This is a genomic window from Bradyrhizobium sp., from assembly GCF_035652035.1.
In the GTDB taxonomy this organism is placed as follows: Bacteria; Pseudomonadota; Alphaproteobacteria; order Rhizobiales; family Xanthobacteraceae; genus Bradyrhizobium.
The window spans coordinates 1-43,137 of sequence record NZ_DASREO010000082.1 but is presented as its reverse complement, the minus strand read 5'-3'; the positions used below and the strand labels follow the sequence as shown (position 1 = coordinate 43,137).

Annotated in this window: 39 protein-coding genes and 1 tRNA gene; 22 read left to right on the top strand and 18 right to left on the bottom strand. The window is 62.1% G+C overall.

What is annotated here, in order from left to right:
• The first annotated feature begins 299 nt into the window (after positions 1-299).
• From mdh to VFB05_RS22210, 9 genes are all read left to right on the top strand, one after another.
• The gene (gene mdh / locus VFB05_RS22250) at positions 300-1,268 is read left to right on the top strand and encodes a malate dehydrogenase (protein WP_325016236.1); all 969 of its coding nucleotides are present in this window, start codon (positions 300-302) and stop codon (positions 1,266-1,268) included.
• A gap of 157 nt (positions 1,269-1,425) precedes the next feature.
• Positions 1,426-2,622: an ADP-forming succinate--CoA ligase subunit beta gene (sucC, locus tag VFB05_RS22245; protein WP_325016234.1), complete on the top strand. Its 1,197-nt coding sequence runs from the start codon at positions 1,426-1,428 to the stop codon at positions 2,620-2,622.
• A 2-nt stretch (positions 2,623-2,624) separates the two neighbouring features.
• On the top strand, positions 2,625-3,101 hold the full coding sequence (locus tag VFB05_RS22240) for a DUF1579 family protein (protein WP_325016232.1): 477 nt from the start codon (positions 2,625-2,627) through the stop codon (positions 3,099-3,101).
• 38 nt (positions 3,102-3,139) lie between these two features.
• Complete coding sequence (gene sucD / locus VFB05_RS22235; RefSeq protein WP_325016230.1) at positions 3,140-4,024, top strand: succinate--CoA ligase subunit alpha; 885 nt, start codon at positions 3,140-3,142, stop codon at positions 4,022-4,024.
• Positions 4,025-4,160: 136 nt separating this feature from the next.
• Positions 4,161-7,118, top strand: coding sequence for a 2-oxoglutarate dehydrogenase E1 component (locus VFB05_RS22230; protein ID WP_325016228.1), 2,958 nt, complete (start codon positions 4,161-4,163; stop codon positions 7,116-7,118).
• Between the two features lie 115 nt (positions 7,119-7,233).
• Complete coding sequence (gene odhB, locus VFB05_RS22225) at positions 7,234-8,490, top strand: 2-oxoglutarate dehydrogenase complex dihydrolipoyllysine-residue succinyltransferase (protein WP_325016226.1); 1,257 nt, start codon at positions 7,234-7,236, stop codon at positions 8,488-8,490.
• A gap of 52 nt (positions 8,491-8,542) precedes the next feature.
• Positions 8,543-9,292 carry an SDR family oxidoreductase gene (locus tag VFB05_RS22220; RefSeq protein ID WP_325016224.1) on the top strand — a complete coding sequence of 250 codons (750 nt, stop codon included), beginning with the start codon at positions 8,543-8,545 and terminating at the stop codon, positions 9,290-9,292.
• A 35-nt stretch (positions 9,293-9,327) separates the two neighbouring features.
• Positions 9,328-10,731, top strand: a complete 1,404-nt coding sequence (gene lpdA / locus VFB05_RS22215; RefSeq protein WP_325016222.1) for a dihydrolipoyl dehydrogenase — start codon at positions 9,328-9,330, stop codon at positions 10,729-10,731.
• A gap of 31 nt (positions 10,732-10,762) precedes the next feature.
• Positions 10,763-11,293 carry a hypothetical protein gene (locus VFB05_RS22210; RefSeq protein WP_325016220.1) on the top strand — a complete coding sequence of 177 codons (531 nt, stop codon included), beginning with the start codon at positions 10,763-10,765 and terminating at the stop codon, positions 11,291-11,293.
• Between the two features lie 67 nt (positions 11,294-11,360).
• Here the strand turns inward: VFB05_RS22210 and VFB05_RS22205 are convergent, their stop codons facing one another.
• On the bottom strand, positions 11,361-11,948 hold the full coding sequence (locus tag VFB05_RS22205; protein WP_325016218.1) for a DUF4337 domain-containing protein: 588 nt from the start codon (positions 11,946-11,948) through the stop codon (positions 11,361-11,363).
• Between the two features lie 238 nt (positions 11,949-12,186).
• Positions 12,187-13,158 carry a tyrosine recombinase XerC gene (locus tag VFB05_RS22200; protein WP_325016216.1) on the bottom strand — a complete coding sequence of 324 codons (972 nt, stop codon included), beginning with the start codon at positions 13,156-13,158 and terminating at the stop codon, positions 12,187-12,189.
• A 249-nt stretch (positions 13,159-13,407) separates the two neighbouring features.
• Between VFB05_RS22200 and VFB05_RS22195 the strand changes: the two genes are divergently transcribed.
• A complete protein-coding gene (locus VFB05_RS22195) occupies positions 13,408-15,618 on the top strand; it encodes a primosomal protein N' (protein ID WP_325016214.1) in 2,211 nt (736 codons plus the stop codon).
• A 129-nt stretch (positions 15,619-15,747) separates the two neighbouring features.
• Here VFB05_RS22195 and VFB05_RS22190 read toward each other — a convergent pair whose 3' ends face one another.
• On the bottom strand, positions 15,748-16,242 hold the full coding sequence (locus VFB05_RS22190; protein ID WP_325016212.1) for a septal ring lytic transglycosylase RlpA family protein: 495 nt from the start codon (positions 16,240-16,242) through the stop codon (positions 15,748-15,750).
• A gap of 676 nt (positions 16,243-16,918) precedes the next feature.
• Here VFB05_RS22190 and VFB05_RS22185 point away from each other — a divergent pair.
• The 5 genes from VFB05_RS22185 to VFB05_RS22165 all read left to right on the top strand — a co-directional run bounded on the left by VFB05_RS22185 (position 16,919) and on the right by VFB05_RS22165 (position 22,004).
• Positions 16,919-17,476: a F0F1 ATP synthase subunit delta gene (locus tag VFB05_RS22185; RefSeq protein WP_325016210.1), complete on the top strand. Its 558-nt coding sequence runs from the start codon at positions 16,919-16,921 to the stop codon at positions 17,474-17,476.
• Positions 17,476-19,005: a F0F1 ATP synthase subunit alpha gene (gene atpA, locus VFB05_RS22180; RefSeq protein ID WP_325016209.1), complete on the top strand. Its 1,530-nt coding sequence runs from the start codon at positions 17,476-17,478 to the stop codon at positions 19,003-19,005. The genes VFB05_RS22185 and atpA overlap by 1 nt, the downstream gene beginning before the upstream one ends.
• A gap of 122 nt (positions 19,006-19,127) precedes the next feature.
• Positions 19,128-20,006: a F0F1 ATP synthase subunit gamma gene (locus VFB05_RS22175; protein ID WP_325016207.1), complete on the top strand. Its 879-nt coding sequence runs from the start codon at positions 19,128-19,130 to the stop codon at positions 20,004-20,006.
• Between the two features lie 49 nt (positions 20,007-20,055).
• On the top strand, positions 20,056-21,498 hold the full coding sequence (gene atpD, locus VFB05_RS22170) for a F0F1 ATP synthase subunit beta (protein WP_325016205.1): 1,443 nt from the start codon (positions 20,056-20,058) through the stop codon (positions 21,496-21,498).
• 98 nt (positions 21,499-21,596) lie between these two features.
• Complete coding sequence (locus VFB05_RS22165; protein ID WP_325016203.1) at positions 21,597-22,004, top strand: F0F1 ATP synthase subunit epsilon; 408 nt, start codon at positions 21,597-21,599, stop codon at positions 22,002-22,004.
• Positions 22,005-22,012: 8 nt separating this feature from the next.
• Here VFB05_RS22165 and VFB05_RS22160 read toward each other — a convergent pair whose 3' ends face one another.
• The 12 genes from VFB05_RS22160 to VFB05_RS22105 form a co-directional block, all read right to left on the bottom strand.
• On the bottom strand, positions 22,013-22,519 hold the full coding sequence (locus VFB05_RS22160; RefSeq protein WP_325016201.1) for an RNA pyrophosphohydrolase: 507 nt from the start codon (positions 22,517-22,519) through the stop codon (positions 22,013-22,015).
• Between the two features lie 12 nt (positions 22,520-22,531).
• Positions 22,532-23,038, bottom strand: coding sequence for an RNA pyrophosphohydrolase (locus tag VFB05_RS22155; protein WP_325016198.1), 507 nt, complete (start codon positions 23,036-23,038; stop codon positions 22,532-22,534).
• A 203-nt stretch (positions 23,039-23,241) separates the two neighbouring features.
• Positions 23,242-24,477, bottom strand: a complete 1,236-nt coding sequence (locus VFB05_RS22150; RefSeq protein ID WP_325016196.1) for a divergent polysaccharide deacetylase family protein — start codon at positions 24,475-24,477, stop codon at positions 23,242-23,244.
• 212 nt (positions 24,478-24,689) lie between these two features.
• Positions 24,690-26,063, bottom strand: a complete 1,374-nt coding sequence (locus tag VFB05_RS22145; protein ID WP_325016194.1) for a S41 family peptidase — start codon at positions 26,061-26,063, stop codon at positions 24,690-24,692.
• Positions 26,060-27,448 (bottom strand): murein hydrolase activator EnvC family protein, encoded by a 1,389-nt coding sequence (locus tag VFB05_RS22140; RefSeq protein ID WP_414643237.1) that lies wholly within the window; start codon positions 27,446-27,448, stop codon positions 26,060-26,062. Before VFB05_RS22140 ends, VFB05_RS22145 begins: the two co-directional genes overlap by 4 nt.
• A 30-nt stretch (positions 27,449-27,478) precedes the next feature.
• Positions 27,479-27,961, bottom strand: a complete 483-nt coding sequence (gene rlmH / locus VFB05_RS22135) for a 23S rRNA (pseudouridine(1915)-N(3))-methyltransferase RlmH (RefSeq protein WP_325016190.1) — start codon at positions 27,959-27,961, stop codon at positions 27,479-27,481.
• Positions 27,962-28,084: 123 nt separating this feature from the next.
• Positions 28,085-28,441: a ribosome silencing factor gene (gene rsfS / locus VFB05_RS22130; RefSeq protein WP_325016187.1), complete on the bottom strand. Its 357-nt coding sequence runs from the start codon at positions 28,439-28,441 to the stop codon at positions 28,085-28,087.
• Between the two features lie 280 nt (positions 28,442-28,721).
• Entirely contained in the window at positions 28,722-29,363 is a 642-nt protein-coding gene (locus VFB05_RS22125; protein ID WP_325016184.1) for a nicotinate-nucleotide adenylyltransferase, read from the bottom strand.
• 32 nt (positions 29,364-29,395) lie between these two features.
• Positions 29,396-30,688, bottom strand: coding sequence for a glutamate-5-semialdehyde dehydrogenase (locus VFB05_RS22120; protein ID WP_325016238.1), 1,293 nt, complete (start codon positions 30,686-30,688; stop codon positions 29,396-29,398).
• A gap of 284 nt (positions 30,689-30,972) precedes the next feature.
• Positions 30,973-32,115 carry a glutamate 5-kinase gene (gene proB, locus VFB05_RS22115; RefSeq protein ID WP_325016182.1) on the bottom strand — a complete coding sequence of 381 codons (1,143 nt, stop codon included), beginning with the start codon at positions 32,113-32,115 and terminating at the stop codon, positions 30,973-30,975.
• Between the two features lie 249 nt (positions 32,116-32,364).
• Positions 32,365-33,429 carry a GTPase ObgE gene (gene obgE, locus VFB05_RS22110; RefSeq protein ID WP_325016180.1) on the bottom strand — a complete coding sequence of 355 codons (1,065 nt, stop codon included), beginning with the start codon at positions 33,427-33,429 and terminating at the stop codon, positions 32,365-32,367.
• A 77-nt stretch (positions 33,430-33,506) separates the two neighbouring features.
• Positions 33,507-33,986: a MaoC family dehydratase gene (locus VFB05_RS22105; RefSeq protein WP_325016178.1), complete on the bottom strand. Its 480-nt coding sequence runs from the start codon at positions 33,984-33,986 to the stop codon at positions 33,507-33,509.
• Positions 33,987-34,218: 232 nt separating this feature from the next.
• Here VFB05_RS22105 and VFB05_RS22100 point away from each other — a divergent pair, with 232 nt between their 5' ends.
• Complete coding sequence (locus VFB05_RS22100) at positions 34,219-35,136, top strand: DMT family transporter (RefSeq protein WP_325016176.1); 918 nt, start codon at positions 34,219-34,221, stop codon at positions 35,134-35,136.
• Between the two features lie 83 nt (positions 35,137-35,219).
• Here VFB05_RS22100 and VFB05_RS22095 read toward each other — a convergent pair whose 3' ends face one another.
• From VFB05_RS22095 to rplU, 3 genes are all read right to left on the bottom strand, one after another.
• On the bottom strand, positions 35,220-35,810 hold the full coding sequence (locus VFB05_RS22095) for a GNAT family N-acetyltransferase (protein ID WP_325016175.1): 591 nt from the start codon (positions 35,808-35,810) through the stop codon (positions 35,220-35,222).
• 162 nt (positions 35,811-35,972) lie between these two features.
• Positions 35,973-36,242 carry a 50S ribosomal protein L27 gene (rpmA, locus tag VFB05_RS22090; RefSeq protein WP_325016173.1) on the bottom strand — a complete coding sequence of 90 codons (270 nt, stop codon included), beginning with the start codon at positions 36,240-36,242 and terminating at the stop codon, positions 35,973-35,975.
• 84 nt (positions 36,243-36,326) lie between these two features.
• Complete coding sequence (rplU, locus tag VFB05_RS22085; protein ID WP_325016170.1) at positions 36,327-36,848, bottom strand: 50S ribosomal protein L21; 522 nt, start codon at positions 36,846-36,848, stop codon at positions 36,327-36,329.
• 392 nt (positions 36,849-37,240) lie between these two features.
• Here rplU and VFB05_RS22080 point away from each other — a divergent pair, with 392 nt between their 5' ends.
• The 6 genes from VFB05_RS22080 to VFB05_RS22055 all read left to right on the top strand — a co-directional run.
• On the top strand, positions 37,241-38,338 hold the full coding sequence (locus VFB05_RS22080; RefSeq protein WP_325016168.1) for an ROK family protein: 1,098 nt from the start codon (positions 37,241-37,243) through the stop codon (positions 38,336-38,338).
• Positions 38,339-38,673: 335 nt separating this feature from the next.
• Positions 38,674-38,763, top strand: a tRNA-Ser gene (locus tag VFB05_RS22075).
• Positions 38,764-39,271: 508 nt separating this feature from the next.
• Positions 39,272-39,937: a DUF4129 domain-containing protein gene (locus VFB05_RS22070; RefSeq protein ID WP_325016166.1), complete on the top strand. Its 666-nt coding sequence runs from the start codon at positions 39,272-39,274 to the stop codon at positions 39,935-39,937.
• Positions 39,934-41,151 (top strand): hypothetical protein, encoded by a 1,218-nt coding sequence (locus tag VFB05_RS22065; protein WP_325016165.1) that lies wholly within the window; start codon positions 39,934-39,936, stop codon positions 41,149-41,151. Before VFB05_RS22070 ends, VFB05_RS22065 begins: the two co-directional genes overlap by 4 nt.
• Positions 41,138-42,094, top strand: a complete 957-nt coding sequence (locus VFB05_RS22060; RefSeq protein WP_325016163.1) for a MoxR family ATPase — start codon at positions 41,138-41,140, stop codon at positions 42,092-42,094. The genes VFB05_RS22065 and VFB05_RS22060 overlap by 14 nt, the downstream gene beginning before the upstream one ends.
• A partial coding sequence (locus tag VFB05_RS22055) for a DUF58 domain-containing protein (RefSeq protein WP_325016161.1) occupies positions 42,091-43,137 on the top strand: 1,047 nt, incomplete at its 3' end. The genes VFB05_RS22060 and VFB05_RS22055, both read left to right, overlap by 4 nt.

Genomic DNA, 43,137 nt, shown 5'->3' with positions numbered 1-43,137 from the left:
AGCCCATGCGACTGTTCGATCAGACAAAGCAAAAACGGAGACGCCCATGCCGGGACTACGACCTCGAGCGGCCAGGAATCCAACGGGCTATCTCCGCCTGCCCGCCACTATGACAGTGACAGCCATCGAGATACAGGAATCTCGCGCCATAACTTCTAGATTCCGGATTCGCGCTGAAGCGCGCTCCGGAATGACGCTCTGCGCCACAATTGAGCACGCTGCGGCTTGAACGGTGGAAGCGAAAGGGATAACCAGCCTCAAACGGCTTTCATCCACCTCCCGCTTCAAAGGACATCCCCATGGCGCGCAACAAGATCGCTCTGATTGGCTCCGGCCAGATCGGCGGAACGCTGGCCCATCTCATCGGCCTCAAGGAACTCGGCGACGTCGTGATGTTCGACATCGCCGAGGGCGTGCCGCAGGGCAAGTCGCTCGATATCGCGCAGTCTTCGCCGGTCGATGGGTTTGATGCCCATATGACGGGCGCCAATTCCTACGAAGCGCTCGACCGCGCCGATGTGTGCATCGTCACCGCCGGCGTGCCGCGCAAGCCCGGCATGAGCCGCGACGATCTTCTGTCGATCAATCTGAAAGTGATGGAGCAGGTCGGCGCCGGCATCAAGAAATACGCTCCCGACGCTTTCGTCATCTGCATTACCAACCCGCTCGACGCCATGGTCTGGGCGCTGCAAAAGGCCTCCGGCCTGCCGCAGAAGAAGGTGGTCGGCATGGCCGGCGTGCTGGATTCGTCCCGCTTCCGTTATTTCCTGGCGGATGAGTTCAACGTCTCGGTCGAGGACGTCACCGCGTTCGTGCTGGGCGGCCATGGCGACACCATGGTGCCGCTGGTGCGCTACTCCACCGTGGCCGGCATTCCGCTGCCCGACCTCGTCAAGATGGGCTGGACTTCGCAAACGCGCCTCGACGAGATCGTCGACCGCACCCGCAACGGCGGCGCCGAGATCGTCAACCTGCTCAAGACCGGCTCGGCCTTCTATGCGCCGGCGGCCTCGGCGATCGCGATGGCCGAGAGCTATTTGAAGGACAAGAAGCGGGTGCTGCCCTGCGCCGCCTATCTCAATGGCGAATACGGCGTGAAGGACATGTATGTCGGCGTTCCCGTCGTGATCGGCGGCAAGGGCGTCGAGCGGATTGTCGAAATCGAACTCGCGGGCAAGGATCGCGACGCCTTCGACAAGTCGGTCGCGGCGGTCCAGGGCCTGGTCGAGGCCTGCAAGAAGATCGCGCCGGACTTGTTAGGCCGCTGATGTTGTGAGGCTTTTGCCCAAGATCGATCCTCGATCTTGGGCATTTCACTTTTCTGACGCAGTTCGGGTTGCAGTTTCTTTGGTATATGGTATGCCAGCGAGAACGCCGGTATGAATTGCCAAATTCACCGCGATCCAAGGTTCGGGGAACGTCCAGATGAATATCCATGAATATCAGGCCAAGGCTCTGCTCAGCGAATTCGGTGTCGCCATCTCGAAGGGCGTGCCGGTGCTGAACGCAGCCGATTCGGATGCGGCCGCAAAGAGCCTCCCCGGCCCGGTCTGGGTGGTGAAGAGCCAGATCCACGCAGGTGGCCGCGGCAAGGGCACCTTCAAGGAAGCCTCCGCTGGCGGCAAAGGCGGCGTGCGCATTGCCAAGTCCGTTGCCGAGGTCAACGAATTCGCCAAGCAGATGCTGGGCGCTACGCTGGTGACGGTGCAGACCGGCCCGCACGGCAAGCAGGTCAATCGTCTCTACATCGAAGACGGCTCCGACATCGACAAGGAGTTCTATCTCTCGATCCTGGTCGACCGCGAAACGAGCGAAGTATCGTTCGTGGTGTCGACCGAAGGCGGCGTCAACATCGAGGAAGTCGCGCACAAGACCCCGGAGAAGATCGTCACCTTCTCCGTTGATCCTGCGACCGGCATCATGGGCCATCACGGCCGCACGGTCGCGAAAGCACTCAAACTTTCAGGCGATCTTGCCAAGCAGGCGGAGAAGCTGGTCGCGCAGCTCTATGCCGCCTTTGTCGCCAAAGACATGGCGATGCTGGAAATCAATCCGCTCGTCGTCACCAAGCAAGGCCAGCTCCGCGTCCTCGACGCCAAAGTGTCGTTCGACGACAACGCGCTGTTCCGTCATCCCGAAGTTGCGAAGCTGCGCGACGAGACCGAAGAGGACGCCAAGGAGATCGAGGCATCGAAATACGACCTCAACTATGTCGCGCTCGACGGCACGATCGGCTGCATGGTCAACGGCGCTGGCCTCGCCATGGCGACGATGGATATCATCAAGCTCTACGGCATGGCGCCAGCGAACTTCCTCGATGTCGGCGGCAGCGCCAGCAAGGAAAAGGTCGCCGCCGCCTTCAAGATCATCACCGCCGATCCCAACGTGAAGGGCATTCTGGTCAACATCTTCGGCGGCATCATGAAATGCGATGTCATCGCCGAAGGCGTGGTTGCCGCGGTGAAGGAAGTCGGCCTCAAGGTGCCGCTGGTCGTGCGTCTCGAAGGCACCAATGTCGATGCCGGCAAGAAGATCATCCGCGAAAGCGGCCTCAACGTGCTGCCGGCCGATAATCTCGACGACGCTGCGCAGAAAATCGTCAAGGCCGTCAAGGGAGGCTGACGATGAGCGATCATCTCGACGCGCCGACGCCGCTGGAAGAACACCGCAAGCTTGCGGTCTTCGCGGGCGAATGGGCCGGCGAGGAGATGGTCTATCCCTCGCGCTGGACCAAAGGCGGTCCGGCCACGGCCAAAGTCTCGGCCCGCATCGATCTCAACGGCTTCTACCTCATCCAGGACACGCGCCAGAGCCGCGACGGCAAGGAAACCTTCGCGACCCACGGCGTCTTCACCTATGACCGTGAAGACCGTCTCTACAAATTATTCTGGCACGACTCGCTCGGCTATTACCCGCCGTCGCCCGCTTCCGGCGGCTGGTCCGGCAAATCGCTGATCCTCGTGCGCGGCTCGCTGCGCGGCAATGCGCGTCATGTCTACGACGTGATCGACGACGACAGCTACGCGATGAAGATCCAGTTTTCGCCCGATGCCGAAGGCTGGACCGACGTGCTCACCGGCACTTACCGGCGGATTCACTAAAACCCTTATCGATTGTCTCTCCGAAAGCAGTCTCACCCATGTCCATCCTGATCGACAAGAACACCAAGGTCATCTGCCAGGGCTTCACCGGCAAGAACGGCACGTTCCATTCCGAGGCTGCGATCGCCTACGGCACCAAGATGGTCGGCGGTACCTCGCCCGGCAAAGGCGGATCGACGCATCTGAACCTGCCAGTGTTCGACACCGTGCGCGAGGCGCGGGAGAAGACGGGCGCGGATGCGTCGGTGATTTATGTGCCGCCGCCGGGCGCGGCGGATGCGATCTGCGAAGCGATCGATGCGGAAATTCCGCTGATCGTCTGCATCACCGAAGGCATTCCGGTGCAGGACATGGTCAAGGTGAAGCGCTCGCTGTCGGGCTCGAAGTCGCGCCTCATTGGACCGAATTGTCCGGGCGTCATGACCGCGGGCGAATGCAAGATCGGCATCATGCCGGCGAATATTTTCCGCCCCGGCAATGTCGGCATCGTCTCGCGCTCCGGCACCTTGACCTATGAAGCGGTGTTCCAGACCTCGCAGGAGGGCCTCGGTCAGACCACGGCCGTCGGCATCGGCGGCGACCCGGTCAAGGGTACCGAATTTATCGACATGCTCGAGATGTTCCTGGCGGACCCGAAGACCACCTCGATCATTATGATTGGAGAGATCGGCGGATCGGCCGAGGAAGACGCCGCGCAGTTCCTCAAGGACGAGGCCAAGCGCGGCCGCAAGAAGCCGATGGTTGGCTTCATCGCTGGCGTGACGGCGCCCCCCGGCCGGCGCATGGGTCATGCCGGCGCGATCATTTCCGGCGGCAAAGGCGACGCCGGATCCAAGACCGCGGCCATGGAATCGGCCGGAATTACGGTCTCTCCGTCCCCGGCGCGGCTCGGAAAGACCCTCGTTGAAAAATTGAAATCCTAATTCACTTTTTGGTTCTTTTCGGGGCGAAGTTTCTTCTTAGATAGGGTACAGCTTTCCGGACCCGCCGGTCTGCTTCTTGCAGACCGGATTCCGCGCCGTCTGTTACGCGCGATGAAGAAATTAGCAGGACGCCCCCATGTCTCGCCAGGATGCGAACGCCGCCTTTGCACTTTCGTCTTTTTTGCAGGGCACAAACGCCACCTACATCGACGAAATCTACGCTCGCTACGAAAATGACCCCTCCTCGGTCGATACCGAGTGGCAGGAGTTCTTCAAAAGCCTGAAAGATTCACCCGCCGACGTTCGCAAGAACGCCGAAGGGCCGTCGTGGGGCAAAAGTAACTGGCCGGTCACGCCGCAGGACGACCTGACGTCGGCGCTCGACGGCAATTGGATCGAAGTCGAGAAGGTCGTCTCCAAGAAGATCGCCGCCAAGGCGCAAGCCGCAGGCGCCGAACCCGCATCCGGCGACGTGCATCAAGCCACGCGCGATTCCGTCCGCGCGCTGATGTTGATCCGCGCCTACCGGATGCGCGGGCACTTCCACGCCAAGCTCGATCCGCTCGGCATCGAGGCGCCGCGCGATCGCGAAGAACTCGATCCGCGCTCTTACGGCTTCACGGAAGCCGATTTTGACCGCAGGATCTTCCTCGATCACGTACTCGGCCTCGAATACGGCACCCTTCGCGAGATCGTCGCGATCTGCGAGCGGACCTATTGCCAGACGCTTGGCGTCGAGTTCATGCACATCTCCAACGCTGCGCAGAAGGCCTGGATTCAGGAGCGCATCGAGGGGCCGGACAAGGAAATCTCCTTCACCCGCGAGGGTCGCCGGGCCATCCTCAACAAGCTCGTCGAAGCCGAAGGTTTTGAGAAATTCTGCGATCTGAAGTTCACCGGCACCAAGCGCTTTGGTCTCGACGGCGGCGAATCCCTGATTCCGGCGCTGGAGCAGATCATCAAGCGCGGCGGCAATCTCGGCGTGAAGGAGATCGTCGTCGGCATGCCGCACCGCGGCCGCCTCAACGTGCTGACCCAGGTGATGGGCAAGCCGCATCGCGCGCTGTTCCACGAATTCAAGGGCGGTTCGGCCAATCCCGACGTCGTCGAAGGCTCGGGCGACGTCAAATATCACCTCGGTGCTTCGTCGGACCGCGAGTTCGACAACAACAAGATCCATCTGTCGCTGACGGCGAACCCCTCGCATCTGGAAATCGTCGATCCGGTCGTGCTCGGCAAGGTGCGCGCCAAGCAGGATCAGCATGGCGACCCACCGGACATGCGCATTTCGGTGCTGCCGCTCCTGATGCACGGCGACGCGGCGTTTGCCGGCCAGGGCGTGGTGGCGGAATGTTTCAGCCTGTCGGACCTCAAGGGCTATCGCACCGGCGGCTCGCTGCACTTCATCGTCAATAACCAGATCGGTTTCACCACCTATCCGCGCTATTCGCGCTCCTCGCCCTATCCCTCGGACGTCGCGAAGATGATCGACGCGCCGATCTTCCATGTGAACGGCGACGATCCGGAAGCTGTGGTTTTCGCGGCCAAGGTCGCGATCGAATTCCGGCAGAAATTCCACAAGCCGGTCGTCATCGACATGTTCTGTTATCGCCGGCACGGCCATAACGAGGGCGACGAGCCGGCGTTCACCCAGCCGGTGATGTACAAGAGGATCGGCTCGCACCCGTCAACGCTTGAAATCTACGCCAAGCGTCTGATCGCCGAAGGCGTGATGACCGAGGGCGAAGTCGATAAGGCGAAGGCCGACTGGCGCGCGCGGCTCGATGCCGAGTTCGAAGCCGGCGTCGGCTACAAGCCCAACAAGGCCGACTGGCTCGACGGCAAATGGGCGGGCTTCAAGATCGCCGACCAGGAAGAAGATGCGCGCCGCGGCGTGACCGGCGTCAAGGCTGCGGTCCTGAAGGATATCGGGCGCAAGATCACCAAGGTGCCGGACGGATTCCGCGTTCACCGCACCATCCAGCGTTTCCTCGACAACCGCGCCAAGGCAATCGACAGCGGCGTCGGTGTCGACTGGGCGACCGGCGAGGCGCTGGCGTTCTGCACTCTGCTCGAGGAAGGCCATCACGTGCGGCTGTCGGGCCAGGATTCGGAGCGCGGCACGTTCTCGCAGCGCCATTCGGTGCTGATCGATCAGGAAGACGAAAGCCGCTACACACCGTTCAACCATCTCGGCGGCGATCAGGGTCACTACGAGGTCATCAACTCGCTGCTGTCGGAAGAGGCCGTGCTCGGTTTCGAGTATGGCTACTCGCTGGCCGAGCCGAATGCGCTCGCGATGTGGGAAGCGCAGTTCGGTGACTTCGCCAACGGCGCGCAGGTGCTGTTCGACCAGTTCATCTCGTCGGGCGAACGCAAATGGCTGCGCATGTCGGGCCTCGTCTGCCTGCTGCCGCATGGCTACGAAGGGCAGGGGCCGGAGCATTCCTCGGCGCGGCTCGAGCGCTACCTGCAAATGTGCGCCGAAGACAACATGCAAGTGGTCTATCCGACCACGCCTGCGAATTACTTCCACGTGCTGCGGCGGCAGCTGCATCGCGAAATCCGCAAGCCGTTGATCCTGATGACGCCGAAGTCGCTGCTCCGCCACAAGCGTGCGGTGTCGCGGCTTGACGAGCTCGGCGAGGGAACGACGTTCCACCGCATTCTCTATGATGACGCGCAGATGCTGCCCGACGAGAAGATCAAGCTCGTGCCGGACGAGAAGATCAGGCGCATCGTGCTGTGCTCGGGCAAGGTCTATTACGATCTTTACGAGGAGCGCGAAAAGCGCGGCATCGACGACATCTACCTGATGCGCGTGGAGCAGCTTTATCCGGTGCCGCTCAAGGCGCTGGTGGTCGAGCTTGCCCGCTTCAAGGGTGCCGAAGTGGTCTGGTGCCAGGAAGAGCCGCGCAACATGGGCGCGTGGCATTTCATGGAGCCCTATCTCGAGTGGGTGCTCAACCAGATCAACGCCGCCTACAAGCGTCCGCGCTATGCGGGCCGCGCGGCGGCAGCGGCCACCGCGACCGGCCTGATGTCGAAGCATCTGGCGCAGCTGAAAGCGCTGCTCGATGAGGCGCTGAATTAAAGTCCACTTGCGCGCCCCGTCAAAGCGGGGCGCAACCAGTTTAGGCCATCGCGCCAGCATCGATCACCTGCATTCGCGGACGTGGCCACGCAAAAGACATTGAGGAAAACCGATCATGACTGAAATTCGTGTGCCGACGCTCGGCGAATCCGTGACCGAGGCCACCATCGGCCGTTGGTTCAAGAAGGCCGGCGATAGTGTCGCCGTCGACGAACCGCTGGTCGAGCTCGAAACCGACAAGGTGACCATCGAGGTGCCTGCGCCGTCGGCCGGCGTGCTCGGCGAAATCAGCGCTAAGGATGGCGAGACGGTCGCCGTGGGCGCGTTGCTCGGGCAGATCACCGATGGCGCTGCCGGCGCCAAGCCTGCGGCTGCGCCGGCCAAGGCTGCTGCGCCGGCTCCCGCGGCCGCCGCCAAGGCGCCGCCGGCGGACAAGGCGCCGCCAGCCGAAACCAAAGTGCCGCCGTCGGATGCGCCGCTGGCGCCGTCAGTGCGCAAGCTGTCCGCCGAAAGCGGGGTCGACGCGTCAACCGTTCCCGGTTCAGGCAAGGATGGTCGCGTCACCAAGGGCGACATGCTGGCTGCGATCGAAAAGGCTGCCTCTGCGCCGACGCCGGTCAATCAGCCGGCAGCCAGCGTTCAGGTCCGTGCGCCATCGCCCGCCGACGATGCCGCGCGCGAAGAGCGCGTGAAGATGACGCGGCTGCGCCAGACCATCGCGCGGCGGCTGAAGGACGTGCAGAACACGGCGGCGATGCTGACGACCTTCAACGAGGTCGACATGACCAACGTCATGGCGCTGCGAGCGCACTACAAGGATGTGTTCGAGAAGAAGCACGGCAGCAAACTCGGCTTCATGGGCTTCTTCACCAAGGCTTGCGTGCAGGCGCTGAAGGATATTCCGGCCGTCAACGCCGAGATCGACGGCACCGATCTGATCTACAAGAATTACTATCACATCGGTGTTGCCGTCGGCACTGACAAGGGCCTGGTCGTTCCCGTCGTGCGTGACTGCGACTACAAGTCGATTGCCGACATCGAAAAGAGCATCGCCGATTTCGGCCGCCGCGCCCGCGACGGTCAGCTCAAGATCGACGAGATGCAGGGCGGCACCTTCACCATTACCAATGGCGGTATCTATGGTTCGCTGATGTCGACGCCGATCCTCAACGCGCCGCAAGCGGGCATTCTCGGCATGCACAAGATCCAGGAGCGGCCGATGGCGATCGGCGGCAAGATCGAGATCAGGCCGATGATGTATCTTGCGCTGTCCTACGATCACCGCGTCATCGACGGCAAGGAAGCCGTCACCTTCCTGGTGCGCGTCAAGGAAAGCCTGGAGGACCCGGCACGGTTGGTGCTGGATCTCTGAGCAAGGCCTGCGCCGCCTCCATCAACCTCTCTGAAACCTTGAGGGTCTTCTCATGACCGACAAAGTTGTTGTGATCACCGGCGGCAGCCGCGGCATCGGCCGCGCTGCTGCGCTCGCTGCGGCGGCGCGTGGATTTCGCGTCGTCATCGGCTATGCCACGAATAAAGCGGCCGCCGACGAAGTCGTCGCCAAGATCGAAGCCAGCAACGGCAAGGCGATCGCCGTGAAATGCGACGTCGGCGTCGAGGCCGACATCCTTGCGCTGTTCAAGGCGGCCGATGCCTTCGGTACGCTTGGCGCGCTCGTCAACAATGCCGGCATCGTCGGCAAGAGCGGCGTGCGCGTTGACGAGATGACCGCCGACCGCATCCAGCGCACGATGTCCGTCAACGTGACCGGTAGCATTCTCTGTGCACGGGAAGCGGTGAAGCGGATGTCGACCAAGCACGGCGGCAAGGGCGGCGTCATCATCAATATCTCGTCGGTCGCCGCCAAAATCGGCTCGGCCAACACCTATGTCGATTATGCGGCGTCCAAGGGCGCGATCGACACCCTGACCGTCGGGCTTGCCCAGGAGGTTGCCAGCGAAGGCATCCGCGTCGCCGGTATTCGGCCGGGCCTGATCGATACCGATATCCACGCTTCGGGCGGCGAGCCGGATCGCGCGCATCGGCTCGCCCATATGGTGCCGATGAAGCGCGTTGGCGTCGCCGAAGAGATCGCCAATGCTGTCGTCTGGCTGATGTCGGACGAAGCGTCCTACGTCACCGGCGCCACACTTGACGTGTCGGGCGGGCGCTAAACCACCCGTCACAAATTTCAGCTACGGATCTGATCATGGCTACTTACGATCTCGTTGTTATCGGCACCGGCCCCGGCGGCTATGTCTGCGCCATTCGCGCCGCCCAGCTCGGCATGAAAGTCGCCGTGGTCGAGAAGAACGCGACGCTTGGCGGCACCTGCCTCAATGTCGGGTGCATGCCCTCGAAGGCGTTATTGCACGCCTCTGAAATGTTCGAGGAGGCCGGTCACTCCTTCGCCAAGATGGGCGTCAGCGTGTCCGCGCCGAAACTCGATCTGCCCGCGATGATGAATTTCAAGCAGCAGGGCATTGACGGCAACGTCAAGGGCGTCGAGTTCCTGATGAAGAAGAACAAGATCGATGTAATCTTCGGCAAAGGAAAAATTCTCGGCACCGGCAAGATCGAAGTCGCCGGCAACGACGGCAAGACGCAAGTCGTCGAGACCAAAAACATCGTTATTGCGACCGGCTCGGATATCGCGCGCCTCAAGGGCATAGAGATCGACGAGAAACGCATCGTGTCCTCAACCGGCGCGCTGTCGCTCGACAAAGTGCCGGGCAAGCTTTTGATCATCGGCGCCGGCGTCATCGGGCTCGAACTCGGCTCGGTCTGGCATCGTCTCGGTGCGCAGGTCACCGTGGTCGAATTCCTCGACCGTATTCTGCCCGGCATGGATGGCGAGATCGCCCGGCAATTCCAGCGCATCCTCGAAAAGCAGGGTTTTGCGTTTAAGCTCGGCGCCAAGGTCACTGGCGTCGATGGGTCTGGCAAGACGCTGGTCGCGCAAGTCGAGCCGGCGGCGGGCGGCGCTGCGGAAAAGATCGAAGCCGATGTCGTGCTGGTTTGCATCGGCCGCGTCCCCTACACCGAAGGGCTTGGCCTGAAAGAAGCAGGCGTGGCGCTCGATAATCGCGGGCGCGTTCAGACCGATGCGCATTTCGCCACCAGCCTGAAGGGCGTCTACGCGATCGGCGATGTCATCGCAGGTCCGATGCTGGCGCACAAGGCCGAAGACGAAGGCGTGGCCGTCGCCGAAATTTTGGCGGGTCAGGCCGGTCACGTGAATTACGACGTCATTCCGGGTGTCGTGTATACAACGCCGGAAGTCTCCTCCGTCGGCAAGACCGAGGAAGAGCTGAAGCAGGCAGGTATTGCTTATACCAGCGGTAAGTTTCCCTTCACCGCCAACGGCCGCTCGAAGGTCAACCAGACCACTGACGGCTTTGTGAAGATTCTCGCAGATGCGAAGACCGACCGTGTGCTCGGCGTGCATATTGTCGGCATTGAGGCAGGCGAAATGATCCACGAAGCCGCTGTTTTAATGGAGTTTGGCGGTTCGGCGGAGGATCTGGCGCGAACCTGCCACGCCCATCCGACGCGCTCCGAAGCGGTGAAGGAAGCGGCGCTTGCGGTTGGCAAACGCGCCATCCATATGTGATCCTAGCCCGAGTCGGGCTAGGATGACCTCGATGCTACGCCGCCTACTTCAACCGGTCTGGGTGCTGCTCGCGGTCATCTTTTTGATCGAGGCGTGGCTGTGGGATCATCTCGAGCCGATCGTCGCCTGGTTCGTTGCGAAGATTCCACTACAGTCTTTCAAGACCTGGCTCGCGGAGCGCGTCGATACGCTCTCGCCCGCGATGACGCTGATCGTTTTCGTCGTGCCGGTGATTCCGCTGTTCCCGCTCAAGATGGTCGGCGTGTGGCTGCTCATGCACGAATACTGGATGAGCGCCATTTTCACGATCCTGTTCGCCAAGCTTCTCGGCGTCGGCGTCACTGCATTCGTCTTTGACGTGACGCGGCCGAAGCTGCTGGAGATGGGGTGGTTCGAGAAGCTCTACGAGTTCATCCTGGCGCTGCGCGCCAAGGCAAAGGCTCTGGTCGACCCGATCAAGCAGCGGATCCTCGAAGCGCTACGCGGCAACGGCGACCGCTGGTCGTCGCGAATGCTGCGGCTGATCCAGCGCTTCCGCAAGAGCGTGCACGAAGCGCGCTAGATAGCGTTTTCAAGCGAAGTGGGTACCGGTTCGCGTGAAGAAAACGCGTCAAATAAAAAAGTTACCCTTACAAAGCCAGATGCAACACATGGGGCGCGAACGCCCCGAACAAGCCGATGACGACGCCGGCGAGCGTGAGCAATCCTGAGATCCAGGCCAGCGCGATCATGCCGGTGATGATAGTCGCCGAGGCCAGCACGATGCCGATCTGGAACGCCGCCGAAGCCAGCTCGAAATGATGATATTTCGCGGTGGCGAGCTCCCGTTCTTCCTCCGCATGCTTGGCGCGTTCGGCGAGTTGCTCGGTGCCTTCGCCGGTCTCGGGTTCGGAGCGGTAGCGTGCCGCTGTCTTCTTCCATTCGTCGATTTGCTTTTGCGCGGCCGCCTTGGCGGCCTCATCGCTCGGAAGTGCAAGCTGGGTCTGTTCGGCCGCAGTCTGCACCGTGGTGCGGCGGATGCTTTTCGCCTGGAAGAACGCCCACAGGTTGGACGCTTCGACGTTCTTGGCAATGGCCTCGGTCTGCGCGCCCTTGCCAAGCGTCTCCGACAGCGCCAGGCACAGCGCAATCACCGCAATCAGAAGCGCGATCTTCCTGTTTTCCCCCGAGGCATGCTCGGCGTGTTCGGCATGCTCCATGCTTTCATGTGCGCTCATGATTCTTCCCCCCAGTCAGGCTAGTGGTCCGATTCTGACATTCGCATCCCTTCTCAACAGGCTCTTTTGCGTATGTCAGAATCAAAGGACCACTAGAAAAAATAGATTTCCAGTGGAGTTTTGGATTTGACATTCGCTTTATGAGTTCACGGCTAGGTGGCTCGCGAATGTCAAATCCACTCCACTGATGGAACGATGGACGAACAACGTGACGAGCGCAAGGGTCCGAGCGAAGGGTTCAGGCGCGTGGATGCGTGGTCCGGTACACTTCCAAAAGCCGCTCGCTGTCGATGCCGGTGTAGATCTGGGTCGTCGATAACGAGGCGTGGCCGAGCAATTCCTGGATCGCCCGCAAGTCGCCGCCACGTGACAACAGATGCGTGGCGAAGGAATGCCGGAGCGCGTGAGGCGTCGCGCTGTCGGGCAGGCCCAGTGCGCCGCGCAATCGCGCCATGGTCAGTTGGATGATGCGGGGCTGCAGTGGTCCACCACGGGCGCCGACGAACATCGGCCCCTCCAGCGGTAACGGATACGGGCACATCGCGGCGTAGTCCGCAATCAGGGTCAGGACGTTTTGCAACACCGGCACCATTCGCGTCTTGTTGCCTTTGCCGTGAACGATCAACACGTCGCCTTCGCCGGGCGCAGGCACGTCTCGGCGCTTTAGCCCGAGCGCTTCGGAAATGCGGAGGCCAGAACCGTAGAGCAGCGCCATCACGGCCGCATCGCGCGCCCAGATCCAGGGCTCGCGATCCTCGCCGGCGCGCTCATCGGCGTCCGCAAGCCGTTTGGCCGCCGCGACCGCCAAAGGTTTCGGCAGGCTCTTGCCGATCTTTGGCGCGCGGATGGCGGATAACGCGCCGACCTTGCCGCGGCCTTCGCGCTCCAGGAAGCGCCCGAAGGAACGCAAGCCCGCCAGCGCGCGCATCAGCGAGCGGCTGGCGATGTCGTCGGCGCGCCGCTTGGACAGGAAAGCCCTGACGTCGCTGGCCTCGACGGCGGCGAAGCCTTTCAGCGTCACGCGCGCTCCCTGATGCTCGGCCAGGAATTCAAGGAACTGCCTGATGTCGCGAGCATAGGCTTCGGATGTCTTGGGCGACAGGCGACGCTCGGCGCGCAAAAAGGCCAGCCATCGCGCCAGTTCCAGCGCGATCGATTCGTCGGCGCCGTCAAGTTCAATCGGTTGCAGGGCGGGAGCCGGCTTTGCCATATCTGCTTTTGGCCCAGTGATTCCTTATGATTATATCGCACCTTCCTGGTTTACCCTTCGCTAACTCGCCGGTAACACGCACTGGTGCGGCGAATTTGAAGTTCCTATCACCGTTGCGGCAGGTCGATCATAGGAACTTCAAATTCAAAGCCGCACCAGAAATCAATAAGTTGCTAGAGCTCCTTTGATTCCGAAGTTCGCATCAGAGGTTGCCGCGATCGCCTGCGAACTTCGGAATCAGAGCTCTAGATGGATGACGCTCTGCGCACTCTATCCTCCGCCACATCGTCGACCGGCGTCGTCGATGTGCTGGTGCCTGTCGCGCTCAACCACACCTATTCCTACCGGGTGCCGCGAGGACTCGAATTGAAGGCGGGCGATGTGGTCTGTGTGCCGCTCGGGCCGCGCGAGGTCGTCGGCGTCGTTTGGGCGGAAAACGCGAGGCCCGAGCCGCGTCTGCACAACCGGTTGAAGGACGTTTCCGAGAAGCTTGACGTGCCGCCGCTCAAGGACGAACTGCGCGCGCTCGTCGACTGGGTCGCCAATTACACGCTGTCGGCTCGCGGCATGGTGCTGCGGATGGCCCTGCGCATGGGCGAGGACCTCGGGCCCGAGCGGGTGCGCGTGGGCGTGCGCCTGGTCGGTCCGCCGCCGCAGCGCATGACGCCGGCGCGGCGGCGATTGATCGAATTATTGTCTGACGGTCTCCTGCACGGCAAATCGGAAGCTGCCAAGGAAGCCGGCGTCAGCGCCGGCGTGGTCGACGGCCTGGTCGACGAAGGCACGCTTCTCGTCGAGGTGATGCCGAAGCCGCTTGCGCCGCCGGCGCCCGATCCGGCCTACGCGGTTCCCGAATTCACGCGCCAGCAACGCACCGCCGTCGATGCCATGCGTGCGCTTGCCGCCAATGGCACCTTCCATGTCGCATTGCTCGATGGCGTGACTGGATCGGGCAAAACCGAGGTCTATTTCGAGGCGGTCGCGGAAACCATTCGCCGTGGCAAGCAATCATTGATCCTGATGCCGGAGATCGCGCTGACCGGTCAGTTCCTCGACCGATTTTCGCGGCGTTTCGGTGTGCGGCCGCTGGAATGGCATTCCGAACTGACACCGCGAACGCGGCAGCGCAACTGGGCGGCAATTGCAAGCGGCGAAGCGCCGGTCGTGGTCGGCGCACGGTCGGCATTGTTCATGCCCTATGCCGATCTTGGTCTCATCGTCGTCGATGAAGAACATGACCAGGCCTATAAGCAGGACGATGGCGCACATTATCACGCCCGCGACATGGCGGTGGTGCGCGCGCATATCGCCAAGATCCCGGTCGTGCTGGCCTCAGCCACGCCGTCTGTCGAAACCGAAGTCAACGCGCGCAAGGGCCGCTATCAGCGCATTGCGCTGCCGTCGCGGTTCGGCGGGGCGCACATGCCGCATATCGAGGCGATTGACTTGCGCCGCGAAGCGCCTGCGCGCGGCCGCTTCATCTCGCCAAGACTGGCGGAACAGGTTCGCTTTGCAATCGAACGGCGCGAACAGGCGCTTTTGTTCCTCAACCGCCGCGGCTATGCGCCGCTCACGCTTTGCCGCGCCTGCGGGCACCGCTTCGCCTGTACCATCTGCGATGCCTGGCTGGTCGATCATCGCTTTCGCCAGCGTCTGGTCTGTCACCATTGCGGCTTCTCGATGGGCCGTCCTCATGCCTGCCCGCATTGCGCGGCGGAGGAATCGCTGGTCGCAGTCGGCCCCGGCGTCGAACGCCTGCAGGAGGAGGCCGCGACGCTGTTCCCGGATGCGCGGACGATGGTGCTGTCGAGCGATCTCATCACCTCGATCGAGACCATGCGTAGCGAGTTGAACGAGATTGCGGAGGGTCGCGTCGACATCATCATTGGAACCCAACTCGTCGCCAAGGGCCACCATTTCCCGAGGCTCAACCTGGTTGGCGTGGTGGACGCCGATCTTGGCCTCAGCAACGGCGATCCGCGTGCCGCCGAGCGCACCTGGCAGTTGCTCAACCAGGTGATTGGGCGCGCCGGGCGCGATCAAGGCAGGGGCGTCGGCTATCTGCAGACCCACCAGGTGGAACATCCGGTGATGAAGGCGCTGGTCGCCTGCGATCGCGAGGCCTTCTATGCCAGCGAAATCGAGATGCGCGAGAAAACCGGCTATCCGCCGTTCGGGCGTCTCGCGGGTCTCATCGTCTCGGCGGGTGACCGGCCGACGGCGGAAGGCTTTGCCCGCAAGCTTGCCACGATGGCGCCGATCGACGAACGGATCAGGGTGCTCGGACCGGCCGAGGCGCCGCTAGCGGTCATCAAGGGGCGTTATCGCTTCCGGCTGCTGGTGAAGTCGCAACGGAACGTCGATTTGTCGGAATATTTGCGCGAATGGCTGGCCGCCGGTCCAAAGACCAAGGGCAATCTCAAGCTCGAGGTGGATGTCGATCCGCAGAGTTTCCTGTGAGGCGCAAAACAAAACCCGCCGTCGGTCACGACGGCGGGCTTTGGTGTCAACTTAAGGACGACACCTCGCGAGGTGTCGTTCCGTTGAGCTGGGGGTCTCGGAAGGCTGCGCGAAAAGTGGCGCAGATCTTTAGATGACCTCGGCCGTGACGCGGCCGACGCCAGCGCTGGTCAGGCCGATGGCCCGGGCAGCACCCGTGGACAGGTCGAGCACCCGGCCGCGAACGAACGGGCCGCGGTCGTTGATGGTCACGACGACGCTGCGGCCGCCGTGGGTGACACGGAGCTTGGTGCCGAACGGCAGCGAGCGGTGAGCCGCGGTCATGGCTTCCTGGTTGAAGCGCTGACCGGAGGCGGTCTGACGGCCGGATTCATTGCCGTAGAACGAGGCCATCCCCGAGAAGCTGTGCCCGCCGAAGGACGGCGAGATCGACGCATTGGCTTCCCGCCAGGACGAGGTTTCGGCCCTGGCGACGTGATGGCTGTAATGGTGATGATGGTGCCGATAGGACCTCGCCGAGGCCTCCGAAACGGTACCGCCAGTGAAAGCAGCTGCGGCAAAAAGGATGAGCGCCGTACGCGACTGGGCAGCCCTGCCCAATGCCTGCTTGTTAAGTTTAAGCATTATATCTGTCCCTCAAAGTAGTAATGCCACATCTGTGGCACGTGGAACCCCCGCTCCGTTTTGAACGGACGCCGTTTGATTCCGCAATGAGGCATAAAAGGGGCAGTAGAATCGATTTATCTCACCCTGAAACATCTTGTTACGTGGAACGGAACAACGATAGATGTTCCGTAACGTCGAACTTTATTGATCAATTGATAGAATCTATACTTGAGAAATACGTTTCATTACTGATGACTGAAGTGCTCGCCTTGATTGCCCAGATTTCGGCAAGTAATGCGAGCGTGGTATGGCCGGGCGTGTTCCCCGGTTCCCTCCCGCTACGCGCATACTGCTATGCAGCAATTGTAGGAACGATCCTGGTCAAGGGAAATCGGTTGCTGAATACCGCTGGCCGGGCTCAGGCGCGCTGCGAGAAAGCGGCCGGATGGTCACGGCGAATCGCGTTCTCGCGCATCCACAAATCGCGTGCGACACGGCAGCGCCGCGAAGTGCCGTCATGTTGCACCTGCGGTCTTGCTATGTTAGCAAAGCCGCGATTTTAACGGTCCCGGCACTGCCTGTGCCGGTCGAAAATCGAAGTCCCGCTTGAACTCCAAGGGCTTGGATCGCTTGGCGCCGCATTTTGGCGACGGTTTTTCCCTTGCGAGTTTGACAGCAAACAAAGAGCGCGCTTGTGGCTGAGAATCCGTCCGTATCGGGAGTGTCCGGTCGTTATGCAACGGCCTTGTTCGAGTTAGCTCGCGACGAACGGTCGATCGATGCAGTCAAGGCCGACCTCGATCAATTCGAGGCGATGCTCAATGGCAGCGCCGATCTGAAGCGTCTGGTTCGCAGTCCGGTTTTTTCCTCCGACACGCAGGTGAAGGCATTGTCGGCAGTGCTCGACAAGGCCGGAATTTCCGGCATTTCCGCCAATTTCCTGAAAGTGCTCACCGCCAACCGGCGGCTGTTTGCGGTGGATCAGGTGATCCGCGCCTTCGCTGCGCTGGTTGCCAAGTTCAAGGGCGAGGCCATCGCAGACGTCACGGTGGCCGAAGCGCTCAACGACAAGAATCTCGATGCCCTCAAGACCGCGCTGAAGTCGGTCACGGGCAAGGACGTTTCTCTCAACGTGAATGTCGACCCGTCGATCATCGGCGGCCTCGTTGTCAAACTCGGCAGCCGCATGGTCGATAGTTCGCTTCGCACCAAACTCAATTCGATCAAGAACGCGATGAAAGAGGCAGGCTGATGGACATCCGCGCCGCGGAAATTTCCGCGATCCTCAAGGACCAGATCAAGAATTTCGGCCAGGAGGCCGAGGTCTCCGAAGTCGGACAAGTGTTGTCCGTCGGTGACGGTATTGCCCGCGTGTTCGGCCTCGACAACGTCCAGGCCGGCGAGATGGTCGAATTCGAAAACGGCACCCGCGGCATGGCGCTGAACCTCGAGACCGACAACGTCGGTATCGTGATTTTCGGCGCCGACCGCGAGATCAAGGAAGGCCAGACGGTCAAGCGCACCCGCGCCATCGTCGATACGCCCGTCGGCAAGGGCCTGCTCGGCCGCGTGGTCGACGCACTCGGCAATCCGATCGACGGCAAGGGCCCGATCAAGGCCGACAAGCGCATGCGGGTCGACGTCAAGGCGCCCGGCATCATTCCGCGCAAGTCGGTCAGCGAGCCAATGGCCACGGGCCTCAAGGCAATCGATGCTTTGATTCCGATCGGCCGCGGCCAGCGTGAGCTGATCATCGGCGACCGCCAGACGGGCAAGACCGCGATCGCGCTCGACACCATTCTCAATCAGAAGCCGCTCAACGCGCAGCCGGATGAGAACATCAAGCTGTATTGCGTCTATGTCGCGATCGGCCAGAAGCGATCCACCGTGGCGCAGTTCGTCAAGGTGCTCGAAGAGCAGGGCGCGCTGGAATATTCCATCATCGTCGCTGCGACCGCCTCCGATCCCGCCCCGATGCAGTACATCGCGCCGTTTACCGGTTGCACCATGGGCGAGTACTTCCGCGACAACGGCATGCACGCGGTCATCATCTATGACGACTTGTCGAAGCAGGCCGTCGCTTACCGCCAGATGTCGCTGCTGTTGCGTCGTCCGCCGGGCCGCGAAGCCTATCCCGGCGACGTTTTCTACCTGCATTCGCGCCTGCTTGAGCGCGCGGCCAAGCTCAACAAGGACCAGGGTTCGGGATCGCTCACCGCGCTGCCGGTCATTGAAACCCAGGCCAACGACGTCTCCGCCTACATCCCGACCAACGTGATTTCGATCACCGACGGCCAGATCTTCCTCGAAACCGACCTGTTCTTCCAGGGCATCCGTCCCGCGGTGAACGTCGGCATCTCGGTGTCGCGCGTCGGATCCTCAGCGCAGACCAAGGCGATGAAAAAGGTCGCTGGCAAGATCAAGGGCGAGCTGGCGCAGTACCGCGAAATGGCGGCTTTCGCGCAGTTCGGAAGCGACCTCGACGCCACAACCCAGCGCATGCTCAATCGCGGCTCGCGCCTCACCGAACTCCTGAAGCAGCCGCAGTTCTCGCCGCTGAAGATGGAAGAGCAGGTCTGCGTGATCTGGGCCGGTACCAACGGCTACCTCGATCCGCTTCCGGTCAACAAGGTGCGCGCATTCGAGGACGGGCTGCTGTCGCTGCTCCGCGGCAGGCACGCCGACCTCCTCAATACCATCCGTGATAGCCGCGACCTGTCTGACGATTCGGCGGCCAAGCTGAAGGGCGTGGTCGAAGGCTTCGCCAAGACATTTGCTTGAAGTCAGCTCGCGCCTCGTGGCGCGGGTGAGTGGCAAGACGTGGATGCCCGGCACAAGGCCGGGCATGACGAACGAGGGGTTTGCGGCCCGGCTGGTTAGCAGGTCGCGAGGGTGAACGAAGAATGGCGTCACTGAAAGACATGCGGGTCCGCATCGCCTCGACCAAGGCGACGCAGAAGATCACCAAGGCGATGCAGATGGTTGCGGCGTCGAAGTTGCGGCGCGCCCAGAATGCTGCTGAAGCGGCGCGGCCTTACGCGGAAAAGATGGACGCGGTGATTTCCAGCATTGCCAGCGCAGCTGCGGGCTCGCCCGGCGCGCCAGCCCTGCTGGCGGGCACCGGCAAGGAGCAGGTGCATCTGCTTTTGGTTTGCACCGGCGAACGCGGCCTGTGCGGTGCGTTCAACTCGGCGATCGTCCGTCTGGCACGTGAGCGTGCGCTGGCGCTGATGAACGAAGGCAAGGAAGTCAAATTCTTCTGCGTCGGCCGCAAGGGGTTCGATCAGCTTCGCCGCACGTTTGAGAAGCAGATCGTGGAGACCGTCGAGCTGCGGTCGGTTCGCCAGATCGGCTTTGTCAACGCCGAGGACATCGCCAAGAAGGTCATCACGCGTTTCAACGACGGCGAATTCGACGTCTGCACATTGTTCTATTCGCGGTTCAAGTCGGTCATTGCGCAAGTGCCGACCGCGCAGCAGATCATTCCGCTTGTTGTCGAGGCACCGGCGGCAAACGCCGGACCTACGGTCGCCTATGAATATGAGCCGGAAGAGGACGAGATCCTGCCGCGGCTCCTGCCACGCAATCTCGCGGTGCAGGTTTTTCGCGCGCTGCTCGAGAACAACGCTTCATTCTACGGCGCGCAGATGAGCGCGATGGATAACGCCACCCGTAACGCCGGCGAAATGATCCGCAAGCAGACGCTGGTCTACAACCGCACGCGTCAGGCGATGATCACCAAGGAGTTGATCGAGATCATCTCCGGCGCCGAAGCCCTCTAACAAGGTCGGATCGACCGATTTAAAAGTTTTGATCGAAGGAGATAGTTGAATGGCCACCGCAGCCAACCAGATCGGTCGCATCACCCAGGTCATGGGCGCGGTCGTCGACGTGCAATTCGAAGGCCACCTTCCGGCCATTCTCAATTCGCTGGAGACCAAGAACGGCGGCAATCGCCTCGTGCTCGAAGTCGCCCAGCATCTCGGCGAATCCACCGTGCGCACGATCGCCATGGATGCGACCGAAGGGCTCGTCCGCGGCCAGGAAGTCGCCGACACCGGCGCGCCGATCAGGGTGCCAGTTGGCGCCGGCACGCTCGGGCGCATCATCAACGTTGTCGGCGAGCCGATCGATGAAGCCGGTCCGGTCGCAGCTGAAGACCTGCGCGCCATCCACCAGGAAGCGCCGCTCTATACCGATCAATCCACCGAGGCCGAAATTCTTGTCACCGGCATCAAGGTTGTCGATCTGCTTGCGCCCTACGCCAAGGGCGGCAAGATCGGCTTGTTCGGTGGCGCCGGCGTCGGCAAGACCGTGCTGATCCAGGAACTGATCAACAACGTTGCGAAGGCACACGGCGGCTATTCGGTGTTCGCCGGCGTCGGCGAGCGGACCCGCGAAGGTAACGACCTCTATCACGAGTTCATCGAATCCAAGGTCAATGCCGATCCGCACAATCCCGATCCGAACGTGAAGTCGAAGTGCGCGCTGGTGTTCGGCCAGATGAACGAACCGCCGGGCGCGCGCGCCCGTGTCGGTCTGACCGGACTGACGGTTGCCGAATATTTCCGCGACCAGGGCCAGGACGTGCTGTTCTTTGTCGACAACATCTTCCGCTTCACGCAAGCCGGATCCGAAGTGTCGGCGCTGCTCGGCCGTATTCCTTCGGCCGTGGGCTATCAGCCGACGCTCGCCACCGATATGGGCGCGCTCCAAGAGCGCATCACCACTACGCAGAAAGGCTCGATCACGTCCGTGCAGGCCATCTACGTGCCAGCGGACGACATGACCGACCCGGCACCTGCGACGTCGATGGCGCATCTGGATGCGACCACGGTGCTCAGCCGCGACATTGCGGCACTCGCAATCTACCCGGCGGTGGACCCGCTCGATTCGACCTCGCGCATGCTCCAGGCCCATGTCGTCGGCGAAGAGCATTACACGACCGCGCGCATGGTTCAGCAGATCTTGCAGAAGTACAAATCGCTACAGGACATCATCGCCATTCTCGGCATGGATGAACTGAGCGAAGAGGACAAGATCACGGTGGCGCGGGCCCGGAAAATCCAGCGCTTCCTGTCGCAGCCCTTCCACGTCGCCGAAGTCTTCACGGGATCACCGGGCAAGTTCGTCGAACTCGCCGACACAATCAAGGGATTCCGGGGACTGTGCGAAGGCAAATACGATCATCTGCCCGAGCAGGCCTTCTACATGGTCGGCACCATCGAAGAGGCCGTCGAAAAGGGCAAGAAGCTCGCGGCGGAAGCCGCTTAAGAAGCGAATAGCGAATAGGGAGTAGCGAATAGAATCGACTATTTGCTGCTTCCTCTCCACTACTCGCCATTCGCTATTCGCTATTCGCAAGGTTTCCAATGGCCACCTTCCACTTCGATCTCGTTTCGCCCGAAAAAATGGCCTTTACCGGCGAGGTCGACCAGGTCGACGTGCCCGGCATGGAGGGTGACTTCGGCGTGCTGGCCGGTCACGCACCGGTCGTGGCTGCGATGCGGCCGGGCATCCTTACGGTGATGTCGGGTGGCTCGAAGCAGAAGATCATCGTGCTCGGCGGCCTTGCCGAGGTTTCGGACAGAGGGTTGATGGTGCTGGCCGACGTTGCGACGTCGATCGAAGAGCTCGACCGGGCGAAGTTTGCCGAGACCATCGCCGACATGGAAGCCAAGCTTGCCGAAAAGGAAGGCTCCGAGCTCGATCACGCGATCGAACGGCTCGACCACTTCAAGAGCATCGAGCACGAGCTCAACACGACGGCGATGCACTAGGCGTCGTCTTAACTCCGTCCCTGGTTTGCGAATTTGGCGAACTGCTCCGCAACCGTCCGATAGACCTCGCGGCGAAAAGGCACCACGAGATCGGCGAGGCGATCGAGCCGCTCCCATCGCCAGGAATCGAATTCCGGCGGCTGATCGTTGCGTGACGTCAGCGGATCGATCTCCTGCTCCGAACCGGCGAAACGCAGCGCGAACCATTTTTGCCGCTGGCCGCGAAACTGCGCGAGGCGATGCGACGCGGGACCCGAATAAGGCGGGAATTCGTAAGTCAGCCAGCCGGTCTCGCCGAGATAGTCGGCGCTTTTCACGCCGGTTTCTTCCCATAGCTCGCGCATGACCGCTTGACGCGGATCTTCCTGCGCGTCGATGCCACCTTGCGGCATTTGCCATTCGAGCCCCGGAAGAATGATTTCCGGACCGTCATCCCTGAAGCGACGGCCGATCAAGGCCAGGCCCGCGGCATTGAAGAGGGCAATGCCGACATTGGGGCGGTAGGGCTTTTGCATGAGGTGGTTCGGCTAGCCGCCCGCGAGTTTTGCGAATTCCTTGACCACGCGCTCGTAGACCGGGCGCTTGAACGGAACGATCAGATCCGGGAGATTCTTCATCGGCTCCCAGCGCCAGCCGATGAACTCGGCCTTGTGTCCACCACCGGCCGGGCTTGCGACATTGATCTCGCGGTCTTCGCCGGTGAAGCGTACGGCGTACCATTTCTGTCGCTGGCCGCGATAGCGACCTTTCCAGGCGCGCCCTGCGATGGTGCGCGGAATATCGTAAACCAGCCAGTCCGCCACTTCGCCGAGCTTCTCGACCGATCGGACGCTGGTCTCCTCATAGAGCTCGCGCTTGGCGGCTTCCCAGGTATCCTCGCCGGGATCGACGCCGCCTTGCGGCATTTGCCACACATGGGATTCGTCGACATGTTCGACGCCGCCCGCGCGGCGTCCGACGAAGACCAGCCCGCTCGCGTTGATCAACATCATGCCGACGCAAGTTCGATAGGGCAGATCTTCGTAACGCGCCATTCCGTCCGGGTCCTGCTGCGATCGTACGATGATAAAGCTTCTCTAGTGTGGCGGTTCGGAAGTCCGCATCATTTGCGCCGCGAGTTCGCCATGCGGACTTCTGAACCAAAGCCACACTACGACAATTGGTTTGCTAGTGTCCTTTCGATTCCGAAGTTCGAAACGTGGCTCCGAAAAATGCTACGAACTTCGGAATCGGGACACTAGCTTGATTTTGATTTCGTCATCGCCGTTGTCAATGGCACGAGCAATACGCCATGGCTGTCAAGCGTTCGGGCCCATGCGCCAATCCGTTCAATCGAAACCGGCAAGGCCGAGGCGACGCCGACGGCGATGCCGCGCTCCTTCGCCAGGTCCTCGAGCTTGCCCAGAGCCCGGTCGATTTCGCCTGACGTCGGCACCGCATCGATGGCGAGATCTGCCCTGGCGAACGGCACGGCCTGGGCTGCCGTCAGGGGGGGTGCGACGCTGCGCGATGCGCCATCGTCGAAATAGCCGAGGCCGCGCTTGGCCGCCTCCTTCACGATCGGCAGCATCGCGGTGTCGGTCGCCACGAAACGGGCCCCCATGAAATTGGCGATGCCGGCATAACCCTGGAACCGGCTCAGGTGCCAGTACAGGCGGTCGATGTTCTGTTCCGCCGCCAATGTCGTCAAAAGCGTCTGTGGGCCCGGATCGTTGTCGGGATAGTCATAGGGTTCCATCGGAATTTGCAGCAGAACTTCGTGATGCTGCATCCGCGCCCGTTCGACGAGCTTGGTCGGATCCGATCCGTAAGGCGTGAACGCCAGCGTCACGGCGGCCGGCAGTTTCAGGATGGCCTCGACGGTTTTAGCCGCGCCGACGCCGAGTCCGCCGACCACGATGGCGACAACCGGCATCTTGGCCGCCTTGGCACGGTCGGCTTCGCCCGCATAGGCAGTGAACGGCTTGAGTCCGTCAAACGTCGTCGGAATCATCCCGTAGCGGACTTTTTCCAGGAGCCGGGGATCGATCCCGGCCATGATACCGGGCGGTGCGCTCGCATCCTTTTCCGGGGTCTCGCCCGAGATGGTCACGTCGTGGTGTGCGCCGCTCGAACCATCGATGATGGTGACGGTCTTCTGTTCCGACGGCGCCCCGCCTTTGGCCGATTCCTTGGCCGAATTCGCAGGTGGCTCACTGCCATGCGACGCCATGGCCGGCTTTGCGGCCGACATCTCGCCGGACTTCGACGCTGCCTTGTCGCCGCCTGATGACGGTCCAATCGCGACCCGTGTTAGCGGCTCGCCCCCAAACGGGTCGTCGTGGAAAAGGGCATAACCGGCAAATGTCGCCAGAAACACTCCGAGCGCGGCGGCGAACGCCTGCATTGGCGTAAAAGGCAGCCGAAAACGGCGCTTGCCGCGTGCGGTATCCCGTCCAAGCGGAGCGCTTAGCTCGTCGGCGGCCTCTGCCATCCAGTTCCCCGAATCAATCACGCTGAAGATACCACGGCCGCATCAGGCCAAGGCAGGGCGGGACTGCCCCTTTGGCCGCGCCTGATTCGCAAAACGCGCTCCCCACGGCCAGTTGCGTCGGCTGATCCCGGTGGCCCGGCCACGCTTCGCGGCGGCCCAAACAAAAAGGGCGGCCGCTAGGCCGCCCTTTTGAGACACGTTTGCTTCTCTGCTTAATTGGCTTCCTGCTTGGCAGGTGTCCGCTCGACCGAGGCCTTGTCGGTGGCCTTGTCGTCGGGCGACGCCGGCGCGCTGGCGTTGACCTTGACGCCATGCAGCAGGTCGTCCGCCATCTTCAGCGCCTTGTCGTTCTTCGGATCCGGCGGCACGTAGGACTGCGAACCGGTCTTCTCGTCGCCGTCGTTCTTCAGGTGGCCGCGGAGCGAAGCCTCGCCCTTGGTGTCGGTGCGCGCCTTCAACTCGTCCGGCACGTCCTGCAGCACCTCGATGTCAGGCACGATGCCCTTGGCCTGGATCGATTTGCCCGACGGCGTGTAGTAGCGCGCGGTGGTCAGCCGCAGCGCACCGTTACCGGCGCCGAGCGGAATGATGGTCTGGACCGAGCCCTTGCCGAACGAGCGGGTGCCGATCAGCGTCGCGCGCTTGTGGTCCTGCAATGCGCCGGCGACGATTTCGGAAGCCGACGCCGATCCGCCGTTGATCAGAACCATGACCGGCTTGCCCTTGGCGAGATCGCCCGGGCGCGCCGAGCGGCGCTGGGTTTCTTCAGCGTTGCGTCCACGGGTCGACACGATTTCTCCGCGCTCGAGGAAGGCGTCCGAAACGGTCACGGCTTCTTCGAGCAGACCGCCAGGATTGTTGCGCAGGTCGATGACGTAACCCTTCAGCTTGTCACCAATCTGATTCTGCAAGTTCGCCATTTCCTTCTTGAGCCCTTCGGTGGTCTGCTCGTTGAAGGTGGTGATGCGGATATAGGCGATATCGTCGTCTTCCACGCGCGCGCGCACCGAGCGGACGCGGATGTTGTCGCGCACCAGCGTGACGTCGAACGGGCTGTCGGTGCCCTTGCGGATGACCTTGAGCCGGATCTTGGTGTTGACCGGACCACGCATCTTCTCGACCGCCTGGTTCAACGTTAGGCCCTGCACCTGCTCGTCGTCGAGCATGGTGATGATGTCGTTGGCGAGAATGCCGGCCTTGGACGCCGGCGTATCGTCGATCGGCGACACCACCTTTATCAGGCCGTCTTCCATCGTGACTTCGATGCCGAGTCCGCCGAACTCGCCGCGGGTCTGCACCTGCATGTCGCGGAAGCTCTTGGCGTCCATGTAGCTGGAATGTGGATCGAGGCCGGAGAGCATGCCGCTGATGGCGGATTCGATCAGCTTGCTGTCGTCGGGCTTCTCCACATAGTCGCTGCGCACCCGCTCGAACACGTCGCCGAACAGGTTGAGCTGGCGATAGGTGTCAGACGTCGACGCACGCGCACTCGATCCCATCGTCAGCGCACGCGGCTGGGTCACGAAGAGCGTCAATGCTGCGCCGGTGGCGGCGCTGAGGAGAACGAGAGAAGTCTTGCGCATCATCCGCGAACCTTTTCGCCTTCTTTTGCGGCCCACCATGGGCCTGGATCAATGGGAGTGCCGTCCTTACGGAACTCGATGTAGAGCACGGGCTGGCTCGCGTTCGCTGCCAGGATCGACGCAACCTGGGAGGTCGTTCCCATCGTTGCGACCGGCTCCCCCGTAAGAACAAACTGTCCGATGTTAACCGAAATGCGCCCCATTCCGGCGATCAGGACATGATACCCGCCTCCGGCGTTGAGGATCAAGAGTTGTCCGTAGCTGCGAAACGGACCAGCGTAAACGACCCATCCATCACACGGGGTTGTGACCTGCGCGCCGGGTCGGGTTGCCAGAGAAATGCCTTTTTCGACGCCGCCTGCGCCGTCGGAACCGCCAAATTCGCGTATTTTGACGCCGTTGACCGGCAAAGCGAGCAATCCCTTAGCTGACGCGAAGGCGATCGCCGGACTCAACCGGGACGGGTTCTTCAGCCCGCCCACATTGGGCTTCCCGTCGGCGGTGGCGGGAGTTCCCTGCATGGTGGCCGCGGCCGCTGCTTTTGCCGCGCTCTTCAAGTCCTGTTCCATCTTGCTGATCAGGCCTTGAAGGCTGTCGACCTGCTTGGAAAGCGCAACAGCGCGGGCGCCTTCCGTCGCCAGATCCTTTTCGGCCTCGCTTTGCTTGCGCTGGCGCTCATCCACCAGCGCCGCAAGGCGAGTCTGATCTTCCGTCAATTTGTCGCGGTCGCCAGCCAGCCGATCGCGCTCTGCGCCGATCGTCTTGCGCAAGGCGACGAGTTCGGACAGATCCCTGGCGAGCGCTTCGGCGCGAGAGCGCAATTCGGGCACGACAGATCCGAGCAGAATAGCCGTTCGCAGCGATTGCAATGCGTCTTCGGGCCTGACCAGCAGCGCCGGCGGCGTACGGCGTCCGGCGCGCTGCAACGCCGCCAGCACTTCCACCACCTCGGAGCGGCGCGAATCGAGCGAGCCTCTGATCTGCTGTTCGCGCGCATCGAGTGGACGAAGCCGGGCCTCGGCATCGCCGATTCGAGTTTCGACCGTCCGTACCTGGGCCGCGACATCGATCAATTGCCCATTGAGCTTGCTGCGGTCCTGACCGATCGCCGCAATCTCGGCCTTGAGTTGCTGCTGAACTTCAGCCGAGTTTTTTTGCTGCGCCTTTGTCGCTTCGAGCTCCTGCTCGCGCTGCTTGATGGCGTCGGCTGAGGCGGTCGCCGCCTGTTGTGCGGGGTCCGCCACTTGCGCGGATGCCGATAAGCCGGCGGAGGCGAAGCCTGCCGATATCAGGATAATTGAAGCCAAACTGACGGGAGTCCTTGCAAACGAGTGCGCATCACCGCGAGCGGCGGCGCAAGGGCGCGGGTTGTTCCGTGTCGGTTGCATCAATCCAATCGCATGCCTTGCGTCCCCCTCTCACGCACGGTGGTAAGGGTGGCCGGCCAAAATGGTCGCGGCGCGGTAGATCTGCTCAAGAAGCATAACCCGCACCATCTGGTGCGGCCAGGTCGCGGAGCCGAACGCCATCCGCAGCTTCGCCATGCGCCACAATTCGGGCGAAAGTCCGTCCGCGCCGCCGATTGCAAAAATAGTGTTGGCGGCCTGGTCGTCGCGCCAGCGGCCAAGGTGCCGGGCAAATGTGGTGCTGTCGACGTTGTCGCCACGCTCGCCGAGCGCGACCAGCACGGATTTGGGCGGGATTGCTGCAGAAATCGCCGCGGCCTCCTCGGCGATCCGGGTCGTCGCATCGCGGGCGCGGCTCTCGGCAATTTCGCAAATCTCAAGACCGCGAAAACCGAGCTTGCGGCCGATGTCGTCGAATCGCTCGCGGTAGCGTTCGGCGAGCTCGCGCTCCGGCCCCTGTTTGAGCCGTCCGATGGCGATGACGAGAAGGCGCATGATTCGTCAAGCTGCCGTGGATTTTAGCTCCTGTCCACGGCCACACGGAGTGACATTCACCGTCCTCCGGGACATAGCCCAGGAAGCAAATGCCTAAACTCCAAACCTCTATCGAACCAAAAGCTAGATCGCTTTCGCGGTCGCCGGACCCTGCGTCCACAATCTCTCAAGATTGTAGAATTCGCGGACCTCGGGCCGGAAGATGTGGACAATTACGTCGCCCGAGTCGATCAGCACCCAATCGCAATTGGGCAAGCCTTCGACATGAGGGCTGGCGATCCCACTCTCTTTAAGACCTTTGGCGACGTTTTCCGCGATCGCGCCAACGTGCCGGTTCACCCGGCCCGTGGTGACGATCATGTAGTCGGAAAATGCCGATTTGCCGCGAAGGTCGATGGTGACCGTGTCTTCCGCCTTCATATCGTCGAGGCGGGAGAGGATCAGTTTCAGGGTCTTGTCGGCGTCTGGTTGCGCCTTCAAGGCCGCAGCTTGGGTCGATGTTTTACGCGCGGATTTGGGTAAAACAGACTTGGACAATACAGACGTGGCCAGGGACCATTTCCTTTCACTGTATCGCGGACGCCGAATCCTCGAACGCCCGCTACCATTCTATGCATGTGGGGTTAATGGTTTCAATATCCAGTACCCACAACATGCGCTGCTTCCGAAGTTCTGCTGTCTCTTTCCGGCCACCCGACACGAACTTCGGAAAATGCGGGGCCGCCGGTAATTTTATGCGCGGCTAGCTGCCGCAATTGCCTCAATCAGTTCTCCAGCTCCCATCCTTGTTCCGCAGGCCTGTCGATGACAGGTGCGATTTCATGCCGGTCAGAAACGTCCATGCTGGCGCGCGCTGCTCGGCAAGGCTTGCAGCCTGATTTTCCGGGATACGGTAACGCGCGAGGGCTTGGGCTGCGGGCGAGGCAAGGGCACGAAAGCTCTGCGGCGGACGGTCGATCACAGCGATCGGGACCCCGGATGCGATATGACGCCAATCATGCCAGCGGTGAAATTGCGCAAGATTGTCCGCCCCCATGATCCAGACAAAATGCAGGCCCGAAGCGCGGCGGCACAAATATCTGATCGTGTCGGCAGTGTAGCGCGTTCCAATGACGGATTCGAGACAGCTCACCGCAATGCGCGGATCATGCGCGACATTCCGCGCGGCTTCCATGCGCTCGGCAAGCGCGTGCGGCGTGCGGTCGGCCTTGAGCGGATTTCCCGGCGTGACCAGCCACCACACGCGGTCAAGCTTCAAGCGTTTGATCGCAAACAGGCTGATGGCACGGTGCGCCAGATGCGGCGGATCGAACGAGCCGCCCAAAAGGCCGACGCGCATGCCGTTGACATAGGGCGGAAGCGCAGAGGTGATGGAGGGCGTAGCGAGAGAAGCTTTGCTCAACGCATTTCCCGCTCTCGGGCGATCGTGGGCATTCACGGCCGCGTCTGTCCCGTACCGTGAACGCGATACTTGAAGCTCGTGAGCTGCTCCGCGCCGACCGGGCCGCGAGCATGGAATCTGCCGGTGGCAATTCCAATCTCCGCGCCGAAGCCGAACTCGCCGCCATCGGCGAATTGCGTCGACGCATTATGCAGCACGATCGCGGAATCGACTTCGTTGAGGAATTTGCGCGCGGCCTCGTTGTCCTCGGTCACGATCGCATCGGTGTGGTGCGAGCCATGGTTGTGAATATGAGCGATCGCCTCGTCCAGCCCGTCCACGACCTTGGCGGCGATGATCGCGTCTTCATATTCGGTGTCCCAGTCCTCGTCGCAGGCCGGCTTCACCCGCGCGTCGGTTTTTTGCACGGCGTCGTCGCCACGTACTTCGCAGCCGGCCTCGAGCAGCATCTCGACCAGCGGCTTCAGCGATGTGGCCGCGCCCTTGCGATCGACCAAGAGTGTTTCAGCCGCGCCGCAGACCCCGGGCCGCCGCATCTTGGCGTTCAGCACAATCGATTTCGCCATGTCGAGGTTGGCGGCGTGATCGATATAGACGTGATTGACGCCTTCGAGATGGGCGAACACCGGCACGCGCGCTTCCGCCTCGACGCGCCCGACTAGGCTCTTGCCGCCGCGCGGCACGATCACATCGATCGCGCCGGACAGTCCCGTCAACATCAAGCCGACCGCGGCACGGTCGCGCGTCGGCACCAGCGTGATCGCGGCTTCCGGCAAGCCCGCCTCGCGCAAACCTTGCACCAGGCAATCATGGATGGCGCGGCAGGAGCGGAAACTGTCGGAGCCGCCGCGCAGGATCACGGCATTGCCGGATTTCAGGCAGAGCACGCCGGCATCGGCGGCGACATTGGGCCGGCTTTCGAAGATCACGCCGACGACGCCGAGCGGCACGCGAACGCGCTCGATGGTCATGCCGTTGGGGCGCTGCCAGCTTTCGGTCACCGCGCCGATGGGATCTTCTATCGCGCGCACCGTTGCGACCCCGTCAGCCATGGCGTCGACGCGGCTTTGCGTCAGCGTCAGGCGGTCGATGAAAGCAGACGTCGCCCCATTGGCGCGAACTTCAGCGACGTCTTCGGCGTTGGCGGCGAGGATTTCGGTTGCGTGGTTGCGGATCGCGCGCTCGATGGCGTCCAAGGCCCTGTTCTTTTGCTCGGCCGGCGCCAGCGACAGCACGCGCGCGGCGGCACGCGCCTTCGACGCCAGAGCGGTCATCAGTTCGGTCAGATCGGCGTTGCCGTCGATCGCCTTCAGCGGCGCAGTCATTTCGGTCAGGTCCTTATCTAAGATCATGCTTTAGCATGGAAATCCCCTGTTTGCGACTGCCGGAACCGGATTGCAGGGCAGCGGACTATCGCCGGAATGGCCGGTCTAGCGCGGCGAATTTGAAGTGCCTATCAGTTTCGCCGCGCGTTCGTCATAGGCACTTCAAATTCAAAGCCGCACTAGAAACAATAGGTTGCTAGAGCTCCTTTGATTCCGAAACTCGCATCAGAGGTCGCCTCGGTGGCTTGCGAGCTTCGGAATCGGAGCTCTGGTCGGCCATTGGCCTAGCTGACGGGGACCGTCCCGCTCGGGCCGACCACGAGGTCGTCGCGATGGATCATTTCGGACCGGCCGCTGACGCCCAAAATCGTCATCACATCAGGCGACGAGCGGCCCTTGATCTTGTCGGCATCGTCGGCGTCATAGGCGACAAGGCCGCGGCCGATCTCATGGGTGTCGGGCCCGCGGACAATCACGGCGTCGCCGCGGGCGAACTGGCCATCGACCCGGATTACGCCCGCGGGGAGCAAACTCTTGCCGGCGCGCAGTGCGTTCACCGCGCCGGCATCGATGGTCAGCGTGCCCTTTGGTTCGAGCGAGCCCGCGATCCAACGCTTGCGCGCGGTGACGGGGTTGGCAGGCGTCAGGAACCAGGTGCAGCGTCCGCCGTCGGCGATGGCTTGCAATGGATGCTCGATCTTGCCTGAGGCGATCAGCATGTGCGTGCCGGCGGTGGTGGCGATCTTGGCCGCCTCGATCTTGGTGTACATGCCGCCGCGCGACAATTCGGATTCGGCCGCGCCCGCCATCGCCTCGATTTCCGACGTGACGGATTCCACCACTGGAATCAGTTTGGCGTTCGGATTGGCGGCGGGCGGCGCGGTGTAGAGGCCGTCGATGTCGGACAGCAGAATCAGAAGATCGGCGCTGGTCATGGTCGCGACGCGCGCGGCCAGCCGATCGTTGTCGCCGTAGCGGATTTCGTTGGTGGCGACCGTGTCGTTCTCGTTGATGATCGGCACCGCGCGCCAGTCGAGGAGCTTGGCAATGGTCGAGCGCGCATTGAGGTAGCGGCGTCGCTCCTCGGTATCCTGCAAGGTCACCAGAATCTGCCCGGAGCCAATGCCGTGCGCGCCCAGCACTTCCGACCAGATGCGCGCCAGCGCGATCTGTCCGACGGCGGCCGCGGCCTGGCTTTCCTCAAGCTTCAGCGGACCGCGCGGCAGCTTCAATCGGGCGCGGCCGAGTGCGATCGAGCCGGACGAGACCACCAGCACATCGCGCCCTTCGCCGTGAAGTTTCGCAAGGTCACCCGCAAGCGCCGTAAGCCACGCCGCGCGCACCTCGCCCGCTGCGGAATCGATCAACAGCGACGAGCCGACCTTGACGACGATGCGTCGGAATTTTTTCAGCGCGGGGCGGGCCATGGGAGATGCGGATTTGGGAATCGTGATTTTTCGAAAGAGCTTCGAGCAAAGGTGTTACAGCGAGACTAGCGCGGCGAATTTGAAGTTCCTATCAGTATCGCGACAAGTTCGAGATAGGAACTTCAAATTCAAAAGCCGCACTAGAAATCGATAGTCAACTGGAGCTCCTTTGATTCCGAAGTTGGCATCAGAGGTCGCTGCGATAGGTTGCGAACTTCGGAATCGGAGCTCCAGGTACAGGCGACGTTGCTATCCAGGCTGCGGCGCCCACGGTTCGGCCTTCGCGGGATCGGCCTGTGCGGCGCCCTTGGCCTTGCCGGAAACCGGAGCTTCCCCGATCAGGTCCGCCAACGCCCGCAACGCATCCGTGACGCCTTCGCCGGTCGCGCCGGAAATCAGAAGCGGCGTCTTCTTGGCGGCGCGTTTCAGCCGATCTTTCTGCTTCTTCAATTCGTCCGGGTCGACAGCGTCGATCTTGTTCAAGGCGACGATCTCGGTCTTCTCCGCGAGCTGGCCCTCGTAGGCTTCGAGCTCCGCGCGAACCGTCTTGTAGGCCTTGCCTGCGTGCTCGCTCGTGGCATCGACGAGATGCAACAGCACGCGGCAACGCTCGACGTGGCCTAAGAAGCGGTCGCCGAGGCCGGCGCCCTCATGGGCGCCCTCGATCAGTCCGGGAATGTCGGCAAGCACAAATTCGCGCCCGTCCGCGTTCACGACGCCGAGCTGCGGATGCAAGGTCGTAAAGGGATAGTCGGCGATTTTCGGCTTGGCCGCGCTGACCTTGGAAAGAAAAGTCGACTTGCCGGCATTGGGCAGGCCGACGAGGCCGGCGTCTGCGATCAGCTTCAAGCGCAACCAGATCCAGCGCTCTTCGCCGACATCGCCGGGATTGGCGTTGCGCGGCGCGCGGTTGGTCGAGGACTTGAAATGCGCATTGCCGAAGCCGCCATTGCCGCCTTCGGCAAGCACGAAGCGTTCGCCGAGCGTGGTGAAATCGTGGATCAGCGTCGTCCTGTCTTCGTCGAAGATCTGCGTGCCGACCGGCACCTTGAGCACGATCGACTTGCCGTTGGCGCCATGGCGGTCCTTGCCCATGCCATTGGTGCCCTTCTGGGCCTTGAAGTGCTGCTGATAGCGATAATCGATCAGCGTATTCAGCCCGTCCACGACTTCGATGATGACGTCGCCGCCACGGCCGCCATTGCCGCCGGACGGGCCACCGAACTCGACATACTTCTCGCGGCGGAAAGCCACGCAGCCGTTTCCACCGTCGCCGGAGCGGATATAGACCTTGGCTTCGTCGAGGAATTTCATGGGCTACACGTAGGGCAGGGGCCGCGTTGCGGCAACCACAAAGCTTGGTAAATTTGGCCCGAAATTGCGTATCGCAGTTATGCGGGCCGCTTCCGAAGCAGAAATTTCTGCATCCCTTCGAGCACCAAGTCGCGCCGCTGGTTAAAGACGGTGCTCTCCAGCGTGACCACGCCGGTGGTCCGGCCGGGCGTGAGGTCCCTCACTTCGAGTGCCGGGTAGATGGTGTCGCCGGCGTAGACGGGTTTCAGGAACCGGCTCGACTGCTCGAGGAAGCCGACCAGCGACTCCTCGACCATGAACGGGAACATCCCCGCGCCCGGCGCGGTATGGATCAGGGTTTGAAAGCCATGGGCGAGCAGATTCGGCATGCCGCGGGCGCGACAATATTCGACATCATAATGCACGGGATGGGTGTCGCCGCTCGCGGTCTGGAAGGCCGCAAAGATCGCTTCCGTCATGGTGCGGCTCGGAATGACGAAGCGCTCGCCAAGCGAAAAGTCCTCAAACCAGCGCTGCTGCTGCACCATGCGGTGTTCGGCGGGATCGAAATCGGTCATACCTGAAATTCCTGATTGGCTGACGTCGGCTGATGACGAAGCCTATAATGCTACGCTAGCGGAGTGGATTTGACATTCGCTTCACGCCTAGCCGCAAGTTCTCAAAGCCAATGTCAAATCCAAAACTCCACTAGAATCGAATATTTGCTAGTGGTCCCGTGATTCTAACATCCGCAAGAGTTGCTGCTGAGAAGGGATGCGAATGTTGGAATCAGACCACTAGCGGCCCCAAATGAGCTTACTCGCCAAAATCTCCACGACGCTCGATGATCGCTCCGCGCGACTTGCCGGTATCGCGCTGATGCTGGCCGGCGTCTGCATGTTCTCGTTCGGCGACACGCTCGGCAAGTACATCGTCGCGACCTATTCGGTCGGGCAATTGATGTTTTTTCGCGCCTGCGCGGCATTGGCGCTGCTGGCGCCGTCGATGTGGCGGCAGCGCCGTGAATTCCTGCGGGTCGAGCGGCCGTGGCTGCAGCTTCTGCGGTTGATATTCTCGACCTTCGAGATCGCCGCGTTCTTTCTTGCGACCGTCTATATGCCGCTCGCCGATGTCGTCACCTATTATCTGGCGACGCCGATTTTCGTCACTGCGCTGTCGGCGATCTTTCTACGCGAGCAAGTCGGCTGGCGGCGCTGGAGCGCGATCCTGGTCGGGTTTGCAGGCGTACTGGTCGCGCTGCGGCCCTCGGCGCAATCGGTCAGTTGGCCCGCGATGATCGCGCTCGCCGGCAGTCTTTCTTTCTCCTGCTCGCTCCTGACGACGCGGCTGTTGCGCGCGACGCCCGATATCGTGCTGGCTTCGGCGCAGTTTGTCAGCGGCCTGCTATTTGGCCTTTTGATCGCGCCGATCGGCTGGGTCACGCCGACATGGAGCAGTCTCGGTCTTTTCTTTGCCGCCGGCGCAATCTCGGTATGCGCACTATTGTGCGTCAACCGTTCGCTCAAACTTGCGCCGGCGAGTCTCGTCGTGCCCTATCAATATACGATGATCCTGTGGGCGGTGATGTTCGGCTACATCGTGTTCGGCGACGTGCCGTCGCTGCCAATGGCGCTTGGCGCGGTCATCATCATCGGCGCGGGGCTTTACATTTTCCTGCGCGAGCGGGAGCTCGGACGGAGCGAATCCGTCGTCAATCCGCCCGCGTAGGCTTTTTATTTTGACGCGTTTTCTTCACGCGAACCGGTACCACCCCCCGGATCAAGTCCGAGGGCATGCTTCGCTTGAAAACGCTATGCTCGTCTTGTCGAATTGCCCCAGTTCTTCAGCGACGCCCAGACGCCGCGCGTCAGGCGAAAGCAATCGACCGGGGTCGACGAGCCCAGCGATTCGAAGCGATGCAGCTCGACGCCGCACCACTGGAAGCCGCATTTTTCGAGCACATTGCGTGAGGCGGGGTTCGCCACGCGTGCGCCGGCGCGCATGTGGGGCGCGTCGAATTCCTCGAAGGTGAAATCGATCACGGCGCGCGCGGCTTCGGTCGCCAAACCCTGGCGCCAATAGTCGACGCCGAGCCAATAGCCGAGCTCAGGAGATTCCTGGTCGCGCCAATCGACGCCGACCATGCCGATCGGCGCAAAATCCTTTTCGATCAGGAAAACCGTCTCACGGCTGCCCGGGATGCTGCGGACGAATTCGACCGCGTCGCCTTGCGAATAGGGATGCGGCAGGCGGCGGGAGTTCTCCGCAATGCGGCGATCGCCGGCGAGACGCGCAATTGCATTGACATCCGCGAGCGTCGGCTTTCGCAGCGCGAGCCGTTCGGTTTCGAGGATGCAACGTCCTGCCTCGCGCAAGGTTCGGGGCGGGATATCTCGCAGCATGACTTAAGGCTCCTTGAGTTGTAACTCTTGGATCGTCGCGGTCTTCCGATGTTCGGAAAGCGCGCAAGAAGAAGGGGAGGCCGGTTTCCCGCCTCCCCTTGGAGCCTCTAGTCGCTCCGCCGGTTCAACAGGACCCGGCGGAATCTAAAAATGTTCCACCGTCTATTCGGCCGCCTCGGTCATCGGAATTACCGACACGAAGGTGCGGCCATTGGCTTTCGCACGAAACTCGACACGGCCCTCTACCTTGGCAAAGAGAGTATGGTCCGTGCCCATGCCGACATTAAGGCCGGGATGCCAGGTGGTGCCGCGCTGACGCGCAATGATGTTGCCGGGAATCACATGTTCGCCGCCATAGGCCTTGATACCAAGGCGCTTGCCCGCTGAATCGCGGCCGTTACGTGATGAACCGCCTGCTTTTTTGTGAGCCATGGCTCGTCTCCAATTCCTATCTGATCTTTAGATCAAATCCTTGACGAAATCATATCAATTCATGTCACGCTGATCTGAAGCGTGTCACTTCTTGTCGCTCTTCTTCGCCGCGGCCTTCTTGGCCGGCGCCTTCTTCGCCGCAGTCTTGGCGGGCGCTTTTGCCGCAGCCTTCCTGGCGGCCGGCTTCTTTGCAGCTGCCTTTTTCGCGGGTGCCTTCGGCGCCTCGTCGGCGTCATCGGCCGGCTTGGCTGCGACCTTCTCGCGCTTCGGGCGCGGTCCGATCGAAGGCGCCTTGCCATCGGTCAGGATCTCGGTGATGCGAAGCACCGTGATCTCGTCGCGATAACCGCGCTTGCGGCGCGAATTCTTGCGGCGGCGCTTCTTGAAGGCGATGACCTTCGGTCCGCGCTTGTGGTCTAACACCTCGGCTGCAACGGAAGCGCCGGCCACGGTGGGCGTCCCGAGCACGGGAGCATCGCCACCAACCACGAGCACTTCGCCCAGCTGCACGATCGTGCCGACGTCGCCGGCGATCTTGCCTATCTCGAGCACATCATCCGGCACGACGCGGTACTGCCGCCCGCCGGTTTTGATGACTGCGAACATCGTTTTATTCCTTCGTGTTCGATCCCGGCCTCGAGCCACGCTCGGGTCGGCTTTTTCTACAGTCGTTATGGGTTCAATTTCCGCGCGATGCGGGCCAAAAAGCCGCAAAAAGCGCAAAAACAAACAGCGCGAGAAGCCTCCCGCGCCGGGTGCGGGACTTATAGCCGCTGAGCGCCCCGAGTCAAGGCAAAGGGCGCGAAAAACCGGTCATTTTGAGGGATTTGGCTCGCAGAAAGGGGCGAATGGCGCGTAGCGAATGGCGAATTGTACCCACTATTCGCCGTTCCCGCTCCATTCGCTACTCCCTATTCGCTAGTCGCCCCATCGCCTCCTTGCGAAACCAACCGGGTTCCCGGTGGTTGTCCCCCGTTTGAAGCAGAAGCGGGGGCATAATGGCTGATGATGTCCTGACGACCGGGATTGCCGGGCATGGCGCGGTCCGCCTGCCGTCGGTGGACGTCGACAGTTTCAATGTCGAACTGAAGGACGACGAGGGATTTCTCGGCGACCGCGCCAGCAAGGGGGCGTTCCGCAAGATCCTGGACGATCTGCGCAAGCCGCTGAAGAAGAATGGCGAAGACCCGCTTGGCGACAAATCCACCGCCAAAATCGCCAAGAGCGAGCTCGACAAGGTTTTGTCGAGCGACGACATCGGCGCGGCGGCGCTGGTCCATGGCGCGATCGAGGAATTCGCGCATGAACTCGCCTATGTGATCTCGCGCCTCCTGAAGCTGAAGGCCTGGACCGACACCGAACGGATCGTCATCGGCGGTGGCTTTCGCCAGAGCCGGGTCGGCGAGCTTGCGATCGCGCGCACCGACATTCTGCTGAAGGCGGAAGGCAGCAAAATCGATTTATGTCCAATCCGTTTCGATCCCGACGAGGCCGGCCTGATCGGCTGCCTGCATCTCGCGCCATCGTGGATTTTCGAAGGTTTTGACAGCATTCTTGCCGTCGACATCGGCGGCACCAACATCCGCTGCGGCCTGGTTGAAACCCGCTGGAAGAAGGCGCCAGACCTCTCGAAAGCGGCGGTGTGGCATTCCGAACTATGGCGCCATGCCGATGACGAACCGACGCGAGAGGGGGCCATCAAGCGCATGGTCAAAATGCTGAAGGGCCTGATCGAAGAGGCCGATACCGAAGGCATGAAGCTCGCGCCCTTTGTCGGTATCTCCTGTCCCGGCGTGATCAACGAGGACGGCTCCATCGCCAAGGGCGCGCAGAACCTGCCGGGCGATTGGGAGAGTAGCAAATTCAATCTGCCGGCGAGCCTGGTCGAGGCGATCCCGATGATCGGCGACCATGACACCGCGATCGTGATGCACAATGACGGTGTTGCGCAGGGCCTGTCGGAAGTTCCGTTCATGCAGGATGTCGAGCGCTGGGGCGTTTTGACCATCGGCACGGGCCTGGGCAATGCCCGCTTTACCAATCGCCGCAAGGAGAAGGACGACGGCGACGGCAAGAAAGAGAAGAAAAAAGACTAAAATCTCTCGAGAGGCTCCCAGCGCGCGCGGTAACCTTGAGCGGTTAGGTTAAAAATGACTTCGCGTTGCCGCGTTCGCTGGGATCGATACGGTCGATCGCGTCGCTCAGGCTGGCCAGCGGAAGCCGCACTTCCAGGCCGCAATTTCAATGAAGCGACACGGGACCGCCGGTTTTTTCCGCGTCTGGCGGTCCCACCCCCTTAGCAAAAGCGTTTTGCGCTGATGTCGCGTGCCACCCCACGCGATGAAATTTCTCCCCCCGCCTTGTCTGGTCAGTCTTCCTCGCCTAGAACACGGCCCGACCTGGGGCGGTTCGCCGCCCTGATTTGCGCCTTGGAGAGGTGGCAGAGTGGTTGAATGCACCGCACTCGAAATGCGGCATAGGTGCAAGCCTATCGGGGGTTCGAATCCCTCCCTCTCCGCCACGCTTCGCCCCTGATGAGCTTCGCAAGACAGGTCCTTCGCGTGATTACGTCTCGAATGCACTGTCGCGATAGCGGGATTGGCCGACGTCTGGCTCGCGCGCCGATGCTTGAGAGGCACGTCAGCAGCCTTCAAGCGCGAAGCCTCGCCCCTGAGGCCGCGGCAAGAGTCGAAGCGATCGCTTTGTTTCAAATATAGGCGCCCTTCCCGCGCCACCTGGATGGCAGCGGCGATCGCAGTCGAAGGCAACAGTGCTCGACGCCACGACCACTCACGAGTCTTTGTCCGACTGAGGCAGAGTTCATTACCAGTGCAAACACTTTGATCGCGTCTTGATTCCCCCTTCCGACTGACGAGAGGCTATTTGAAACAATCGTGAACCTGCGCCGCGATCCGATGTAGCAACAAGGCAAAGCGAGGCGAGAGTGACAGCACGAAAACATGTTGCATTCGGACGCGAACCGAGATTGTCTGGACCGGACGAGGGTTTTGCAACTACAGAGCGAATGTTTGAAATTTTATTTGTTTCGGATCTCGCTGATCGTTGCCTGCGGCCCGGCGGTCTGCTTTGGGACGGCGAGCTTGGCGTTCGCCGAGCGCGACGTCAGGGCCGCTGTCGAGCAATCGGCGCGCAGTCTGAACCTGCAGACGGAAATGCCGGGCGAGGTCGCTGAGACGTCCTCGGGCTGGTTCAACCTGCAACTATCGCCGGATTTAGTTCGCGTGGTGCTGTGGGGCGCCGTTGTGCTCGGCGTGTTGGTCGTGGTGTGGTCGTTGCAGGACAGCCTGCCTGTTTGGAGCCGGTCGCGCAAAATCGCGGCGCGCAACGAGCTTGAGCCTTCCGTCCCTTCCGGCCGATTGGAGGACGCGCAGGTCGAAGCCGACGACCTCGCCCGCGAAGGCCATTACGGCGAAGCGATGCACGTTCTTTTATTCAAGAGCCTGAACGAGATCCGCCGCCAGCTTGGCGTCAGCTTTGCGGTTTCACTGACCAGCCGGGAAATCTTGCGGCGGATTCAGCTCTCCGACATCGGACGCAATGCACTTGCCGCGATCATCGTTTCGGTTGAACGGACCTATTTCGGCGGCCGGCCAGCCAGTCAGGCCGACTATTCTGACTGCAGAAGCAACTTCGACGTCCTCAAGCATTCCCTGGCGGTGCTTGGCGCACGATGAGCGAGCCATCTCCCTTTCAATCCCGGGTCCTGGTCGCGCTCGTGGCGGTCCTGGTCGTTCTGTTCGCGGCGTCCATGCTGCTGTCGGCCGGCGGCGGCAAGCGCGTCACGGGCAGCCTGATTGGATCGAACACCTATTCCCGCTCGGCAGTCGGGCACCTCGGCTTCTTCGATGTGCTTCGCAAGCTCGGCTACCGCGCCGTCCGCGGCGAGCAGAACGTGCTCGCGATGCTCGGCGCCAACGGCGTTCTGGTGCTGGCGGAACCAAGCGCCGGCCTGTCCGTCGGCGACGACAGCAACCTTCTTCGCGCCGAGCGGATTTTCATTGTGCTGCCGAAATGGACCGTTCGCGCTGGCGGTGAGCGAGACGGCTGGATCGCGGAGGCACGGCTGGCGTCTGCAGTCGTGCCGGAGGCCGTGCTGTTCGCCGCCGTCGGCTCGGGCACTGTCGTCCGCGTGGCGGAGCCGTCCGCCTTCGAAAAGACGCTGGCGTTGCCGGATCCGACAATCCGAGCACCGCTGCAACTCGTCAAGAACTCACGGATGAAACCGCTGATTGCCACAGCCGAAGGCATCCTGCTCGGTGAGTTCACGGAAGGCAGCCGCAGAATCTGGGTGCTGACGGATCCCGATCCGATCGAGAATCACGGTATCGGCAAGGGCGACAATATGGTCTTCGCCGACGGGCTGGTCGCCGCGATGCTTCAGGGCAAGAACGGCCAGCTCGTTTTTGACGAGACGCTGCACGGCTTTCAGCGATCATCGCGAGCCCCTGCCAAATTCCTGTTCGAGTTTCCTTACAACCTCATTGCTATCCAGATCCTTGTGTGTATCGGGCTGCTATTGATGGCCGCGATGGGCCGCTTCGGGGCGCCGGAGCAACCGGAGCGCGTATTGAGCACCGGCAAGCGGGATCTGGTCGGCAACGCGGCCTCCCTGCTCGATCACGCCGGTTATCAGGCTGACATTCTCAGGCGCTATTGCAGCATCGTGTTGCAGGATGCGGGGCGTCAATTGCGCGCGCCGCGCGAGCTGAACGAGGCTGAACTCGCAGAATGGCTCGATCGCGCGGCCGGTCGACGCGGCGTGCCGTCAGGGTGCGCCGACCTGTCGAGGCGCGTGGTAGCCATGGGGTCGAATGAGCTCGGCGCGCTGCTGGGAGAAGCCCGGTCAATTCACCGTTGGAAAAAGGACATGGTCGATGGAGTTTCGTGACGTTTCGGCGATGACCGAAGGCATCCGCGGCGAGATCCGCAAGGCGGTTGTCGGCCAGGACGATGTCATCGAGCTGATGCTGACCAGCCTTCTGTGCGGCGGGCACATCCTGCTGGAAGGCGTCCCCGGAACCGCCAAGACGCTGCTGGCGCAGTGCTTTGCCGCCAGCCTCTCGCTGCGGTTCGGCCGCGTGCAGTTCACGCCGGACATGATGCCGGGCGACCTGCTCGGAACCAACCTCTTCAACTTCCAGACCAACGGCTTCACGCTGACGCAAGGGCCGGTCTTCACCGATATCCTGCTTGCCGACGAGATCAACCGGACGCCGCCGAAGACGCAGGCCGCGTTGCTTCAGGCGATGAACGAGTACAGCGTGACGGTGGACGGGGTGACGCATCCGCTGGGTGAGGCGTTCATGGTGGTCGCGACGCAGAATCCGATCGAGCAACAAGGCACGTATCCGCTGCCGGAGGCGCAGCTCGACCGCTTTCTGTTCAAGATCAATTTGACTTATCCCAGCAAAGAGCAGGAGTGCGCGATCGTCGCGCGGCACGGTAACCGCACCGCAATGCCGCGGCTCGCGGATTTCGGTCTCGCTCCGGTCGTCTCCGCTGACCGGCTGTTCTCGGCCCGCCAACTGGTGTCGGAGATCAGGCTGGGCGACCCGCTGGTGGCCTATATCGTCGATATCGTGCGTGCCACCCGCGACCACCCTGCGATCGAGACCGGCGCCTCGACCCGTGCTGCGAACATGCTGGCTTCCGCCAGCCGCGCCTATGCGACCACGCAGGGCCGCGATTTCGTCATCCCCGATGACGTCAAGTTCCTGGCAGTGCCGCTGCTGCGGCACAGGATCGTACTGGCGCCGAACGCCGAGATCGACGGCTTGGTCAGCGATGCGGTGATCGTCGAGATACTCGAACAGACGGCCGTTCCGCGATGATCCGGCCGACCCTGCGCGCGGTTCTGCTGTTCGGCGCCACGGTGCCGCTGGCGTTGATCCTGCTCGCATGGAATGCCGAACTGTGGCCGGTTTCGTTCGATTTCGGCATCTTCGTGTTGGTGGTCGTCGCAATCGACGCACTGTTGTGCGCGCGCTTTCGTCAGCTCGAACTCGCATGGGATGTGCCGGTCCGGCTCTTCGTCGGCGATGAAGGCGCGGTGAAATTGACAGTGAGTCAGCAAGCCGGGACGCGCGCCGTGCCGTTCGAGGCCCTGGTGGAGCAGCGCGGCGACCTCGAGCCGCCTCAGCCGCAGCGCCTGGTCGGGAGTGCCAAAACGCCGGCGGTCGCCTTGCTGCCGATCGCTCCAAAGCGCCGCGGGGAAGTCTTTGTCGACGCGGTCTGGCTGCGGTGGCGTAGCCCGTTCGCGCTTGCGGAGCGCACCCAGCGCGTTGCGGTCGACAAGAAGATCAAGGTGCTGCCGGACGTCCGCGGGATCTCGTCCGCGGCCGTCCAATTCTTCAGCCGGGACGCAATCGATGGGATCAAGGTCCAGCAGCAGAAGGGGGAAGGCGCCGAGTTTGATTCTTTGCGCGAGCATTCGCGCGGTCTCGACAACCGCTTCATCGATTGGAAGCGCTCCGCCAGGCATCTGAAACTCTTGTCGAAGGAGTTCAGAACGGAGCGCAACCATCAGATCGTGCTGGCCTTCGACACCGGGCATCTGATGGCGGAGCCGATTGAAGGCGTGCCACGGCTCGACCACGCGATTCACGCCGGACTGCTGCTCGGCTGGATATCGCTGCGCAGCGGCGATTTCGTGGGGAGTTTCGGATTCGACTCGGCGGTACGGCAATTCATCCAGCCGTCGCGGGGGATGCCCTACTTCGCCAGGCTGCACAACGCTTCGAGCCAGCTCGCCTATCAGACCGAGGAGACCAATTTCACCCTTGGCCTGGCCGAGCTCAATTTCAGACTGAAGCGGCGGGCGCTGGTGGTCCTCTTCACGGAGTTCATCGATACGACGACGGCGGAGCTGTTGCTC

What these genes read in the sequence shown, in the direction of transcription:
- mdh (WP_325016236.1), top strand. Translation starts at nt 300, where the DNA reads ATGGCGCGCAACAAGATCGCTCTGATTGGCTCCGGCCAGATCGGCGGA.
- sucC (WP_325016234.1), top strand. Translation starts at nt 1,426, where the DNA reads ATGAATATCCATGAATATCAGGCCAAGGCTCTGCTCAGCGAATTCGGT.
- VFB05_RS22240 (WP_325016232.1), top strand. Translation starts at nt 2,625, where the DNA reads ATGAGCGATCATCTCGACGCGCCGACGCCGCTGGAAGAACACCGCAAG.
- sucD (WP_325016230.1), top strand. Translation starts at nt 3,140, where the DNA reads ATGTCCATCCTGATCGACAAGAACACCAAGGTCATCTGCCAGGGCTTC.
- VFB05_RS22230 (WP_325016228.1), top strand. Translation starts at nt 4,161, where the DNA reads ATGTCTCGCCAGGATGCGAACGCCGCCTTTGCACTTTCGTCTTTTTTG.
- odhB (WP_325016226.1), top strand. Translation starts at nt 7,234, where the DNA reads ATGACTGAAATTCGTGTGCCGACGCTCGGCGAATCCGTGACCGAGGCC.
- VFB05_RS22220 (WP_325016224.1), top strand. Translation starts at nt 8,543, where the DNA reads ATGACCGACAAAGTTGTTGTGATCACCGGCGGCAGCCGCGGCATCGGC.
- lpdA (WP_325016222.1), top strand. Translation starts at nt 9,328, where the DNA reads ATGGCTACTTACGATCTCGTTGTTATCGGCACCGGCCCCGGCGGCTAT.
- VFB05_RS22210 (WP_325016220.1), top strand. Translation starts at nt 10,763, where the DNA reads ATGCTACGCCGCCTACTTCAACCGGTCTGGGTGCTGCTCGCGGTCATC.
- VFB05_RS22205 (WP_325016218.1), bottom strand. Translation starts at nt 11,948, where the DNA reads ATGAGCGCACATGAAAGCATGGAGCATGCCGAACACGCCGAGCATGCC.
- VFB05_RS22200 (WP_325016216.1), bottom strand. Translation starts at nt 13,158, where the DNA reads ATGGCAAAGCCGGCTCCCGCCCTGCAACCGATTGAACTTGACGGCGCC.
- VFB05_RS22195 (WP_325016214.1), top strand. Translation starts at nt 13,408, where the DNA reads ATGGATGACGCTCTGCGCACTCTATCCTCCGCCACATCGTCGACCGGC.
- VFB05_RS22190 (WP_325016212.1), bottom strand. Translation starts at nt 16,242, where the DNA reads ATGCTTAAACTTAACAAGCAGGCATTGGGCAGGGCTGCCCAGTCGCGT.
- atpA (WP_325016209.1), top strand. Translation starts at nt 17,476, where the DNA reads ATGGACATCCGCGCCGCGGAAATTTCCGCGATCCTCAAGGACCAGATC.
- VFB05_RS22175 (WP_325016207.1), top strand. Translation starts at nt 19,128, where the DNA reads ATGGCGTCACTGAAAGACATGCGGGTCCGCATCGCCTCGACCAAGGCG.
- atpD (WP_325016205.1), top strand. Translation starts at nt 20,056, where the DNA reads ATGGCCACCGCAGCCAACCAGATCGGTCGCATCACCCAGGTCATGGGC.
- VFB05_RS22165 (WP_325016203.1), top strand. Translation starts at nt 21,597, where the DNA reads ATGGCCACCTTCCACTTCGATCTCGTTTCGCCCGAAAAAATGGCCTTT.
- VFB05_RS22160 (WP_325016201.1), bottom strand. Translation starts at nt 22,519, where the DNA reads ATGCAAAAGCCCTACCGCCCCAATGTCGGCATTGCCCTCTTCAATGCC.
- VFB05_RS22155 (WP_325016198.1), bottom strand. Translation starts at nt 23,038, where the DNA reads ATGGCGCGTTACGAAGATCTGCCCTATCGAACTTGCGTCGGCATGATG.
- VFB05_RS22150 (WP_325016196.1), bottom strand. Translation starts at nt 24,477, where the DNA reads ATGGCAGAGGCCGCCGACGAGCTAAGCGCTCCGCTTGGACGGGATACC.
- VFB05_RS22145 (WP_325016194.1), bottom strand. Translation starts at nt 26,063, where the DNA reads ATGATGCGCAAGACTTCTCTCGTTCTCCTCAGCGCCGCCACCGGCGCA.
- VFB05_RS22140 (WP_414643237.1), bottom strand. Translation starts at nt 27,448, where the DNA reads ATGCAACCGACACGGAACAACCCGCGCCCTTGCGCCGCCGCTCGCGGT.
- rlmH (WP_325016190.1), bottom strand. Translation starts at nt 27,961, where the DNA reads ATGCGCCTTCTCGTCATCGCCATCGGACGGCTCAAACAGGGGCCGGAG.
- VFB05_RS22120 (WP_325016238.1), bottom strand. Translation starts at nt 30,688, where the DNA reads ATGACTGCGCCGCTGAAGGCGATCGACGGCAACGCCGATCTGACCGAA.
- proB (WP_325016182.1), bottom strand. Translation starts at nt 32,115, where the DNA reads ATGGCCCGCCCCGCGCTGAAAAAATTCCGACGCATCGTCGTCAAGGTC.
- obgE (WP_325016180.1), bottom strand. Translation starts at nt 33,429, where the DNA reads ATGAAATTCCTCGACGAAGCCAAGGTCTATATCCGCTCCGGCGACGGT.
- VFB05_RS22105 (WP_325016178.1), bottom strand. Translation starts at nt 33,986, where the DNA reads ATGACCGATTTCGATCCCGCCGAACACCGCATGGTGCAGCAGCAGCGC.
- VFB05_RS22100 (WP_325016176.1), top strand. Translation starts at nt 34,219, where the DNA reads ATGAGCTTACTCGCCAAAATCTCCACGACGCTCGATGATCGCTCCGCG.
- VFB05_RS22095 (WP_325016175.1), bottom strand. Translation starts at nt 35,810, where the DNA reads ATGCTGCGAGATATCCCGCCCCGAACCTTGCGCGAGGCAGGACGTTGC.
- rpmA (WP_325016173.1), bottom strand. Translation starts at nt 36,242, where the DNA reads ATGGCTCACAAAAAAGCAGGCGGTTCATCACGTAACGGCCGCGATTCA.
- rplU (WP_325016170.1), bottom strand. Translation starts at nt 36,848, where the DNA reads ATGTTCGCAGTCATCAAAACCGGCGGGCGGCAGTACCGCGTCGTGCCG.
- VFB05_RS22080 (WP_325016168.1), top strand. Translation starts at nt 37,241, where the DNA reads ATGGCTGATGATGTCCTGACGACCGGGATTGCCGGGCATGGCGCGGTC.
- VFB05_RS22065 (WP_325016165.1), top strand. Translation starts at nt 39,934, where the DNA reads ATGAGCGAGCCATCTCCCTTTCAATCCCGGGTCCTGGTCGCGCTCGTG.
- VFB05_RS22060 (WP_325016163.1), top strand. Translation starts at nt 41,138, where the DNA reads ATGGAGTTTCGTGACGTTTCGGCGATGACCGAAGGCATCCGCGGCGAG.